The following is a 56,931-nucleotide window of genomic DNA, read 5'->3' on the forward strand; positions in this document are numbered from 1 at the left end:
CTGGCCCTTCTTGACGTTGATGGTGCGGCCAGTCTTGGCAGCTGCCACCAGAAGGTCGGTCTGGCGCGACAGGAAGGCCGGGATCTGCAGGATGTCGACAGTCTCGGCGACGACGGCGCACTGCTCCTCGGTGTGGACATCGGTCAGGACCGGGAAGCCGAACTCCTTCTTGAGATCGGCAAAGATCGCCATCGCTGTGTCGAGGCCGATGCCGCGCTTGCCCGAAAGCGACGTGCGGTTCGCCTTGTCGAAGGACGATTTATAGACCAGGCCGATATCCAGCGACTTGCACAGTTCGGCGAGCTTTCCCGCCATCATGAAGGCGTGCTCGCGGCTTTCCATCTGGCAGGGGCCGGCGATCAGCGACAGGCGCTCCTTCTGCGAGAAGGCGACCTGCTTGGCACCTTCACCGACGACTACTCTGGCATTCGTTTCCATGTTAAATATTCCCCAGCCTAACAAACCATAGTCGCCAAATCGGATCCGCGTGCGGTGACCTACCTAAGTGGCGGATATTCATGCCACAGCAAGCTGATGGCAAGGCCGAGCTCAATACTCGCGTTACCGCCGCGAGTCCAGGTTGTGGCGACATCAGGACATTTGCAGTTCGATTCACCGCCTGCATTGTTGGCCTAGCGTAAAAAAAAGACTATCAGCGCTGAGATTGTTAATAACACCGCAGAACCTGCAGGAACAATGCATCATGGAATTGAGACAAGCATCAGCGGACGAGCGCAGCGGTTTTCCTGCATTGGAGTCGGTCGGCAGGACGCTGACGACGGCGATGGCAGGCATCAAGGCGCTGGCCGATCACCTCGGCGCCGACGCGACGTTTGCGCAAAGCATGGTCGAGGCGATCGAGCTCATCGGTGAAAGCCAGGGGCGCGTTGTCGTTTCCGGCGTCGGCAAGAGTGGCCATATCGGCCGCAAGATGGCGGCGACCATGGCATCGACAGGCACTTCCGCCTATTTCGTCCATCCGACGGAGGCGAGCCACGGCGATCTCGGCATGGTCACGTCGCAGGACGTACTGATCCTGTTGTCCTGGTCGGGCGAAACGGCGGAACTCGCCAACATGCTCACCTATGCCAAGCGCTTCAAAGTGCCGGTCGTTTCGATCTCGTCCAACCGTGACAGTGTGCTGGCCCGCAACTCCGAAGTGCCGATCGTGCTGCCGAAGGTTCAGGAAGCCTGCCCGCATGGGCTGGCGCCGACGACGTCTGCGATGCTGCAGCTTGCGGTCGGCGACGCGCTGGCCATCGCTCTGCTCGAGCGCCGCGGTTTCTCCGCCGAAGATTTCAAGACGTTCCATCCCGGCGGCAAGCTGGGCGCGCAACTGCGTCACGTGCGTGAACTGGCGCATGCCGGCGAACAGATGCCGCTCTTGAGCGTCGGTCGCCCGATGAGCGAAGCCGTCATCGAGATGTCCTCCAAGGGCTTTGGTGTCGTCGGCATCGTCGACGAGGATGGCAGGCTGGCCGGCGTCATCACCGATGGCGACCTTCGTCGCCACATGTCAGGCGATCTGCTCACCCAACCTGTGGAAGCGGTCATGTCACTCAATCCGAGAGTGATCGACAATGATATCCTGGCTGGCGTTGCAATAAAGGAAATGCAAGAAGACGAGATAACGGTACTGTTCTTGGTGGACCGTGATCAACGGGCATGCGGTATCCTGCATATCCATGATCTGCTACGTACAGGTGTTGTCTAAATGGTAATTGCTCATTGTATGAGTGTATGCAGGTCGCGCTGAAAATAGCGCGACCACAGGATTGCCCCCGTCAGCTTGACGACGCCAACGGTGCGTTAGGCGTAGCAATGAGTGGGCCCAAGTACCATTCCTGCTGAGTGGCATCGATCCACCAATGAGCGCAGCAGCCAACCCTCTGAATCGTCAACGCAACATCGATGGAACTCGTCCTCAGAAGCCGCGATCTCCGCGATCGAAGCAGCGGAGACTTCCAGCATATGGATTGCTCCAGCGGCATCCACTAAGAACACGTCTCCGCCCACGCGTTAAGTCGCATGGCGGTTGTCTCATCGGCGAGGAAGTCTGAGCAGTTCTGTTACATTCGCCAATGAAGGCGGGCCGGCAATTTTGCTGCAGGCTCAGACTCCCTCGATGCACAATTTATGAGTTCACATTTTAGGCGTAACCTTTTCCTACCAACCAATCCCCAAGCAATTGAACTCCCTTCGAAAAACTAACGCTGGCAGAAATGTTTAATTGACGACGCATATCTTCAGTATCTGCTACCGCCCAGCGTACATCCCCCGCCCGGAACTTTCCCGAGACTTCAGGAGCCGGCGCGTTATTCAGAGCTGCAATCTCCCTTGCTGCGTCCAACACTGTGGTTGCAATCCCGGTGCCAACATCCAGAACACGAATACCATTCGGAAGGCGCTCGAGTGCGGCTTTGCAGGCGCGCGCAACGTCATCTACAAAAATGAAATCGCGCCCAATTGCGCCATCCTCGTATACGTCGATAGCCGCTCCGCTGCGTGCAATGCGGTAAAAAATATTGATGATACCTGTGTAGGCATTAAAAGGCGCCTGTCCCGGGCCATACACATTCTGAAATCGAAGTATAGACAGAGGCACGTTCATCGCAGTGCACCAGGCAGACAGGATATTTTCCTGCGATAGCTTTGTTGCACCATACACACTGATTGGCTTAGGAACTGCAGAATCCGCGCTTTGGCGAATAGGCGTCAGTTCCACTCCATCCTCGTCCCTGAAACTCCAAACTCCGGCCGCCAGGTCAGCAGGCTTACGGTTCCCCGGATAGATGATCTTTCCGTCTTTACTGTGCCATGCCCCTTCTCCATAAACAGCGCGACTCGATGAAAGGAGGATATGATCAGGAAAGACGTTCGCCGATGACAATGCGTCCAACATGCGCGTAGTGCCAACGACGTTCGTCTCAGCATGGCGCGATGATGCCGTTAATGACTGACCGGTTCCAGTCTCGGCCGCAAGATGCACAACAATGGACGGCCTCCATTCTGTGAGAAACTCAGTCCAAGTGTTCCCATCGCATATGTCTGCGACTTGAAGGCGAACATAGTCCGGCAAACGCTCCGGGCGGCTCCGTGTTGGGTGAATCTGAGGATGCAGATTATCAAGAGCGATTATCGGTAATCCGAAACCCTTGATAAGCGAAGCCAGTTCACAGCCAATGAAACCGGCACCACCTGTTATCAATATACAATCCTTGGTTCCCATAAACTTTGCTTCCTGACGTTCAAATATGCGGGATTTCGCGTAGGCGTGCCATCCATATATTCGGTGCACAATGGTGTAAAGCATGGTAACCGGCCGATTGTTACCGCGTAGATTTTTCTTTGATGCGCGCGATGAGCTCTTGGTTGTCGACAAAGCTGTCTAGGAAGTCGTTCCAGGCTTTGGGGGAACGGCGAGCAGCAGAGAGCATCTCGTTAAGCTCATCGATGCCATCGTCGGTCAGCTCGGTCCTCATCGTCACTGTATACGATGCTGATGATACTTCCGTAGGAGAGGTTGTCGTCGTTGCTGACGATCGCCTTAAGGAGTTCCGGGTCTTCGTCGAGCATTTCGGCGACATGGTTGATGGTGAAGACGTGGGTTATGGTTGCCATCAGGCGGCTTCGGCGCAGATGGCGGCGACGGGCGACCAATTCCAAGGGAGCAGTTCGTCGAGCCTATTGATCTTGTGGTCGTGGATGCGGTCGAGCACATCGGCCAGATAGGCCTACGGATCGATGCCGTTCATCTTCGCCGTCTCGATGATCGTCATGGCACGCGCCAAGGTCTCCGCGCCGGTGTCCAAGCCGGGCTCATAATGCCGGGTTTCTGACGTTTGAATCTATGGTCGCCTATCCCTTCCATCCCCTGGCTGGCCAAACTGTGTTGGTAACCGGCAGCCACGAGCACAACGATGTTCAATATCTGCTCATTCGGCAATCGAGTGGTGGTTCGTTCCAAATCCCCGCATGGATGTTTGATCCCGCGACGTGTTCGATTGGGATCGTCGCTGACCCGCGCCTTTCCGCAACGAAACTCGTTGAACTGCGCGCTTTGATCGATTCTCTCGTAACCTGTTGCTCGGTGCAAGAAGCCGAAGGGATAGGCCATGAGAAAGCAATTTCGCATCCAATTGGATCTGTTCGTCACGGCCCGGCCGATGGATCTGAGCGACACCCAGCGCCGGGAAGCATTGACACTCCTGCAACTACTGCTGACGGAAGCGTCGGCAAAGCTGCCCACCGAGCGGTGCGTCGACGGCAGAAAGGAGGCGGGCAATGAGTAAGATCACCATCGACCATCTTGCCCTCAGCGCCTTCATCTACGTCCGGCAGTCAACGGCATACCAAGTTGCCAATAATCTGGAAAGCCAAAGACGGCAGTATAGTCTGGTGGAGCGCGCTCGACAGTTGGGTTGGGAGACCGTCGAGATCGTGGATGATGATCTTGGACGATCCGGAAGTGGAACGGCCCGACCGGGATTCGAGAAACTGTTGGCGGCGATATGTGAAGGTCGGGTGGGAGCAGTCGTGTCGCTTGAGGCGTCACGTCTGGCACGCAACGGTCGTGATTGGCACACCTTGCTGGAATTCTGTGGCCTGGTAGGCACGCTTATTGTCGATGAAGAGGCCATTTATGATCCGCGCTCGCCTAACGACCGGCTCCTTCTTGGCATGAAGGGCACGATGAGCGAGATGGAGTTATCGGTTTTTCGGCAGCGATCTGTCGAAGCTATGCGCCAAAAGGCGCGGCGCGGCGACCTTCATCTGACCGTTGCGGTCGGATACGTGAAGACGGATGACGTCCGTGTCGAGAAGGATCCAGATCGGCGCGTTCAGGAGGGCATTCTGCTCGTCTTCCGCAAGTTCGCCGAACTTCAGACTGCCCGCCAAGTGCTGCTCTGGTTCAGACGTAAGCGTTGCGAGCGCCCCACATTTCATTGAATTTCAGTTCGCGCATAATCCCGATCTTTCGAGATTGAGAGGTGGGAATGATGGATCTGGTGCCAGTCGAGAGCGACGAGCAAGTTGTGCCGCATAGTGCTGATGACTGTCATCAGCACTATGCGCAAGGTAATGCAGAGCGGGCTCGATCGACGTCACGTCGTGTCGAAGTCATCATCGGCGAGGATCGCCGCCGTCGATGGAGCCCGGAGGACAAGGCGAAGATCACAGCGGCGAGTTTTGTGCCCGGGGCCAATATCTCTGCCGTTGCGCGTCAATACGGCGTCAGTCAAGGCTTGTTGCACTATTGGCGTCACTGCGCCCGCGAGAGCGCATCGGATGAGCAGGAGATGCGTTTCGTGCCGGTCGTGAAACTTGGTGACGAACAGCCTCAACCATGTCTCGGGAGGTCGCTGACTGTTCGCGTTGAGATTAACGGCGCTTGTGTCGTTATCGACGGCGGCGTTGATGAGCAGGCGTTGCGGACGGTGTTCAGCGCGCTGCGGGGTTCGGCTTGATCACGCTTCGATCGGATTTACGGATCCTGATTGCTTCCAAGCCGGTCGATTTTAGGAAAGGCATAAATGGTCTGGCAGCGCTGGTATCAACCACGCTTGGCGCGGACCCTTATTCGGGCGACGTGTATATCTTCCGCAGTAAGCGCAATGATCGTTTGAAGATGGTGGCTTGGGACGGCAGTGGCATGGTGTTGGTGACCAAGGTTTTGGAAGATCGTCACTTTACCTGGCCTGCCGTTCGTGACGGGGCCGTTCATCTCAGCGCCAGCGAAATGGCGCTTTTGTTAGATGGTCTGGACTGGACAAAAGTAGAGAAGAGGCCCGTGAAGCGCCCTACAAAAATAGCGTGATCTTATTGTAATCCATGGACAATTCCGCGACTTTTGGCTAGTGTTTGCCATGCTCAACCGTGGCCAACACCTGCCTCGGGACCCAGACATTCTGGTCGGTATGGTCCTGGAAAGAGACGCTGAAATCGAGCGTCTGAAGGGCATGTTGAAGGCTGCCAACGCGCAACCTTTTGGGCAGAAGTCCGAAAAGTGCATTGCGGTTCTCGAAGGGCAGATCCGTCTCGATCTAGGGGACGCGGAGCTTGACGTTGCGGTGGATGCGACCAACGATGAGCCAAAGCCCGCCAAGGCGCCGCGTCAAGCAAGCTCCAAATCTCAACCTCGCCGTAACCTCGGTGCCCTCCCTGAACATCTTGAACGCGTCGTTGAGGTCATTGAGCCATCATCGTTGGAATGTGCCTGCTGCCAGGGGCAACTCCATCGCATTGGTGAAGAAGAAAGCGAGGCCCTCGCGTCACGGCCGGCCACGCTTTATGTTCTGCGCACGGTGCGACCGAAGTATGCCTGCCGGGCTTGTGAAACCGGCGTTGTTCAGGCCAAAGCGAAACCGCGGTTGTTCGATGGCGGCCTGGCGACGACGGCCATGATCAGCAATGTGGTCGTATGGCGATATGCCTGGTACCTGCCACTCAACCGCCAGGTCCAGATGCTGAAAGGACAAGGCGTCCGTTTAGACACATCAACGCTTTGCGGTTGGGTGAAACGGTCAGCCTGGTGGCTGAAAACACTCTACGACAAGCTTTTAGCTTACATTCACAGCCATAGCCGGGTGTTTGTGGACGAGACCCGGATGCCTGTCCTGAAAAAGGGCAGGAAACGCGCCAAGATCTGTCAATTCTGGGCGCATGCGGTGGACGATCGCCCATGGAACGGTCCTGCGTATCCTGCGGTTGCCTATGTGTTTGCCCAAGGTCGGGGCAAGGCAGAAATCCAGTCGCAACTGGCCAGCTACAGTGGGCTTCTGCAAGTTGATGCGTATAAAGCTTATAAGAGTTTGACCCGACCCGGTCGTAAGTCCGGACGGATTACACTTGCCTATTGTCTGGCCCATGCGCGCCGCAAGTTCGTCGATGTGTATAAGAAATACAAATCGGAGCTGGCCAAAACGGTGATCGAGCGCCTGGCCGAAATCTATGCGATTGAAGCTAAAATCCGCGGCACGAGCGCCGAACATCGCCTATCTGTTCGTCAGGCGAAAACCAAAGGCTTGATGGCTGACCTGAAAGCGCTTCTGATGGATACGATCAAGGATATATCCGCCAAGGACCCTGTCGCATCTGCCATCAAGTACACTCTGGGTCTTTGGTCTGGCCTAACGCTGTTCCTGGAGGACGGTAGGCTTGAGGTCGATTCCAACACCGTGGAGCGCAATATGAGAGGTATTGCCGGACCTGAGTCATTGTGCACTCCCTATCTAAGTGTCTGTAAACATTGGAAGCGTCTCCGTGTCAGTGGTGCGACACGGGCGACCCTTTCGGGCTATCGCGGCCTGAACCGTCGCGGAAGTAAGGTCGCTGGCGCGGATTTGATACGGCACGCCGGGAACCACCTGCTCGGCAGACAACACGTTGGTCTTGATAAGGTGGCGTATTCTGTGGTTCGTCACGCCCAAAGTCGCCGCCGCCTCTGTCATGGTAAGCCATTCGCCCTCTTTATCGGCTGATTTGTACGCGTGAATGGCACGGACCCGCCTTACGGAAGCGACACGGTGTGCGGTCCAGGTTTTTCCTTGACCCGTGGGCATACCCATTCCATTCGATTGAGCGACGCGGCGATATGTTCATCGGGCCAGCGTCCTGCCATGCTCCGCATCACTGCCAAAGCATCTTCCGTTGTGGCGCAACCGTGTTCACCGCTCTGAGGCTTGCGCACTCTCAGTTCCGAGTGCTGACCGCCTTTCCAGTGGATTGTCAGCACCACGTCGCGCACTTCATCGTCAACATCGACAACAATGTCGGCGATCAATGTACGCAGCAGTTGCTGGCGCACGCGCATGGTGACATCCGGCGACTCCCAGGCCGCCTGCAGATTGTCGGCGAGGTTTGCGAAAGTGCCCGTGTCAACTTCGATGGTTGAAGGACTATCTGCAGGCTTGCGCACTTCCAGATCACGGACGCGGCGTAGCGCCGTTTCCCAATTCTTCTCAAGCTGTGCAGCAATCAGGCGGTTGTCTGGATCGCATGCCGCATAGCGGCGCTCGGCGAGGCTTGCCTCGTAGCGGGCCTGCCGCAGTTCCAGATCGTGAATGTGGCGCTGTTCTTCCTGTCGCTCCCGGTGCATCCGCTCTGCTTCAAAAGTCGCCTCGATCGCTAGTGGTTCTACCGCGCGCAACAACTCGCGCGCAACCGCCGCATCGACCTTCGAGCCGCCGAACGTCATGCAACGGGGCAAGCCCATCATCAGGTTCTGTTTATAGCAGCGATAGACAGGATTTTGTGGATTTCCCGTATAGGCAACACTCAGTCGCCGTCCACACCGTCCGCAAGTCAGGAGACCCGACAACAACGCTTTGCCGCCGCGGCCCGATTTGGTTCCGCCCGAACGGCCATAATTGTTGAGCGCCAGTTGCTGTTGGTTGCGCTCGTACTCTTCCCAACTGATGTAACCTTCGTGATGGTCCCGGATCATCACTTCCCAGGTGCCGGCCGGCTTGCCGTGCCCGTAGCTGCGCCGCGCCCTCCCATCGACGATGGCTGTCCGCTTCTCGCTCTTTCCATAGACGTAGACGCCGGCATAGAAGGGGTTCTTCAGGATGCCGATGACATTCCGGTAACGGACTGGCGTCCAGACAAAGCTGGTCATGCGACCTTCGTCCGACGGCCGCGGGAAGTGGATATTGTCCCGTGTCATCGACAATAGCACCTGGCGTGCGCTTCCAAGCTCACGGAAGCGTGCGAAGATGGACCGGATCACGTCCTGCAGCCGCAAATCCGGATCAAGCCCGAGCCCCGCCTCTCGATGCCAAATGTACCCGAACGGAACGGAAAGTCGCAGTTCGCCACGGCGCGCCTTCGATCTGGCGGCATCGAGCATCCGGGCTCTCAGCACGCCCAGTTCGAACTCGCTGATACTGCCCTTCATTCCCAGCAGCAGCCGATCGTTGGGTCGACACGGATTGTAGACGCCGTCATGGTCAATGACGCGGGCTTCGACCAGGCCGCATAGTTCGAGCAGGTGATGCCAGTCCCGACCGTTGCGCGCAAGCCGTGAAGCATCGAAGCATAAGACGGCACCAACTTGGCCAGCGCATAAAAGGGCGACAAGACGGTCGAAACCAGGGCGCGCGACAGTTCCGCTGGCAGAGCGCCCGAGGTCGTCGTCGATGGTCTCGATGTCGCTGAAGCCGTGTTGTCGCGCAACGTCAACAAGATCATACTGCCGTCGCTGGCTTTCCAGATTTGTCATGACCTGCGATTGCGTGGACTGCCGTACGTAGACGATGGCTTTGCGCGCGAGCAGCGCTGTCGGAATCAAATCAGTGTTGCTCATCGTTGAGCTCCTCGACGACGAGGCCTGCGGCCTGCATCAGCAGGCAAGCCAGCGTTGAAATCGCCTTCTTGCGATCCTTGTCGCTCAGTCCGTCGAGCATCCGGGTTTTGAATATCAGGTCGAGCTGCCGGCCCGACGCCGGCACCAGCGTATTGCGGGATCTCATCATGGTCCTCCTGAGTGATTCTACGTCCACTTCGGAAGGGTGCCGCTTTGGTGCCGCCAGAGACCAGCCTGTTCAATTCGATTAGCGTCGCAAGATCGACGCGTGGCGTTCCCATGGTCATGCCGCGGCAGACCAAGGGATCGATCATCCACCCTGAGATCGCGATGACGACACCTGTCGGCCCCAGAACCTTCAAAAACCGGCCTGTCGCTCGTTCTTCAACACGGCGAATGGAAACCCTCTGGCCAAAATAAGGATGCCAGCGATAAACAACCTCAACTTCATCGCCGACATGGGCAGAATGAACGGGGCATTGCTCTCGGCAGGAAGTCGTGGTTGTTCAGCGATAGCGTCGACGGAGCCAAGGCAAGCGCCGTTATCTATAGCCTGATGCTGACTTGCCGGGCCTGTGGCATCGACCCATTAGCCTGGTTGCGCAACGCTCTTACGGAATTACCTCAACGCGCTGTCGATGCTGAACTCGACGACCTGTTCCCGTTCAACTTCCCCAAAACGTCCAACGCATAACCAAGCCGGATACCGTTACCAATCCGAAGGCGATCCATGGGTGTCGCAGGCGTCAACGTGCGGGGAAAATCGCGCTTACTTTTCACGGCCATTTGTTAGCGTGTCGGGGACCACCACACTTGCCACTTCTAGTCACAAAATTCTGCTTGCATCATCTAGGAGTGTTGTGAGATACGCGGGGCGTATATATCGGACGTTGTTTTTACCAAGGATTAACGCTATGTGGATCTCCCTTACGATAAGAGGCCAAGGCAAAACAGTAATCGACTTTAGCAAAGTGTTGCACGTCAACGAACACAGAGACGGCACGGTCGTCGCCTTCAGCCCAACATTGCCGACGAAAGAGAATATTACTGTCTCCAAGACAATCGTCGTACAGGAGCCGATTGCGATTATTGAGAAGCTTCTTAAAGCTAAATCGCCTAGGCTATGATATCCTCTAATGGACATGAATAGATCTCGGCGAGGCATTTTGTTGCCGCGCCTACTGATATCCCGGTGCACATGAATTTCGAGCCCATAACCATCCGCGAACGTAATGCCGGGCGGCGGGCGGAACCCATCGCGGATGCCTTGTCACGCAAGCACAGGCCTTACCTCACAGAAGGCGATGCTAGCGCGAGGTATGGTCAAGGTCGACATCGTCACCGTCTGCATCACTGATGCTGAAATCGAAAATGCTCTGCAGCGCGCGCCTAATGCCTTGGTCGCGAGATGTTCCGGCCGCTTAGTGGAGCGAGTTCAGTTTACTTGATTTTCCGCAACCAGATTGACCCGCCAGTGAGACCACTGACGCCGAGAAATTCTGGATATGTCCGCGCAACAAGTTCGCGCTCATGAAGCCCAAATGCATCATTGAAGAAGATCACTTCGAAACTGTCATTACCCTCCAAAAAGGCATGAAGCATGTAGGCTTCGTTCCACGATCTGTTGTCACCGATGACCCAGTGAGGCGGGTAATCGAATGGGAAAAATATGTCGTGAACGTGGACGATCACTCCTACAGGAATATGACTTAAGATCTCCGTGTAAAGATAAACAACATCGGAACCGCTCTTCGCCACGTGAGTGGAATCTATGAAAAGAATATCATCGTTGCCCAGTTCTTGAAACCAACTAAGCGGTATTTCCTGGACGAAACTTTTCTCAATGCGGGAGCGCTGGCGATCAGCATCATTGAGTAGAGTGTCGAGGCGGACCTCTGGGTACGGTTCGACGAAACGAAACTCCATTTCCCAGTCGGCATTCTGAGCAACGTCCAATGCCAAAGCAGATGAGAAGCCAGAGCCTACTTCGAAGTACTTCGACGGCTTAAAATGGTTTAAGATGCCAACAAGAATGGAGGCGTCTGATATTCCGTAATAAATGTTTTCCAGAAAATAGCGATGCCCTTGCGTTTGCTGTTTTTGGAACGGGTAATCCTTCATGTGCGGCACAAACGCTCCCCACAGTTCCGTCATTTTATCGATGTTTACGTTTTCCACGGCATTTCGGTTCTGGCGCGATTGCCAACGTCGCATGTAGTATGGGCTCAAGGAGTTTGGGTTGACCACAGGTGAATAGAAGTGTCCTCCCGGGGCCTGAGATCTCACTCCTAATTTAACAATGCCTTGCTTAAGATTTGAAAGAAGTTCATTTTGTTCCAAAGCTACAGTCGGAGGTATCTTATCTTCGAGCTCGAGGAGTAAGGCAAATAACTCCGAATGATAATGCGGTGGCAAGTTCATTCAATGCTCCAATAGATGGGCTCCTTGAGCTGATCATCAACTCGTAACACCCAAAAGCGCTGGCTGTCAAAGTAGAAAGCAATCGACACCTCAACCCAGACCGGGTTTGCTGGAGACGCTGATCCCGTGGGGACGCCAAGTGCGTTCTGACATTGGCGGGTTTTCGCGTCGTGACCTCGTGACCTGGCATCCCTTCCGGATGATAAGGGATAGAGAGGGTATTTGGCATGTTTTATCGATACGCGCTGCCTACCATCGGAGAGTGGCGATGGAGAGCGAAATGCCTAAATACAGGGCGCATCGTCGGCGAAAGGCGCTGCTCGAAACCGCGGAACAGCTCGCAGAAACGGCTATAACCATAACCATCGGGATGGACGCTGCGATACTCCTCCCACAGGATCAGCAGTGTCACGCCGGGCTTCTTCAGCTCAATGGAAAGCTCCGCCCAGTTCGGCTCGTGACGTCGCCGCTGGCCCTGTTTGACGCCGGCGCGGATGAAAAGCCGATCCACCTGGCTTGACGGCGATGCGATCGCACCGACGCCCTATAGATCGGCACCCCGGCTGCCGCCGCCGGGATCATCTTTCGGGGGTTTCTCGGGTAGCGGGTATCGGTATAATGCTCGCATTGCGACAGGAGAAATTTCCCATGAGCTACAGCTATTTTGATAAAATTCTCCCGAACCATTTGGTCGAGATTACGGATCGCAATATGTCTATGGATCTCTTTCGTAAATCGGTCTCAATGGTCGAGGTCGAATTGTTTTCCTATTGCAACAGGCGATGCTGGTTTTGTCCCAACGCACATATTGACCGCATCAGCGGCAATATCCACATGGCCTCACAAACATATACGGCGATCATTTCCCAACTTGCGGAAATCGACTACGCGGGCGTGATTACCTTCAGTAGATACAACGAGCCTTTGGCTGACAAAATCATCATCGAGAGGCTTAAAGAAGCACGAACCGCTCTCCCTAAGGCAAAGCTGCACACCAATACCAATGGCGACTACTTGGACATGGAATATCTCGCTGAACTTTATGACGCGGGCATGCGATCGCTAAATATACAGCTTTACCTTAAAAACCACGAGAAATACGATCACGACAAGACGATAAAGCGCGGCCAACAAACGCTACGAAGGCTAAAACTTCCTTACACCGTTACCATAGATCAACCAGGCGTCTGGTATGAAATGCAACTGGACTACAAAGATATGAAGCTTCGACTGTATGGTCGGAACTTCGAATTGAACGGAACAAGCCGAGGTGACCAGGTCGACATTAAAAGAGACTATGTTCGCGTGCTGCCGTGCAGTCAGCCTGTCTGGGGAATCTATATTGATTACAACGGGAAAATGGTACCCTGCTGCAATTTCCGATCGGATATCGATGAGCATGCGGAATACATCATAAGCGACCTAAATTCGGACCCCGATATATTTCGAAGCTACTCAAGTTCTTTGGCGGCCAACTTCAGACGCTCTATGCTTACCTACGAACCCAAATCCGGCCCCTGCTCGAACTGTCACTTCGGTCTTGAGGAATTGAATCCGGAGCGCCAAGCTAGGATTAGACAGCTTTTAGCCAGCGAACTGGAACTGACTGTTTGATGCCATGGGATGGTGACCTTGGGAAGCTACGCATCAGCAAGCTGCTGAAGATCAGAATGGTTCGGGAGCCAGTCTGGTAAGACGATTTTCTTTGAGACCCACCCATCGAGAAACCGAACGTCCCCTGAGCTCACCACCTCACCTGGGCGGCCAACCAGTTTCAGCGTAACCGGCCTATCGCTATAGCGCGACGATCAGGATGAGACGGCTCACCTTGATTGCCGCCGCGCACTATCGCGGAGATTTCGCCTTGACGGTAAGCGGGTAGGCCATCCCACGTAGCGCGGTTTCGAAAGATCGTGAGCGCTACGAACAGCCCACCTTTCCTTTTGTGATCGAGGCCGCGAGATAAGCTCCTTCACCGAAGAAGCGGAACGGGATGGTTGGAGATCGCGCTGATGCCATGCTTGAAGTCATGGATGAAGACAGGCATGAGGGAAAATATCGTCGGATCGAGATGATCACCGGTCGTCGCCAGCGGCGGAATTGGACTGACGAGGAGAAGGCGCGCATCCTTGCGGAAAGCGCGGAACCTGATGTGAACATCTCGGCCGTTGCTCGGCGCTGGGGCGTCAATCGCGGCTTGTTGAATGTTTGGCGTCGGGAGGCTGGGCTGACCACTCGTCCCTCGGCCAAGGTCTGCGCGCAGCAGGCGATGTTCGTGCCGGTAACGGTGGTCGGCGATCAAGCGGCCCACCAGGGCTCTCAATCGGATGCCGCCCACTTCGCCGCAGGTCGGATTGAGATCGAGATTGCTGGCGCGCACATGACCGTGATCGGTACGGTGGCGCCCGAGTTGGCGCAAGCGATCGTGGCGGCGTTGCGGGGTCGCCGGTGATCGGACTTTCCCCTGGTGGAGTGAAGATCATGGTTGCGACGCAGCCTGTCGACTTCCGGCGCGGCATGAATGGCCTGGTGGCATTGGTGGCATCGGCGCTTGCGGCTGATCCGTATTGCGGCGACGTGTTCGTGTTCCGCGCCAAGCGTCTCGATCGACTTCGCTGCATTTATTGGGACGGATCCGGCATGATCCTGGCGACGAAGTGGCTTGAGGCGGGCAAGTTTGTTTGGCCGCCGATCCGCGGTGGCGCCATGCAGATGACGCGCGAAGAGTTCTCGCTTCTGCTGGCCGGCATTGACTGGACAAGGGTGAAGCAGAACCCGGTAAAACGCCCCTTGAAAGTAGGTTGATCCTATTGGTTTTGCTTGATGATTCCGGCCTTCGTGGTAGGATCCGTCATGCCGCTTCGACACGATTCCTTGCCCCAGGACGCTGCGCGATTGACCCGGATCATTCTCTCGCTCAACGAAGAGAATGCCGACCTTAAGGCGCGTGGCCTTCCTTGAGGGCCAGCTTTTTGGGACGAAATCGGAGAAGATGACGACCATCGATCCGACACAGGCGATCCTTGACCTTGGCGATCTGAGCGACATTCCCGTTGCTGCCAATGACGATGTCGCGCCGGTCGGTGAATACAAAACGCAGGCACGGCGATCGCCAGCTCGCAATATCGGCCACTTGCCCAAGCACCTTCCGCGTTATGACGAGCTCATCGAGCCGGAGAGCAAGGTCTGCCCCTGCTGTTCGTTCGAGCTTCATTGCATCGGAACGGACGTCAGCGAGGCGCTCGACATCGTGCCTGCCGTTGTCCGGGTGAAACGGACGACCCGACCACGCTATGCCTGCCGGGCATGCGAGAATGCCATTGTCCAAGCGCCCGCACCAGCACGCGTGATGGATGGCGGCATGGTGACCACGGCATTCGCAGCTCATATCGCGGTTTCGAAGTTCGCCTGGCATCTCCCGCTCCATCGCCAGGCGCAGATGATGGCCTCCTGCGGCGTGACCATTGATCGAGGCACGCTCGGCGCCTGGGTCACGCGGGTCGCCTGGTGGCTCGAGCTTCTCTACGATGCGCTCACCGCCTTCATCCGCTCGCAGCCGAGGGTGTTCTGTGATGAGACGCCGCTTCCGCGGCTCGATCCGGGGCGCAAACGAACCAAGGTCTGCCAGTTATGGGCGCAAGCGGTCGACGATCGCCCATGGAATGGTCCGGCGCCGCCGGCGGTGGCCTACACTTTTGCCGAAAGCCGTAGCGCTCGCGAGGTCGAGGGGGCAACTGTCGTCGTTTGCCGGCGTGCTTCAGGTAGACGGGTACCAAGCCTATAAAACCATGGTCAAGCGTCGTGGAAAGAGCAATGTCGTCTCCATGCGACTGGCCTTCTGTCTTGCCCATGCACGACGCAAGTTCGTCGATGTCGTCAAACTGACCGACTCTTCGGAGGCTTTGTCGATCCTCGCCAGGATCGCCGAAATCTATCGCATCGAAGCGGACTTGCGCGGGGAAAATGCCGATACCCGGCTTATCGTTAGGCGTCGCGATACCGCTCCCGTCATGAAAGTGCTGAAGGCCAAGCTCACGGAATTGAGCAACGAGGTGTCGGCGAAGTCGGCGCTTGGCAAGGCGGTCTCCTACACACTCAACCACTGGGGCGGGCTGACTGCCTTCCTCGATGATGGCCGCGTCGAGGTAGACTCCAATGTAGTCGAGCGTTCGATGAAGTCGGTGGCTCTGACGAGAAAGAACTCGCTGTTCGTAGGCAGTCCCGGCGGCGGCAAGACCTTCGCGGTCATCGCATCCCTCGTCAACACCTGTAAATTGAACGGCGTGGATCCCGAGGTCTGGCTTGCCGATGTGCTGGAGCGGATCATCTCCGGCAAAGTGACAGCCAACGAGATGGAAAGTCTCCTGCCTTGGACCTGGAAGGCTGAGCGTGAAGCGATGACACAGCAGGAGCGACGGGCGGCATGACACAGAACAGTCAGCAGACGACGGAACGACCAAAGCTCGGCGACGAGGCGTTCGAAGCCTTTATCAGGGGACGTCGTCCGGCATCGCCAGTTTGGTCAATGAGCGGTCTCGATGGCTACCTTACGGCGCTCATCATCGGTCCGAAGTTCATCGACCCACGCCAATGGATCCCGGAGTTGACCGGTCCGGATGCCCTGAACCTGCCGATGGAAACAACCGAACATCAAGCCGTGCAGACGATCGTTGCAGAGTACAACCGCATCTCGGCAAGCCTTTCCGAAACACCGAAAAAACACCGGCCCAGGTTCACCAGGATCGATGATCAGACCTTTGATATCTTCGATTGGGACCTCTGCTTTCTGCTGGGAACAGGATACGCGCCTAAGCTTTGGAGGCCCGTCCTTCGAGGTCATGCCGTCACCGGGGATATCATCGCACCCATCCGCAAGCTGGGCGAGGCAAAACGGAAAGCGACAAGCCAGGATGCTGCTGACGTCGCCGGGGGTCAATTTCTCATTTCGCCTGACAAAGCCTCCTGCCTCAGCAATCTGCCCATAATCACGAGGTGCACAGTAAGCGGGTAGGCCATCCCACGTAGCGCGGCATCGAAAGATCGCTCATTTTCGGCATGAATCATGCGGAGAAACCTATGAGCGACAGTGTGAATCAGGCTCGTGCCTTTGAGGTTCTGACGGCGACACCAATACGGACGAGGCGCACGCCACGAGATTGGCCGGATGCTGAGAAGGCACGGCTGATTGCGGAGACAATGCTGCCGGGGGCGAATGTATCAGCGATCGCCCGCGCTGAGGGGCTAGATCCCTCGCAGCTTTACGGCTGGCGTCGCAAGGCATTGGCCTCGGGATCGGTGGTGCCCCTTTCGAAAGAGGCTCATGAAAGGGTTAGTTTCGCGCGCGTCGAAGCTGTTGCAAGTTCACCGGTGGAGATCGTCATGGGTGACGTCGTGGTGCGCGTGGCCGGAGATATCGAGCCGGATCATCTTGCCAAGATCCTACGGGCGGTGCGCAAGGCATGATTGCGTCTGGCGTTGTCGTTTACGTCTCCTGCCAACCGGTCGACTTTCGCAAGGGAGCGGCTTCGTTGATGGCTTTGGTCAGGGATGGCGGTCTCGATCCTTTCAATAGCGCCCTTTACGTGTTCCGTTCCAAGCGGAAGGACCGTGTCCGGATCGTGTGGTGGGATGGCAGCGGGGTCTGTCTCTATTCGAAAGTTATCGAAGGAAATGGCTTTTGCTGGCCGGCAGCGACGGCGGCGCGCATCCGTCTGGATCATGCCCAGCTCATGGCCCTACTGGCCGGAATGGATTGGAAGAAGATCCGCCCGGCGACAATCAGGAGGCCGCTTTCGACGGGCTGAACCCCTCCAAGAAATCCCACGCATGTTACTGTAAACGCTAGGAAAAGATCATTATTTGTGATCTACTTCCTGCAATGACGTTCTCTGCTTCGGACCTTCCTGACGACGTTGATGCACTCAAGGCGATGATCGTCGCCATGAGCGCAGAAGGCGCCGCTGCCCGAGCGGAGATCACCCGGCTTGAGGCGCTCAAGAAGGATACGGACGAGCGGATAGCCACTCTCACTGCGATTGTGAAAGTGCTTGAGCGGGCTCAGAAAGGCACGCGCTCGGAACGGCTGCGACTGGGGATCAACGACGATCAGATCGACTTTGCGTTCGAGGAAGTCGAGACCGGCCTGGCAGCGATCGACAGCGAGCTCGACCAGTCACGGAAAGACAAGCAGAAGCGGGAAGCACGCCCGCGCAAGGGCTTTGCCGCCCATCTCGAGCGCATCGAGGAGGTCATCGAGCCTGAAATCCCCGAAGAATGCCGAGGTCTGGAAAAGGTTTTGATTGGCGAAGACCGATCCGAGCGGCTCGATGTCATCCCACCGAAGTTTAGGGTCATCGTTACCCGCCGGCCGAAATACGCATTCAGAGGGCGTGACGGTGTGCTGCAGGCTCTAGCGCCTGGCCATATCATCGAAGCCGGGCTGCCGAGCGAACGGCTCCTGGCTTACATCGCCGTGTCCAAATATGCCGACGGCCTTCCGCTCTACCGTCAGGAAACAATCTACCTGCGCGATAGCGTGACGCTGAGCCGCTCCTTGATGGCTCAATGGATGGGACATCTCGGCTTCGAGCTCAAGATCCTGGCCGATTACATCCTGGAGAAAATCAAGGCAGGTGAAAGGGTCTTTGCCGACGAAACGACATTGCCGACCCTGGTGCCTGGTTCGGGAAAAACAATGACGGCATGGCTGTGGGCCTATGCACGTGATGATCGGCCGTTCGGGGGATCAGGGCCACCAATGGTCGCCTATAGATTTGAAGACAGCAGAGGTGGGCGCTGTGTGGCCCGTCACCTGAGCGGCTTCAACGGCATTCTCCAGGTTGATGGGCACGGCGCCTATACGAGCATGGTCAAAGAGCAGGTCAAGGCAGGCAGCAACGAAACCATCACGTTGGCAGGGTGCTGGGCGCATGTCAGGCGCAAATTCTACGAACTGCATATCGGTGGTATCAATCACGCCGCGACAGCCTCGGTGAAGGCGATGAGCGAGTTGTGGAAGGTCGAGGACGAGATCCGGGGAAAGGATGCCAACCTCCGTGCTGCCGCACGACAAGAGCGGTCTGCGGCCATTGTCGCCAACCTTTTTGACATCTGGGAAAAGGAGCTGGCGAAGGTCTCTGGCAAGTCCAAAACCGCGGAAGCGATCCGCTATGCAATGACCCGCCGACAATCTCTGGAACGCTTTCTCGGTGACGGCCGCATCGAGATTGACTCCAATATCGTCGAGCGCGCAATCCGTCCCCAAACGATCACACGGAAGAATAGTCTATTTGCCGGAAGCGAAGGCGGTGGCAACACATGGGCCACGATCGCCACGCTTTTGCAGACAGCTAAAATGAACAACGTCGATCCGCTCGCCTGGCTGACACAGACCTTAGTTCGCATGGCCAACGGATGGCGCGCGCAGGATATCGACGCTCTGATGCCGTGGAACTTCGAGTCGAGCGTGGTCGGCTAACCGCTTACGGTGCACATAATCCCGGTTATGTAGATCTCTACATAAACGTGATGATCGGCCGTTCGGGGGATCAGGGCCACCAATGGTCGCCTATAGATTTGAAGACAGCAGAGGTGGGCGTTGTGTGGCCCGTCACCTGAGAACTAAGGTCTGTGTCAGCCAGGCGAGCGGATCGACGTTGTTCATTTTAGCTCGCATGGCCAACGGATGGCCCGCGCAGGATATCGACGCTCTGATGCCGTGGAACTTCGAGTCGAGCGTGGTCGGGTAACCGCTTACCCTTGACGCTGGCGATAAGGCGATAAGTTCTCCCTCATCGGCAAATCTGTCGAGGAGTTACTTCATCGGCCGGAAAACTCTACCATCCGCTGGTCCAGAAACCTGGGGCGGTTCATAGGCTACCGAGACTCTAATCGCAGCCGGATGAAAGTTCAGTGACAGGTCAGAGGACCTCCAAGACGGCTTGACGCTTGCGCCGCTCATCGCCGCTTTCATTTCGGATGGCACCGGATCGTTTCGAGGCCGCGGCGTTCGGCCTCTGGCAGCGCAGTCAGGCTCGCAACTCAGGATGACGCAGTCCAGCGCGCGCCCATCAGTTCCTGGATGTCAACCCGCACTCGAAGTGAAACGGCTGTCAGACCTTAGCATCTAACAATCGCTCGTCACATTCGACCTCCACAAAAGTTTGCGACATTTTTCTCAAATCACTTTCCCTTTGTTCTCGCTGCGAAACACTGACCGCTTGGGGGGTGACGGACTGCTCGGCCAGAAAGTGCTTTGAGAAAACCCTCATGACATGATCAACGCCAGCTTCATCGATTTCCCTAAGATCACTTGCATAGTATGCACCTGCCGCGTGCTGACCGGTTATAATCTCATATGAAGGGAAGTAATGCACCTGCTCAAATTCGCGGCTCAGGCTGTCGCAGACCACTCTGAGTACAGATTTCGAGTAGGTCGTCGAGACCAAGACGTGCCGGTCTTCCTTGGTTGCGACTAATGGGACTGGTGAAACAGTCAGGATAACTTGAGCTTTCGCATTGACCTTTTTCAATGCAGTGACAAAGTCGCGCATGTCATTAACGACTTCCTCATAGCTAAAATTATGAAAAATGTGTTTAGTGGGATCAAATCGCCCATCCGCGACGCCGGGGCAAACAGGGTAAACAACACCATCGCTGTCATTCATCCAAGTTTCCGTCAATCCCAGTGTGAATATAAAGTAATCCAGCCGCTGGAACATGTCACGGACGCAAGCCAAGTGATGATCACGATCTCGAACAAGTTCTGCCAAAGTCCGGTAGCCACCCGGCTGCACGGTGGGGCGTAGCGGGTCGACGAAAACGCCGGTCGTGTTCCAGTGATCGTCTTTCGGCTTCAGGTTTTCAAAGGCACGCCTAAATAGCTGCAATAGCTGGCGAGCTGTGTATATGTTGCCATAACGCGCGGAAAAAACTCCATAGTTATGTTGTTCTGCTACCGCAGGACTGAGCACCGGATGGATATTTTCTGCGATAAAGTAGTTGTAACCCATATTCTGGAGCCGACGCGCTAGGTGCTGGGCAAAACAGCTACCTGCAGTGGCAATAAGGTGATGCTTTTCTATAAATCTTGGACTAGCTGTGACTGGATCGACGTCACTGCGCGCGACGCGTGACATTGAGCGTGACCAAAACGCATAATCGTTCAAATTCTGATATGGGTGATTTCTGCCCATGTTGATGAACTTTCACAATGTGTGGGCAATCTCTGCCTTGATTTTCTTTAGTAACTCCTCACCATACCAAGCTGATCCGTGCGTAGCATCGCCGGCCCATGCTTTTCGCGTGAGGAATCCATTGGAGTCCTGCGCCGCTGAGGGACAAGTGATCAGCGCCCACCCCCCCTCAGACGCGGCCTCTTGAAGCACGATTCTGTTCAGAAGCCACAGCTTATATCTTAATTGCGGAAGGGCGGGGACTAAATCTGATTCACTATAGTTAGATCTGAACCAATGATCCATATTTGCGGCAATGTGATCGGAACTTTCTATCGGTGGCGGAGGCTCCACCCAAAAGACTTTGTCAGGTTGAGCCATTTTTGTAGCGAGTTTCAGGAAATTGACGAATGGCCTGTAATGTTGTCGAAAGTGACTTAGGATCTGCTCCGCTGGAACAATCCTTGCACCGGTAGCCGCCGTTAGATCTGGTCGAGAAGGAATGATCACATCATAGGCTGGCTTTTGCTGTATCAGACCTAGCGCGTTGTGAATATTTCCGGCTAAGATTGCCACCAATATCCGTCTTCTATCAGCATCAAATAACCCAGCCGCCGCTAATGCACTTCCCACTGCAGAATTGATTTCGGCGCGCTCCTCATCGAAGAGCGGTGACTGCCACCTATTCTTCGTGTCAATTGGCACGAAAGAAAAAACCATCCCGGGATCGGACTTTGTGATACTTGTTGCAGATCTGGCAGCCGCCATCGGTGCTTGAAGATGGCTGTGCCCTACCAGGATTACTTCACTTTTTTTGTCCATGTGAGCCCGTCAAGTTGGAGCTATGCTTCGGCAGTGTCAGAAGCCGGGCGGCGCATGATCAAAGAGCCTATCTTTGCTCATGCGCTCAGGGGGCGACATTCGCATTGGCCCCATCCCCATAGTCAGGTAATCTGTGAGACGGCTCCGTATATTGTTAATCAAATAGTCAGCGAGCCCGACAGCACCTTTAGATATATATACCGAACGCATGCTTTCGGCTTCCGAAAGTCGTCGCATCAATTGACTTGGAACGAACAACTCACCCACGGGTACGAGATGGTGGAACAAATTGAAAGCGACTAACCGACGCTGCAAAATCAAAATATCGCGAAGATCGCTGTTTGCCACGAGATCTGCAAGCGTAGGCATATGCCCAGGCAATCCGAACGAACTACGCCCCGTTACAGCGACAGCAGTTCCTAATATCATTGCCTCAAACGCCATCGAACTGTTGACCGAGACCACCGCATCAACATGCTTTAGCAAACCAATTTGTTGAGCGGGCGTCACTACGTCCTCAAACCAAATCACTTTCGTCTGATCTTGTGCCAATTGCCACTCACGACATCTGTCGTGATCGCTTTTGACATAGTCTGCCCGTGTGCCCCCCGGATGGGGCCGAATGATGCAAGTCCAGCCGGCCGCATTTAGCGCCGGCACGACCTCCTCGAGGAAGTCGACGAATGAACTGTATTGTTCTGCATGCAACAAGAAATTGGCGTCATCGGCCAGTTGCAGTGGGATCAACGCTACTTTCTTTCCAGTCTCTCGCAATTCCTTGACGACGCTGGGCACGGGCGGCAATTCGATTCCGTTTCGGGCGACGAATTTGTCCAACCACTGCTCGGATTCTAACCGAGGAAGTACAAAATCCTCTGGCAATCGCGATAGCACACTATCTCCGTTGACTCCAAAAGGATCGCAATGCCCGGTTTCTAGAAAAGGGAACCTAGTCGGTCCCAATTCTAACGAGACATGTCTCATCCCATGAATGCTGGTAAAGTCTTTGACAGCCCCATTCACCCCCCACGTTAGAATCGTTTGAAAAGGAAATACTTCATACGCCCGCTCAAGCAACCGCATCTGAAGTTCGGTAACGCGGCCCCGTCCCCGCATCAAGTCCTTCCAAACAGCGATAGCATTTTCGTCCCAAGTCATGGCTGGCCCAAGCTCGGCCTCAACCTGACGTACAAGATCGAAGTCCTGCGTAAACGCCCAATTCCTCTGCGAGAAAGCGGAAATCAGCGGACCATAGCGATGAGAATAAGCCACTCGCAAGTGCCCGTACTGATTGCGTCTCGGGGTCTGCGATAGACCAATCCCCATGGAGTAGACTGTCCAATTATATGCGGTGCCTCCTCTGATTGGGAGTGGCTCCGTCCATAAGAGCACAAATGGATCAAACTCCTCACTGTACAGTTCCTGCCGGAGCCTTCCATTCGCCATGCGGCCAGCTCTCCGAAGCTCGGCCTTTCTCGCCCGCTCTGCAGGTGCGTCAAATTCTGAGACTATTGAGTTAGTCCCGTCGCGCCGCAATGTCCGCATTAGCGCCGGCACTTTTTCAGCTGCCGCTGTGAAATCCGATGGGTAGCGGAGTGAAAGCCTCAAATTGAAATTGTAGTCCTCCTCGTAAACAATGTCCTCGTCGAATCGCAAATCCGCTGCATCGACTTTGGATCTATCGACCGCGAAACAAGCCATTTGGAAGTGAGGGTTGTCATACAACCTTTGCAGCCTAAAGCTGTCTCTCACAACAAACTGTTTACGCACTGTATAATTATAAAGATCTGAAACGCTTTGTTCTACAAGCAATAGACCTGAGTATGCGATTGCCGCGGAGCTATGTTTAAGGCGATCAATAAGCCTTTCATAATGCGCCTGACCGCAAAAGTCATCATAATCCAAAACAGCAAAAAATCGAGATTCACAAGTTTCGCGAATACCGACGTTAAGTAAATGCGTTCTCAAATCGTCTGGTTCTGGAGAATTGACATTAATTACTCTGGCGTTGACGTCTTCGTGCCAGTAAAATTCACTCAGTAGATTCTCTACTTCACGAATTTGGTGCGCGGAGAAACGCTGTGTTAGGATGACTGGTTCAATCCGCGGAAAGATTTGGCCTTCAAGTGTCAACAGGCAAATTGAAAGCTGTTCTAGTTTTGAAAGGTCATGAAAGCGTATTAAGATTGATATCTTGTCTTTAAAAGCATCAACGTGTTTCATTCGAGTTCACCAGCGTCTTTCGGCGAAATAAAATTCATTGCGGAAGTTTGCCACGTCCGTCGAATGCGGCAGGGGGTTAATATCATCAATCTTAGGCATTTCCTCAAGGCCGCCGTAGAAACCCAATTCTACAAGCTGAGTTTCGCACATGTGCCTAAATGCCGGATTTCCCCATTTGTGGCCGAGATAGCGCCCAGCCTCCAAGCGGTTCTTGCGGAAAAACTCTGAGACAGCTGTCCGGCTGGCATAATCATGAAAGTAGTATGCCCAAGGGCAGTACTTCACCTTGAATCCAGCACGCCGTATCTCCCAACCATAATCCACATCGTCGCAGTACAGGAAGATATTCGGATCAAAGCCCCCTACTTTTTCCCATATTCGACGCGGAAATAGCGCACACGCGGTTACCGCCCACTCAGTATCAAACGTATCCGGATTGAAATACTTACCATTCTCGTTCGGAAGTTGCGCGGCCTCAATCGCCGCACCCCACTGATGCCGGTGAGCCATGCGGACCATGCGCTCCAACGCACGTGGATGAAAAAACCCATCCGGATTGAGCGTCATGTAAGCGACAGCACCAAGACCTTCGAACGCGCGGCGCATAAGCCTGCTGTGACCTGCTGACGACCCTATATTCCCATCCAAATTCTCCAACATATCGACACTATATTCATTTAGGACCGCCTGAAGCTGACTTTCGAGAGGTTCACCGTTGTTAATAGCAATCAACGACACCCCAACACCATCGATATTCTTGCTACGCCGTATTGACCGAAGTAGCCGCCTTATCTCTTCAGCATCATTGTTGTACAAAACAATACCGGCAACTATCACCTCACCAACCGGCAAGGGAAACCCCTCGCCAAGATTATCCCGCGTTGCGGTCTCATCAAGTTCGACGTCCGGACTGCGCGAAGTCGCCAACGATTTCAGCTGCAGTTCGCGAACAGTTTTCGCACTAGCGTCCCCGCGGTAGACGAGGTCTAATATACCTTTGTTGAAGCCATCCGGAGCCTTCCGCCCCTCAGCAATGCCGTGGCGAAGATAGTGAAAAAGCGGATCCATGCCCGATTCTCGCACATCTGGGTTAGCCTTCAGGTAAGAAAACCCATCGAAAATTGAATGAACCGCGTCTGAAACACTCCTGCCGCCAGCGTGCACATTGCGCTTCAGCAGCCTTCTCAAAAGATGATTCATTTTCTACCTTCAATTACAGTCGACGGAATCGTTTTAGCCGGTTAGGGGCGCCAAGACTAGCTGTCTCGCCATCAGATTTCGACTTCGGCAGCGCAAAGATGGCCCTTCTGCTGTTGCAGTCCGCGCAAAATCGGCGTGGTGTTTCGAGCATGTGGTCATGCCACATTGCGACGAAAAGCCCTCATCAAATTCGAAAACCAATCCGCAGAAGTGGCTGGCGGATGCACAAGAAAACAAGGTGCCCGAGTTCGGTTGCGTTGCCTCAAGAGAGCGAAAGAGCCAAAGATTGCGGGCCGCAATCGTCGCCGGAGACCTATAAGTGGGGAACCTCAACAACACGCGACCGCCAACAGCGGTGAAAGTCGCCATTTCCGCTCGGCGCACTGGCCTCGGTCGCGCATTCTTGTGGATCTCCATTCCGAGCGGCCCCGGAAAACTGCTTGTTTTGGAAATTCGCTGAGAGGCCGCCTCAAAAAGAAGTGGGTGATTTCAAAAGGTTGTGATTCCTTCGGATTTGCGAAGATTCGATGGAGTTCACGATGGCCTGGACCGAAACCACCCGTCGGCAATATGCCCGGCGAGCAGCACGCTATGCAAGCGATATGACGGATAGAGAATGGCGAATTGTCGAGCCGCTTCTACCTGCGCCCCGTCGACTTGGGCGACCGCGAACAACGGTGCTGCGTGAGGTCATGAATGCGCTTTTGTATATCGCCTCGACCGGCTGCCAATGGCGGATGCTGCCAAAGGACTTTCCGCCGTGCTCGACGGTTCAGCGATACTTCTATGCGTGGCGGGGTATTGGGCTTTGGGCCCGCATCAACCACCATCTGGTGATGGCGGCGCGCGAACTGGAAGGCAAAGAGGCCAGTCCTACGGCAGGCGTGATCGACAGCCAAAGCGTCAAAACCACCGAAAGCGGCGGCATTCGAGGTTACGACGCCGGCAAAAAGATCAAGGGCCGCAAGCGCCATATCGTCGTCGATACACTCGGCCTGATGGTCGGCCTCGTGGTTCACAGCGCCGATATCCAGGACCGAGATGGCGCTCCCGATTTACTGAAATCGATTTGTCACAGATTGCCATGGTTGCTGCATGTTTTCGCCGACGGTGGCTATGCGGGCGACAAATTGAAACGGAAGCTGAAGAAGGTCGGCCGCTTCACGGTCGAAATCATCAAGCGCAGCGACAAGACCAAAGGTTTCGAAGTGCTACCACGCCGTTGGGTCGTCGAGCGAACATTCGCATGGCTTGGAAGGTGCCGGAGGTTGGCGAAGGACGTCGAAAAATTCATCGCTTCAGCCGAAGCATGGATCATGATCGCACATATCCGCCTCATCACCAGACGTCTCGCAAGGTATTGCTACCATTGAACTCTTTTCGAGTCCGGCTCTGAGCATGACCGCGAGATACGCTTCGTCATCGGCAGGAGCGGAACGGCTGGAGATCGTGTTGGTGCATGCTTGAAGTCCTGGATGAAGGCCGTTCGCCGCGCTCACGAAGGGCTATTTCCCGATAACCTACACCTAGGCATCAATAGCGACAACGCGGTTGCGTTTCGCCGGGTGCATTATTATAAAGCGCCTTCATCGATTGGCGGCAGGACGCAATAAAGGAACGAGCCCATGTTCGGGTTGAAAAAATTTACTCGCCGCAATCAGAAGGTAGAGGAGCACGCCGGCGAACGGGTGTTCGATCAATATAATCGTGAGTTTCCGCGTCATCAGAATGCTGTAGACGCACTGCCTGGATGGAATTCTGCATTCCCGCCTGAGGTTGGACTGCAGGCTGGCACTCATCCGCTTTTCGCTGACGGTCGCATTACTTGGGCGGTTAGCCAAGCCGGTTCACTGGAGAATAAAAGAATTCTCGAAGTTGGGCCGTTGGAGGGCATGCATACTTATATGCTGAACAAGCACAGACCTACCGCAATCGATGCAATAGAGGCCAACAAGGGGTGCTTTCTGCGGTGTCTTGTCACCAAGGAAGTGCTTAGCGTCGACCGAGCGAATTTCTATCTCGGTGACGCTCTCCGGTGGCTCCAAGATACCAAGACGCACTATGACCTAGCAATCGCCTCAGGTGTGCTGTACCACATGCATGATCCTGGACATTTTCTATGCCAGATTACAAGCCGTTGCGACAAACTGTTCGTCTGGACGCACTATTTCGATGATGAAGCGATGCCGCCTTCAGATAGTCGCAGGCAAGCATTTACCGGCAACGTAGAAACACGAACTTTCGCCGGCGTACCAATACGTTACTTTGAGCGCGGGTACCTCAATGCGAACACCAACGATAAGTTCTGTGGCGGCATGAAAGACCGCCACTACTGGATGCGACGAGATGACATCATTTCGCTTTTGAGCGCACTTGGCTTCGGGGATATATGTATTGGTCAGGAGGACCTAACGCATGGGGGCGGGCCATGCTTTTCCCTTTTTGCGCAGCGAAGTCGGTCCGCACAGTAGGCCCACGAGTTGCTGTTCAACGTTCAACGCGACGCTGGCCACCTTGTTGAAGGCTATCTAATTCCCGATGGCTTCTCGGACGTACCAATTGTCCTCGTCTCCGACGATGATGGCAAAATTGCCGAGATTCCGTGCGATCAGTTCCACAAGTCCGTTCTTGCGGCAGGCCGCCACGAGACGGGTATGGTTGGCTTCAAGCTCACAGAGAATAATATTCCACAGCTAGCGCACCGCTCGACGCTTTGCATTCGCGATAGCAAATCGGAGCTCCTCATCTACCGCAGACCGTTTCAAACTCAACAGATCAATATGAAAATCGTGCGGTTTGAAACGCAACTGCTTCCGCACGTCGCTATTGATCGCCAAATGTACAGTCTCTTTCAGTACGCGCTGCCCTCACTTGAGCGCTTCGGAAACGAAACAACGCTTCAAGCATTTCATTTAGAAAATATGACTTCGATGTATTTGAGTGGACGACTGCAAGTTCGCAATTATCAAGAGTTCCTTGATAAGGGCTTTAAAGCGATCGCTTTGCTTACTGACCCATACTACGAAATGGCATTACGGATAGCAATGCTAAAGCGATTTGCATCCATCAAGCCTGTCTTCCTCGGTGACCGCGACCAAATGACGTTGTCACCTGCCATCGAGTATTTCGGGGACCTGGATATCAAAGATACGAGCGCAATCGGCAAGGCTCTAAAGAAGGCGCCGCCGAAAGTTCGCATGGCCCTCCTTTCGCCAACGACACGACAGTTTGCCTGTTCGGATGCAGATCAACCCTCCACTCGACGGGACATCGCGGCTGCTATGGACGTGATTTCTCGATTTGAGGTGATCGGGCATATTAATGACACACTAACATTTGCTTCTTCACTGAGCGAACTGCTAAACGTCGACATGGACGTCATTCCGATCGTACAACGCAATCAGACAATCGATGGCATTGCGTCTGAACTGAGGACGCTGGCCGTCGCGGAAACATACCTCGAGGATGATCTTATTCTAGATTACTACATACGCCAGGCGATGGAGATAAGCTCGTCGCATGAACTCTGACCCGACAAATCGGAAGGATGTCCCGACTTCCAGCCTACGAGAGCCGCTGACCGACACTTTGGTTAGAGCAAAATCGTCACTCGTGAGCAAGCTCCGCAATACCGGAACACTCCGCGTTCGAGAGTCTGGGTCGAAGCTAATCGAAGTCGACTCGGAACGTCCTGCGCCGGCCGGAGGCGGTCAGCCGGGTCCGCGAACTCAGACGAGCGGCAAACTACCATTCTCCGTCGTGAGTTTTATTGGCTTTGTGATTGTACCGTTCTTAGCCAGCATCGTATATTTTGCGTTTATAGCATCGGATCAATATATCGCAGAGGCGCGCTTTGCGGTTCGGTCTCTTGCAGAGGATCAAGCCAAGGACAGTGCCGACACTAATATATTGTCGATGTCTACCATGTCTCAGGATGGTTACGTTGTCACCAGTTTCATACACTCAACAGAAATTTTAAAAAGGCTTGGCACAAGCATCGACTATCGTCAGATGTTCTCACTTGACAGCGCCGATTTCCTTTCGCGCATCGACAAAAACGAATCAACTGAAGAATTTTTGAAATACTGGGAAAAGCAGGTCTCAACTTATGTGGACGGACCCTCCGGGATTATTACACTGAAAACTCGTTCGTTTTCGCCGGAGGACTCGAGACAACTAGCGTCTATGATCATTCGTGAGAGCGAGATTTTGATCAACGAGCTATCAGTAAGAGCGCAGCGGGACATGACGGCGCGTTTCGCCGACGAGGTTCAACGGTCGAGTGAAAACTATCGCAAAGCACTAGCCGCGCTCAACGAGTTTCAGAATACGACCGGATTTCTCACACCAGAAGCACGGGCCACTGAGACTGGTACGCTTTTGGTCGGACTACTCGCGCGCAAGCTCGAACTAGACACACGGCTTTTTGTTCTCAAAGAGTCGAAAGCGGATTCGTCACCAGCGCATCAACAGTTGGTGTTGGCGAGCAAGAACCTTGAGGATCAGATTGTAAAACTTAGGGAGGAGTTGGCCGGAGGAACACGAAACGATGAAAACATTGCTGGGGCAATCAAAACTTTCGCGCATCTTGAGACCGATCGCCGCGTTGCAGAGAGCCTTTACGAGGCGTCACAAAAGAACCTGGAGATGGCCCAAGCGGAAGCAACACGAAAAGCTCTTTATGTCGTTGTGTTTGTGCCACCAACTGTACCGGAAGAGTCTCTTTATCCTCACCGATGGTCCTCTCCGCTTCTTGTATTGCTTGCGCTCTCGGTCGCATGGGTGACGCTGGCCCTCATCTGGGCATCGGTCGAAGATCATCGTCTGTGATTGAGGGCGCGATGATAAAACTCAGGAACGTCTCAAAGTATTTCAAAACCGAAGGCCACAAGAAAGTAATCTTGGATCGCGTCAGTATGGAGTTCCTGTCCGGCTACTCGTACGGGTTGCTCGGAGTGAACGGAGCGGGAAAATCTACGACCATGAAGATGATTGCCGGATCTTCCCTCCCAAATTCGGGCAGGATCATCAAAGATCTTCGGGTTTCCTGGCCACTAGGATTCGCAGGCGGCTTCCATCCACAAATGACTGGTCGGGACAATCTCGCCTTCGTTGCCCGTGCATACGGGGAAGATGTGCGGCGTGTTTCGGATTTCGTCGAGGATTTCGCAGAATTGGGCGACTATATATTTGCCCCTGTGCGCACATATTCCTCGGGCATGATGGCTAGACTTGCATTTGGTCTGTCTATGGCTATCGAATTTGACTGTTATCTAGTGGACGAAATCACGGCAGTCGGAGACGCAAGGTTTCAGGCACGATGCCGCACTGCGTTTGAGAACCGTCGCAAGGACTCTGACATAATTATGATTTCTCACAGCATGTCGACGATCAGCGCATATTGCGACAAGGGGATTGTTCTCGTCGATGGACAGATGCTCTTGTTTGACAAGGTTAGTGACGCGATTGAGACTTACTACCGACTAAATCGGTGAGATGAACGGCCTCACAACCACGAGACGAAAATACGCCAAAGATGACAAACCTGAAACAGGATATTCAGCGGTCAACGGCTCTGCAAAAGAGTCGTTCTGCGACCAAGGCGTTGTCCGCAACCGCTCGAAAGCTGCGCTTCTCTACCTCCAACCGAAGCAAGCTCTACGAGGCAGCGGGGCTTCGACCACGACTGGCAGACAGAGTATTTCGATGGGCAACGATATGCATCACCTTTTGTATTCTTATACTGCCAAATGTTTGCGCAATAACGTATTACGGCTTGATCGCCTCTGACCAATACCAGTCTGAGGCTCGCTTTGTCGTGCGAACTTCAGCTCCGGCCATAGGCAAGGATCAACTCGGCAAGATTACCGGTTTGCCATCAGCCAAGATCGTTCAAGACACTCAGATTGTCACAAACTTCATACACAGTCGCGCGATCCTTGAGGCACTTGAACAGCAGATTGGCGTTCGGGACCGTTTCATAGTCAAGGATGCGGATTTCTTCGCGCGGTTGAAATCGGATGCCACATATGAAGAGTTTTTGGAATACTGGGATGGCATGGTCAAGACGTCCGTAAGTCCGTCAAGTGGTATCATCACTGTGACCGCCCGCGCGTTTTCGGCGGCGGACGCACGGAATATTTTGACTGCGGTTATCGCCGCGTCGGAGCGCACGATCAACCAACTAAGCGACCGAATCTGGAAAGACGTAATCGCGACGTCCAAAGCCAATCTTGATCGAGCATCGGAGAAACTCCGCGATGTGCGGGAGCGTGTAGCTACCCAGCAGAACAGGACAGGGGTACTTACCATCGAGGGGTCGTCTTCCATGCTGTCCAACCTGATCACGACTCTGCAGAAGGAGAAAATAGAGCTTGAGCAATCGTACACCGTAAAACTCGAGAGTGTCTCGAAGGAGGCGCCGCAGATGCGCGTGCTTGCAAGAGAAATCCAGAGCAAACAGGCACAGATCGATGACCTCCAGCGGCAACTAGCAGGCCCCAACCAGCCTTCGGAGCAAAGTCTAGCGAATGTCTCAGCTGAGCTCTCTAGCCTCCAGTTCGAACTGCAACTTGCGGAACAGCAGTTTGCCGCAAGTGTCAGATCATTCGAGCAGGTCCAGTTCATTAGTAAGCAGCAATTGATGTATCTCGATAGCTTCCTCGAGCCGAACTTACCTGACGAGGCGCTTTACCCGAGACGTGCATTTTGGGTATTAATAGTCGCGATTACCTCTCTGGTTGCCTGGGTATCATCCATTGGCGCCCTTGTGCTTACACGAAACAAATTAGCCGGATGACTTGGCTCGAAGACCAATTCCACAACACTGTTGGAGCGGCTATACGCCGGAAAATCTCCGCGTTTCTGCCGCAACCTAGAACACGCAGGAGCACTTTTACCGAGTCTGTCCCGCGCTCAATCGTCGTTTTTCGCCAGGGAGAAAACCCTAGTTTCAGCTATTTTCTGGAAGAGCGTTTGCACTTCTATAGTGCTCGCATCCCGGTAAATGTGCGTTGCCTCGACCACGATATTACAGGCATCAATCCCGAGGGTTGCTTTGTAATTATCTGTCGGTATCTAGGTTGGCGGCAACTCAACTGGATTGAGAGACATGCCGCCCAGTTGGCTGGCGTTGGCATGTTTATCGATGACGACGTTTCTGCTATTGTGTTGGATCAGAACACCCCCTTGCCGTACCGCGCAAAGCTGGCTCGCTTGCATCTGTGGCCGCTGCGCCGGCTCAATGCACATCTCGACATTGTATGGGCAGCTACACCTGCACTAGTTAGTGTTCTGGAGTCAAATGGCGCTGTTGTACGGCTGCTACCTCCGTTGCCCACCGGTTCCGACGTGCGCCCCGCCAAGCGAACAACGCGCAATTATAGTTTGACTATTGGATATCACGCGACAGGCATCCATCGCGGCGAACACGCCTTCTTAAAACCTATAATCGATGAAATTCTATCCCGTCACGAGAACATAATATTTGAAGTGACGGCCGGTGGACGCAACGCCAGCATATGGCAGGATAAAAAACCTGCCGACTCAAGGTTGCGGATACTACCTCCCCTTCCCTGGAAAGAGTTTGCATTGCGAAGCCGCCATTCTCCGACTGACATTGCGTTGGTGCCCCTTTTGGACGGGCGCATTAACAGTGCCCGTGCTGACACAAAGCGGATTGACGTCAGTCGTATGGGGGCCGCAGCTATTTACTCTAACTCCGAAGTTTACCGTCGAAACCAGAGCGCGGGTGAAATGCTAGTAGAAAATGACTACAGGGCATGGATCGCCGCAATAGAAACGCTCGTGAACTCTGAATCTGCTCGCGAAATAGCACGCGCAGCGACGTTGATGACCGTGGAAAGAATGCGCGCCGCGGAACCAACCATTCCGGGCCTTTTTCAAGCGGAAGCAAAATGACGAAGAGCATCGCTTATGAGCCTGGCAAAGACCCGCGATCAATTCGCTATGCCCTTAGGCAAAAGGCAAACGTTATGCGTGCGGTCATCCTGCGCGACATGCGTACACGCTTCTTCAATCACGGCTTAGGATTTCTGCTGGTTTCCGTATGGCCTCTAACACACATGTTTGTGCTGCTCCTGATCTATGCGTTTGCAGGGAGAAGGACACCGTTTGGTGACAGCATGAGGTTATTCTTCGCGACGGGCCTACTTCCCTGCCTGACGTTCATGTACGTATCGCGGTTCATGGCGTTATCGATTGTAATGAACCGCCCAATGCTCGCGATACCCGCAGTGAAGATTCTCGACATTCTTTTCGCAAGGGCCTTTCTAGAGACGATCGCAGCCTGTTTTACAGTCTTTTTGACGTTTATGATTCTGCTGTCTTTGGGTGACAAGCCATTTCCATATGATTGGTCTGAAGCGGCCAAAGCATTTCTGTCCACAATTTTGCTGGCGGTTGGCGTTGGCGTCGTCACGGGTGTAATCACTGCGTTGTTCACATTCTTCGCAACCGTTTACGCACTATGTCTAATCGTTGTCTACGTATCGTCTGGAACGCTGTTCGTCATATCAGCGCTGCCGACACAAATCGCTTATGCCCTGTCTTGGAATCCGGTGGTCCATGCAGTCGAATGGATGCGCTCTGCGTTCTACCCGACGTACAACAGCCAAGTCCTTGACAAGCCGTATCTTTTGTCGTTTGGCCTTGGTGCTCTATGCATCGGTCTTGTGCTGGAACGGATCGTTCGCCGGATTACTCTCGAAGGGAAATGAGTGACATGCTCAATGTCATTGCGCACAACGAACTCGTGGCAGACGCTGACGAGCGCGGTCTCTGGCTGGCGGAGGGTGACGACCCCCATTTCTTCATACGCTTCGCGCCGTTCCGTGAACGCTACGTCGTCATCAAACTGGCTTCCCGCAGCGGGGAAATTCAACCAAAACTTTACGTCAATAGGGGTCAGGGATTCCGCGAGGAAGAAGCGTTAACGGCGGGGTCAGGGATAGACTTTCTGATTGTCGCCGATGTCGGTTCCTTCGGTACCATCTGCACTTTAAGGCTAGACCCGTCTAGTGAACCTTGCCAACTGACCCTAGAAGTCCGAGCAATTCGATCGGCTATTGCGTTGCAGCATTTCATCTCGGATCAGCAACGTCAGAACAGTGAATTGGTAGTCGCCCGATTTTCACGACTCCCAAGGTTCTGGAAGAAGCTGCCAACGATCAGGCTTGGAAAGCGAAAGACCGTGGCCGCGCGCTATGTGGAGCAGGCTCGCATACTTGCTGATAAGCTTTTTCCAGGTCAGCTAGGCTGCACGGATCCGTGGCTCAGCATCGTTGTTCCTGTTTATAACGCTCCAGTTCGCTACTTGAATGAATTGGTCTCGTCGTTTGAACAACAAAACATCGAAGGCGTGGAGCTTGTTCTGTCGGACGATGGTTCTGATTCATCAGACACCTTGGGCTGGTTCACTTCACAACCTGCAAAACCAAACATTGTAGTTGTTGCGAACCCTATCAACAAAGGCATAGCATTGGCGACCAATTCTGGCGTCGATGCTGCGCGGGGTGAATGGGTCGCGCTGCTGGACCATGATGACGCTATCGCGCCCAACGGTTTGACTGTCATCCGGAACGCCATTGCCACACATCCCGACGCGGAGTTCTTCTACACGGATGAATTGGTCGTTAATGATGCGCTAGAGCCGATCGGCCTTATGCTCAAGCCGGCCTATGATCCGGTACTTTTGACTGGCGTGAACTATATAAATCACTTCTCCGTCTATCGCCGGCAGCGGCTGAATGATATTGGGCGGCTTCGTAGCGGCTTCGAAGGCTCTCAAGACTACGACCTGCTGCTTCGTTATCTCGAAGGACTAGACGACGCGATGATCATCCACGTGCCGTATCCAGCGTATTGGTGGCGGCAGACTGGAACAACCTACTCCAGCAAGTTTATTGATCGAGCGACGGACAACGCACGCGCAGCCCTTAAGGATAAATTCGCACGCGCGGGAAAAGAAACTGAGGTCACTGAGGCTCTGACGACCACGCTTCACCGTATCCGGTTCGGAACATCAGCGACAAACCGCCCGAAGATATCCATAATCATCCCGAACAAAGACTCCTACGCCCTGATGGCGACGTTGTTGAAGGGAATCTATGAACAGACCGCGTATGACAATCACGAAGTCATAGTAATAGACAATGGTTCCACAGAACCGGCAACGCTCGCGCTCTACAATGAGTACGGACAGCGGTTTCCGTCATTTTCGTGCCATATCAAGCAGGCTACCTTCAACTTCTCAAGGGCAATCAACGAGGGCATGGAACGCGCGAGCGGGGAGCACTTCCTCCTGCTTAACAATGACGTCGAGATCATCGACGGCGGGTGGCTTGATGAGCTTGTTGATTGCTTGTCGTACGATCGGGTCGGTATCGTGGGTGCGAAGCTCCTTTATCCGGATCGACGCCTTCAACATGCTGGCGTCATCACCGGCTTCGGTGGCCTTGCCGGCCATTGGTATTTGAACAAGCGTGAAAATTTCGGTGGACCGATGAATCGCCTGCATGTGCGGAATTCGATGACGTGCGTAACTGGTGCAGTAATGCTGATTTCTGGCGAATGCGCGCGGCAAATTGGACAGTGGGACGAGGATAACTTTGCCGTCGCATATAATGACGTCGATTACTGTCTCAGGGCGCACAAAGCAGGCTTCCGCATTGTCTGGACGCCGTTTGCGTGCCTCATACATCACGAATCCGTTTCTCGTGGTTCCGACCTCGGTGGCGAAAACAGCAAGCGGTTCGAGCGGGAGAAGGAGAACCTGAAGCGCCTACATCTAACACACACGTTCGATGATCCTGCGAGCAATCCCGGTTACAGCACGGATCGCTCGGACCCAAAGATTACACCGTTTAGTTCCCTTCCCGTTCCGCGACGTTGGTTCACTTAGGAGCTACTCGCCGGGGAAACTTGCTTCCGACGCGCGCAAACGGGCGCGCGTCCGCCATTCCCCCTACAGAAGTTTAACTTTCAAGGACGCTTGTCAGGTAGTGGCCATAGGCGCTCTTGCCATATTGACCTGCAAGTGACTCTAGTTGGTTGGTGTCAATGAAGCCGAGACGATAAGCAACTTCTTCCGGGCATGCAATTTTGAAGCCCTGTCTCCGTTCTAAGGTCGCAACAAACTCTGACGCCTCTAGGAGGCTATCGGGAGTCCCGGTATCAAGCCATGCATATCCTCTCCCCATCTTCTCGACATGTAGCTTACCGCGCTCAAGATATGTGCGATTAACGTCTGTGATCTCAAACTCACCGCGAGCTGAGGGCTTAAGGTTCGCGGCAATATCAACGACATCCTGGTCGTAAAAATACAACCCCGTCACAGCCCAGTGGGAACGGGGCCTCTCTGGTTTCTCTTCAATCGTCAGCGCCCGCATCGCCGGGTCGAATTCGACCACTCCATAGCGTTCGGGATCGTTTACATGGTAGGCGAAGACTGTCGCACCATCCGTACGTTCCATAGCGCTTTTAAAGAGCTCAGTAATTCCATGGCCGAAGAAGATATTGTCACCGAGAACCAAGCACGATGGACTGTTTCCTACAAAGTCAGCTCCGATGACGTAGGCTTGAGCAAGACCATTTGGCGACGCCTGCTCGGCATAGGTCAGGGAAAGCCCCCATTTGGAGCCATCCCCAAGCAAGGCTTGAAAAGCAGGTAGGTCCCTCGGCGTCGAGATAATCAATATTTCTCGAATCCCCGCCAACATCAATGTCGACAATGGATAATAGATCATTGGCTTATCGTAAACAGGGATCAATTGTTTCGAACTGACCAATGTCATAGGATGCAGACGAGTTCCACTGCCGCCAGCAAGTATAATACCCTTCATTCAAGAAACTCCGCTTTAAATCTATTATCGCGTTAGACGGCCGACGACTTCACTGGTGGAAATCTTCCAGTTGGGTAGGACTACGCCATGATATTCGGCAATGCGCTCGCAGTTGAGCTGTGAATTAGCAGGGCGTTGCGCCGGCGTCGGATAATCGCTCGTGGAAATGCGGTTTATCTTGGCAAACGGCCCACCCATCGTTTTGGAAACTCTAAATATTTCCTCGGCGAACTCCGCCCACGTTGCGGCACCTCGTCCAGTTAAATGGAAGATCCCGCGCAGGGCAAGATCGTTCGAACCCAAGAGGTTTCGTCCAACCGTCAAGATTGCATCTGCAATATCGAGCGCAGAGGTCGGATTGCCGACCTGATCGTGAACAACGCTCAATTCCGTCCGCGTCTCGGCCGCATGAAGCATTGTCCGCACGAAATTCTTGCCAAATGGGCTATAGACCCAGGCAGTACGGAGAATTGCGTGGTTCGCTTGCGAAGACGCTACCAGTTGCTCGCCCAGCAACTTGCTTCTCCCATAAACGCCCAGAGGAGCCACTGGGTCGCTCTCGACATAGGGTCCAGCTTTGCTGCCGTCGAACACATAATCGGTCGACAAATGAATAATCGGAACATCGAATGTTTTTGCGAACCGTGCAACCGCAGCTGGCCCTTCAGCATTGACTGCAAAAGCACCGCCTTCGTTGCTCTCGGCCTGGTCGACAGCCGTATAGGCAGCGGCCGACACGATCAGGTCGGGCCGCGCCGTTTCGATAGAACGCGCTATACTTTCAGCATTCGCCAAATCAAAGTCTGGACGCCCTATTGCAACGATCTGCACATCCTCACAGTGAGAACTGCGCACTACGAGTGACTGAACCACTTGGCCAGTGAGCCCGGTCACAACAAAGCGCCAGGGGCGGCTCATTGTGCGGTACCGGACTTCAGCAGCCCAAGACGCGTGCCTTCGTAGCCTTCACGAAGGGGCGCCCACCACCAGGCATTGTCGAGGTACCAGCGCACTGTCTTTTCGATACCGGTATCGAATGTCTCTTGTGCCCTCCAGCCAAGTTCTTTCTCCAGCTTGGTTGCATCAATCGCGTAGCGCACGTCGTGGCCAGGCCGGTCCGTCACAAACTGGATCAAGTCCTCGTGTTGTCCGCCGGCAGGGTTAAACTCGTTCATCAGCGCGCAAATGCGCCTGACGACATCAATGTTTCGGCGCTCATTTCGCCCTCCCACATTGTAGGTTTCCCCAACTCTTCCCTTCTCAACGATGGTGTCGAGCGCGCGGGCATGATCATCAACAAACAGCCAATCGCGGATGTTGGCGCCATTGCCGTAGACTGGGAGAGGTTTTCCCTCGAGTGCATTCAAAATAACCAACGGAATCAGTTTTTCCGGGAAGTGGTAGGGTCCATAATTATTCGAACAGTTCGATACTACGATCGGCATGCCGTAGGTGTGCGACCAGGCCTTTGCGAGATGGTCAGATGCGGCTTTGGATGCCGAATAAGGCGAACTTGGGTCATAGGCCGTCGTCTCGGAAAACAAGCCATCCTCGCCAAGTGAGCCATAAACCTCATCAGTCGAAACATGCAGGAAGCGAAACTGGCTTTGCAACTCCTGCGTCAATCCGGTCCAATAACGGCGCGCGCATTCGAGCATATTGAAGGTACCGAGTACATTGGTTTCCACAAATGCCCTTGAGCCGGTAATAGAACGATCCACGTGGCTCTCGGCCGCCAAGTGCATTACACGGTCAGGTTTGAATGTCGAAAACGCCTCCGAGATCGCCCTTGCATCACAAATGTCCGCCTTGAGGAAACGGTATGAAGACGCGGACTCCACTTGCTTCAGCGATGAAAGCGTCGCGGCGTAGGTGAGCTTGTCGACGTTCAGTACCTCGTAGCCTTTATCAAGAACGAGATGACGAACGAGAGCTGATCCTATGAAACCCGCCCCACCTGTGATCAGAACGCGCATGTTTCGATGTACTCCGATAAATTGATTGAGTTGGCGTCAAACCGCCGGTCCTTGCCGGTTAGGAAGCGAAGACAAAGTTGGTTTGAAGATCTGCCAACACTGGTTGCCTCTGATCTTTGTCGGAAAGAATGGCGACATCCGTCGTCACCGGCCACTCGATCGCAATGTCTGGATCGTTCCATAGCAGTCCGCGGTCATACTCAGGAGAGTAGTAGTCTGTTACCTTGTAGCTGATCACGGTATTCGGCTCTAATGTGCAGAATCCGTGTGCAAAGCCAGGCGGAACCCAAAGCTGACGAGCATTGCTTGCAGTCAGTTCCGCGGTCACGAACTGCCCATAAGTTGGCGATCCGTTTCGAATATCTACGGCCACATCAAGCAATGCGCCCGCTGTGCAGGATACAAGCTTTCCCTGCGCACGGGGGTTGAGTTGAAAATGCAGGCCCCGAACAGTTCCAGTTTCAGCAGAGAATGAACGATTGTCCTGGACAAAGGTGAAGCCTCCAACCTCCGCCTCGAACTGATCTACGCGAAACGTTTCCATGAAGTAGCCGCGAGAATCGCCGAACTTCTTAGGCGTAATTATTACAACATCCCGAATAGCAGTCCGTTCGAAAAGCATTTAGTCCCCATCGACAATGAATCCAGTGGGTGCGTTTCAACCACACCAAAGACCCAAGCGCAACATGGATCTGAATGAGATATCGTGGGGTGACTGCAACTCTGATGTGCACATCAAGCGTGTCTCCACTGCATCGCCGAATTCGCACCATGGACCGACGCCGAGACACCCAACCCTAAATACGTCTCCTCAGTAACATAGAAAGTGCGAGATCGAGCATTAAACTTCAGAAGGATGAAGCCGCATAGCCGCATGACGGAAACGGCCTACCAAGGCTTGGCTATTTGGTTGGCGACCCAGAAGGCAATTTCGTCGCAGACTTTTGAGCATCTGCTGGTCGAGGAGGAGTTGAGCCTTCGGTCGGAAACGCCGGCAACGGCTAGGACGATGCTCTCGCCGAGACGAACAGCGGACTCGACGAGACTTTGGTGATTTCCCGAGGCGTCGAGGTGCTCGTCTTTTCCGATCAGGCCTTTAACGTCCGTCAGCTGTTTCATGCAAACTTTGCTAATCACCGGGCTAGCCTGCCGTGGCGAGCCCCGACAGTGCGCGGTTGCGTCGAGCGAACGCACCCCCGCCGACCACGTCGCGATCAAACGAAACTAGGATGCAAAAAGCTTCATCTCCTACAACCCAGTCTGAACGTTCGAATTCACAGACGCAGCGATTTTGCTTTTTTTGGGCAACGCCGCAACACGATTTATACGAAAGGTTCAAATTTGTGCCTGAGGAGAGTAATGATACCTAGTGCCGCCGGCCCGTCGCCCGCAACAATATGTACGACGGAAATTCTCGGTTCCAGTGCTCCAGGAGAGCCATATGTCCGTGGACTGGGAAGCACTAGACTAAATGTTCGCCTTGGGACCGGGTGACCCGTCTCACAATATGCAGGTATCGAGGGTTGCGTGAGTTATCCTCGCACAGAGCCTCATGCATAGGAGACGGGCCGTGGCAGACACTATCACATATGTCGGATTGGACGTTCACAAAGAAACGATTTCGGTCGCGCTCGCTGATGGCGGCAAACGTGGGGACGTGCGCGCGTTTGGCCAGATCGTAAACACGCCAACGGCCTTGGCCCGTATGCTGGCGAAGCTTTCACAGCCAGGGCGGACGCTGAAGTTTTGCTACGAAGCAGGACCCTGCGGCTATGGCATTCAGCGCCAACTGTCTGCCGCAGGTCATGACTGCGTGGTTGTCGCCCCCTCTTTGATCCCGCGAAAGCCGGGCGATCGCATCAAGACAGACCGTCGAGATGCCAACAATCTGGCAAGGCTTCATCGCGCTGGTGAACTGAGCGCCGTCTGGATCCCCGATCCCGCCCATGAGGCGATGCGCGATCTGGTGCGGGCACGCCTGGCTGCCGTGTCTGGATCCCCGATCCCGCCCATGAGGCGATGCGCGATCTGGTGCGGGCACGCCTGGCTGCCGTGCGCAGCCTGCGACAGGCGCGCCAGCAGCTCAGTGGATTCCTCCTGCGCCATGGCTGCCATTATGGCCGTCCAGCCTGGACGCAGATGCACCGCCGTTGGCTGGCAGGCCTCCGCTTCGCGCAACCGGCCCACTACATTGTGCTTGAGGATCATATCGCGACGATCGAGGCTGCTACGGACCGGCGGGATCGGCTGACGAAGCAAATCGAGATCATGTTGGGCGATTGGTCATTGGCCCCGGTCGTCCATGCATTGCAATCGCTGCGTGGCATGGCTCTGGTGACCGCAGCAACGATGATTGCCGAATTGGGCGATCTCAGCCGCTTCACAAACCCACGCCAATTGATGGCGTATCTTGGACTGGTGCCATCGGAGCATTCGAGCGGCGCAACCCGACGCCAGGGCGGCATTACGAAAGCGGGGAACGGAACCGCACGCCGCATGTTGATCGAGGCGGCCTGGAGCTACCGGTTTCCAGCAAGGGTGAGCCGCGATCAATTGCTGCGCCAGGAGCAGCTTCCAAAAACGATCCGCGATACGGCGTGGAAAGCGCAGGTGCGGCTGTGCGGCCGCTATCGCAAGCTCACGAAGGCCGGAAAGCCAGCCACGACCGTGACCACAGCGATTGCGCGCGAACTGTCGGGCTTCGTCTGGTCGATTGCATGTCAGGTCGCGCGCCCGTTGAACACCGCCAAAGTCTAGATCAGCGAGGAGGAGAAGAGCCGATCAGAAAGCCATGTGCACCTGGGCAAGGCTGGGGGCACGGTCACGGCAGGAGAACCCTCGTTTCCACTATCAGCCGGTTTAATTCCGACGCTGCCAACTAGACTGAGGACGCTCCGCGACGCATCAGGTCCGGCGGTAACCAACCCGCGCATCAGAGCATGATNCACTATCAGCCGGTTTAATTCCGACGCTGCCAACTAGACTGAGGACGCTCCGCGACGCATCAGGTCCGGCGGTAACCAACCCGCGCATCAGAGCATGATCAACCGTCGTTCATTGACCGTGCCTCCTGCTTTCCCCAGGACGCACTCATACGAAACACGACGTCCGAGAACATCGGGCGGGAGAATTTCTATGCCTGCGACTTGAAAAGGCGAACATGAGAGTGGGTTGCAACGAAAAATAGCCAACCCGGAGCCGGAATCCTCGCGACCTCGTTTGCTGCGATCCAAGGTCTTTCAAGGTGCTCGACGACTGCCTCGGCGATAAAGCAATCTCACCTGCCCGTCCATTCCTCAGGTAGTGAGTGGAGCTCACCGACCACGACATGATGAGTTCGACAGTTGTTGGCCGCCAAGTCAACTCAAAGTTGGCTGCCTAGCGAGCGGATCACGAAACTTAAAATGGGCCGCAAGCGTCGGGTCTCGATCGAGCAAATCTCGCCATTCACTTTCGGTGATGAGGCCTAGTCGATACTGCTTGAGCATGAACTTTCGCTCCTGATCGAGAGGAGGTAGTTCGGATGACTCTGTCGATCCGAACATGAAGATGTCTACAATCGTACGAAAAAGGTGCCGCATAGCGCTACTATGGTGTGGACGTGCGTTTCCAGCAATCCCTAGACACCTAATTGCGCCACCGCCTCATGTTCAGCAGGTTGCATTTGAGGGACGCAGCAAGATGTCGAAGGCGCAGCAGATGGGGCGTGCTTCTTTCACTGCGTTCTGCGCTGACTAACTCTCGCCTACATGAGTAAGGCGATCGTCAGGGAACGCACCCCACTTCCGGCAGAAGAGCATCCGCAATTTTTGTTCGCAAGGTTGGTCCCACACGCGCACTGGATTTGACACCTTTCGGAAAAAATTCCATTCCTAAGGATAATCCCAAATCGAATTTGCCGTGCCTGATGTCGACGACCTCAGAAGGGGGTTGCCCGGCGCATCGAGCCGAGGAGCAAAATAATAATCAAAAGTCGGGTTCGGCATGCGCCCGAAGACGATGATCCGTTTGACAGTCCCACGTGGACGACCAGTCGCCCCCGGCCTCAGCTTCGGGCGCGGCAACTTGCGCTCGATCCAAAGGGCAAGTCGTTCTCTGAGATCAGTCATCGTGATGACCTAGGAGATAGATCGCGCGGGCGGGCCTCGAGAACAAAATCCTCCGCGATCAGGGAGAGGTTCGGGTTGTGATACGGATCATTCCGCAAAATATCGCCCCACCGCTGATACACCGTCTTTTCCTCGCGCGCGAAACGGCGCAGCTTTTCAGGAGTATTGTCGGCTCCTCGAGAGACCGATTCCCTGTGCAGCATGGCGCTATCAGGCGTCCAGACAATCGTGCATCCCGCCTGCCGCACCTTGACGCAGTAGTCGACATCGTTGAACGCAACGGTCAAATTGCTCTCATCCATGCCACCAATTTGCGCCCATAGGCTCTTGCGTGTCAGCAGGCAAGCTGCGGTGACTGCAGAGATCTCCCGCCGCTCACTCAAGAGACCATTGTCCTCACCTGATTGCGGGTGCAGGAAATGAAAGCTGTGCCTTGCAACAGTCCCCGCCCCGAGCGTAACACCGCCGTGTTGCACGTAGCCATCGGGGAAAAACAGTAGGCTGCCCGCGGCGCCAACATCGGGATCATCCAACTCCCGCGCAAGATTCGAAAGCCATCCCGGCTGCAATGGTTCGACGTCATTGTTGAGCAAAAGGATGAATTCGTTGCGCGATGCTTCGACACCAAGATTGCAGGCCCGTGAAAAATTGAACCCACCTGGCAGCGTCAGACGACGGATACGCCCAGCCTTCTCATAGCGGTCCATAAGGGCCAGAGCTGCGGGATCGCTGCTGTCATTGTCGATGACAATAACCTCCAGATCAACGCCATCAGTGCTTTCAAAAAGGCCCCTTAGGCATGCCTCTAGCAGGTCAGCTCGATCCCGCGTCGGGATGATGACGCTCACCTTGCGCACCTCGACCGTATCCGCATTGAGCCGGACAGGCCCCATCATTCGCTGATATGGGGCGTCTCTGTGCAAGAGAACCCGAGGCACATGAAGGACCGCACCGCGACGGCCTTTTGCAGCTTTGGCGATCACCTCACCCATCGGCCGATTCTCAAGATCCAAGCCCTCCGGCAGGTCAGCCAAGCGGACAAGTGCGCCGTCCAATGGGAGCCAACCGGATTGCGCAAGGGGCAGATTCCAAGCCGGCTTGAAGAACGGATCGTGTCGGCGACCACGCTTATTGATACGATCTTCGTCGCTATAAACTGCAGTCACCGAAGACGAGAAAGCGAAGGGGCGTGCAAGCCTCTCCAAAGCACGCGGCGCCAGGCGCATGCCCGCGGGAAGCCGCATCCATAGTTGCGGTCGGGCTGCGTTCCCATCGTTCATACCTGCGACTTCACTGGCGGGCATCTCGGCGTAGTCGCGCCAGGTCTGTGTGGCCAGTGAAGCGCGTGTTTCGGCGACGGCCTGCTCAGTGCCGCGCCCAATCGAAACGAAGACGAAAGGTTTTGCTGGCCAATCTCCCGGAGCGTCAGGCACCTCCGTGCGCTCCGCCGCCTGCTGGGCGTCGATCCATTCGTCATAACTCGGCGCCGACAAAGCGTCGACTTGCCTGGCAAAGCGAAACGTTGCGCCTTTCACGTTGCGCGCCATGAGAAGACGAAGAATACGAAGAATGAACAAGGGTCGTTGCAGAGCAAGGATAGTCCCGATTTCGAGCAGCGACAGCCGCCGCACGTTTATTTCCGGGGTAACGTCCGCCAATATTTCCGCTGTTGCATCATCGGCGATAAGCGTCGCGCCTTCGAATTGCACCGGCAGCCATCCATAAAACCGTCCGCGGCCTTTGCTGTTCACCAGGAAAGAGCGGAAAACCGTAGCTGGTACTCTACCCTTACGATGCAACGCCAAGCGCGGGCGCAGACCCAAACGGTGCCCTGGATCCATAACCGTTAGAACGACAGCACGGTCGGCATAATCTTCCAGCGCAGCCTTGAGCGGCACCTTGAATTCGACCTGTGAAGCGTCAGCCATCATTCTCTATCTTGCAGTTCAGCGAAACCGGAGTCGGTATGCCGCTTATGCCAGAGCTTTGAATGAAATTTAACTCATAATTCCAGTTATCTGCGCAAACCGAATATCCATGCATCCAATGCTGTTTCAGGCAGGTGCTAGCTTGATCGTCCGAGCCCGGCGCTCGGCTACTTCTGTAGGCCTACCTGCACAATCCGGCTTTGGTTAAGGATCACCATCCGGCTGACGAGGCCAGGCGCTTCCTCCGCCTATCGGCGTCATGATTGTTGCGTGTTCGATAAATTGACCTTCCCCGCCAATTAAATTAGGCAATCTTTCCAAGCACACAATGTGGACGCCCGTAAGATCTGCGCGCGCACGAAGGCTCGCGACGAACGGCTGGCTCGGGCCCCCATGCGACCTTCATTTGATGACGTGCTTGAAGAAATGAAAGTGGCGCCAACGACGAAGCTTCTGAAATTGTTGGAGCATGAAATTGCGTCTTGTGCTCACCATTGGCGGCGTCGCCCGGGGGCATTACTGGCACCTTCCGGATAGGCCCTTCTATGATACCCCTGCCGGTACTCAGGAAAGCCTGCGATCTGTCATAGACGCAGTGTTGGCTAGATTGACAACAGCGGGCGATTGTTGGCATATTAGCCAACATGGATGCGCAAAAAATCACCGAGCACAAAAACGTTGAAGCAGACGGCAGCATCATCCAGTTTGTCATCTGGAAGCTGCCGGAACCCGTTCCCCCGACCACGCACGGTTTCAAGTTTCGCACGGTCTATATTCGAAACCGCGAGCGCGTCGTCGGTTTCGATAACGAGCGCGGCAAGGGTGATCATATGCATCTGGACGGCAAAGAGTATCCTTACCAGTTCACGTCGCTTGAGCAACTCATTGAGGACTTCATGTCAGAGATCGAAAAACGGAGGCAGTCATGAGGACATTGACCATCACGACGAACACCGATTGGAAATCGGCCCTGCGCGCCGCCGGAGAGAAGGCCAAGGTGGGTCTTGCCACCGGGACCTATCAGGGCGAGACGCTGAATTTTGCTACTCCCGGAGCGTTTTTCTCCCACCTTACCGAACGTCGATGGGAGATGCTGAACGAGCTTCTCAGGAGTGGAACGATCGGAGTCCGTGAACTTGCGCGCCGGCTAGGACGAGATGTCAAGCGCGTGCATGAAGACGCTGCGGTGCTTGTCAATCTAGGACTAATCGAGCGTGATGAACGTGGCGCACTTACATGCCCCTTCGGAAACATTCACGTTGACATGGTAATGACGTCCGCAAAATCGGCGGCGTAGGTGTCCTCCCTAGAAAGGGATGCTGAGAAGACGTAAGGCCGTTGTCCTACGGCGTCGACTCATAAACTTTGGCACCATATTCTTGTTGCGACGACCTTTACGGCGGCGAGGTAGTTTTCCGGGCGCTTATCATATCGGGTTGCGATGCCTCGGAACTGCTTGATCCTGTTGAAGAACCGTTCCACGAGATTGCGTTGCCGATAGACCCAGCGCGAGAACACGAAAGAGCCCTTGCGATTACTCTTCGGCGGGATGTTGGCCCAGGCCTTTCGCTCGGCGGCCTTAGCCCGAATGGCATTCGTGTCATAACCCTTGTCGGCCAGCAGGATGTCCCCTCGCCAAGCTCATCCGTCAGCGCGTCGGCTTCGGCACAATCGGCGATCTGTCCACCAGTCAGACGCAGATTGACCGGGCGACCTTCGGCATCGACGAGCGCGTGGATTTTGCTCGTAAGCCCGCCGCGGGAACGTCCCATGCCACCATCGTCTCCATCCCTTTTTTTCCCGTGGCCGCGTGCTGGTGAACGCGGACACAGGTCGAGTCGATCATGACAATGTCGCCATCGTAGGCCTTGGACACCGCTTCAAGAAGCCGATCCCATACCCCGGCTTTGCGCCAGCGGACGAAGCGGTTGTAACAGGTCGTCGGCGGGCCATAGCGTTCCGGAACTTCCGCCCAAGGCGAGCCCGTTCGAAACCGCCAGAGGATGCCATTCAGCACCCCCCGATCATCAACGCGGGCAACGCCGCGTGGCTTGTTGGGCAACAACGGCGATATGATCGACCATTCGTGGTCAGTCCAGTTCGTAGCGACGACGCGTCATCAAATGCTTCCCTATTTCGAAGCCTTGAATCACGGCGGCCGATAAATGCCAAGAAATTTTATGAGTTTACGCTGTAATCTTACCGCGCAGGCGCTTGGGTAAGGACAAACGGCCGGAATTCCGCTCACCGGCGCGCCGGTTATCGTTGCGTTACGCCCGCCGGCTCCGCTGAACGCCAAAACTCCGTGATCTTCTCTTCTCGATCTCACTGCGATGTGCTGTAGGAGACATGTCTCTCCCCATTTTCATGAAGATCGGTTCAGCATGACACTTGCGCCGGGTCTCCGACGCAGGTTAATTCGCCGCTTTTTAAGGTCTTGCACGCGCACTCGATTTAAACACCTCTCGGGAAAACCTGCGCGTTCCTAAGGATAATCCCCGCCCCCCGAGACAGATCGGGTTCAGCTTGTTCAGGGATTTCGAACTCCACTCGAATACCAGCTTTGGTCGTGCCAACGACGGACAATCCGTCGGGCCGATGTAATGTACGCTCGATATCCACGGGAATACCGCCCGCATCCTTCTGCCAAATAATATCCCTTGGCCTTACAAAGACGTCGACAGGACCGGTTTCGGTAGACGCGATGCCAGTTGCCGTGTCGCCGACAAAAACGAAACCGTCCCGTGCCACGCCTGGAAACTTATTCACGTCCCCGAGAAACTGCATGACAAATGCCGAACCCGGATGTCGGCAGACCTCTGCAGGCGTGCCCTCCTGGACGATCTTGCCTTCATTGAGGATCACCACCCGATCTGCTAGGTCGAGCGCCTCTTCCTGGTCATGCGTCACGAAGAGGGTCGTAATGCCGAGTTCGTCGTGAATCTCGCGAAGCCAGCGGCGGAGATCGCGGCGAACGTTGGCATCGAGCGCACCGAAAGGTTCGTCGAGAAGCAGCACCTTCGGATCGACGGCAAGTGCGCGGGCCAGGGCCACACGCTGACGCTGACCGCCGGAAATCTGGCCGGGGAAACGGTCGCCCAGTCCTTCGAGCTTTACCAGCCGCAGGAGTTCGGAAACGCGTGTGGCGATTTCGGGCTTGCTGCGCTTGGTCTTGGACACCTTCATGCCGAAGGCGATGTTCTCGGCGACGGTCATATGCGGAAAGAGCGCGTAGTGCTGAAAGACGAAGCCGACGCCGCGATCGCGCACCGAGATGTCGGTCGCGTCCTGGTCGCCAAAATAGATGTGACCACCATCGGCATATTCGAGCCCGGCCACCATGCGCAGGATTGTCGTCTTGCCGGAGCCCGAGGGACCAAGGAGTGCCACCAGCTGACCGCTCTCGATGCCAAGCGAGACGCCGTGCACGGCGCGGAACGTGTCGAAGGTCTTTGTAACCTGCTCGAGACTGATCTTCATGGGCGGGTTCCTGCATTCTGTTCTTTGGCGGCGGCGGCAAGCGCCGGCCTGCGGCCTGCGCCGCGACGCTCAAGCGCGACCTTGGCAATGATGGTAACGACGGCGAGCGTCGCAAGGATTGAGGCGGCGGCAAAGGCGCCGGCCGCCTGGTAGTCGTGATAAAGCAGCTCGATATGGAGCGGCAGGGTGTTGGTCTGGCCGCGAATATTGCCGGAGACCACGGAGACCGCGCCAAACTCACCCATGACCCGGGCGTTGCAGAGAACCACGCCGTAAAGCAGCGCCCATTTCACATTGGGAAGCGTCACGGAGAAGAACGTGCGCCAGCCCGACGCACCAAGCGAGGTTGCCGCCTCTTCGAGGTCCCTGCCCTGTGCCTGCATCAATGGAATGAGCTCACGCGCCACGAAAGGTGCTGTTACGAACATCGAGGCAAGGACAATGCCCGGCAGGGCAAACAGAATCTTGATATCCGCAGCCTCCAGCATAGGGCCGAACAAGCCCTGCAGACCGTAGACGAAGAGATAGGCGACGCCGGCAACGATCGGCGAGATCGAAAATGGGATCTCGATCACGACGAGAAGGAAGCGTCGTCCCCAAAAATCGAACTTGGTGATTGCCCAGGCGGCCGCGAGACCGAAGGCGCTATTGATGGGAACGGCGATCAACGCGGTTGCGACCGTCATGAAAATGGCGTGGCGTGTATCGGGATGAGCGATCGTCGCCGCATAGGCTTTCAGACCTTGACCGAAGGCTTCGACTGCAATCACGATCAGGGGGGCAAGCACCAGAATGGCACCGAAGAACAGGGTCGTGCCAATCAACACACGGCGTATGATCGGGCCGTCGCCGACGCGCGGCGGTTTGCGTCTGGTCGGCATCATCTCAAGTCCTCGCGGTGTAGCGCAAGGCACGTGCCTGCAGGAGATTGGTGGCCGCCAGCATCAGGAAAGCGGTGATCAACAGCACTGACGCGATGGCAGCGGCGGCCTGATAGTCGTATTCCTCAAGCCGAATGAAGGCGAGCAATGCGGTGATTTCGGTTTCCATCGGCTGATTGCCGGCGATGAAGATAATCGCGCCGAACTCGCCAAGCGACCGCGCGAAGGATAGTGATAGGCCAGCCAGTAGCGCCGGCATCAGCAAGGGCAGGATAACGCGCACGAAAATGGCGCCGTCCGATCCGCCGAGCGATTGGGCCGCCTCCTCCAGTGCAGGATCGAGATCCTCAAGCACCGGCTGTACGGTGCGGACGATGAAGGGCAGGCTGGTGAAACACATGGCCACCATGATGCCGATTGGCGTGTACGCCACCTTGATACCGAAGGGTGCTAAAAATGCTCCGAACCACCCATTGGATGAAAACAGCGTCGTCAGCGCAATGCCGGCCACGGCCGTCGGCAGGGCAAAAGGCAGATCGACAATCGCGTCGATGATCCGACGCCCAGGGAAGCGGTAGCGAACGAGTACCCAGGCAAGCGCCAGGCCGAAGACGAGGTTGAAGGCGGTGGCAACAAGGGCCGTAAGCACGGTGACGCGGTAGCTGGCGACAGCGCGCGGTGACGAGACGATCGCCCAATATTCGGCTGGTCCAAGGCTCGCTGCCTTGAAGACCAGAGCCGCCAAGGGCAACACGACGATCAGTCCCACGTAAAAGAGGGTGATGCCCAACGATAGGGGCAGGCCGGGCAGGACATTGCGTTTCAACTGATCGCCTCCACGGCGGCATAACTTTCATTCATGGCAGAACCCGGCGAGCAGAACCCGCCGGGTAAATTGGATCGGTTTGATATCGCGGTTTTCAGCGATTGCCGTAGATCTGGTCGAGCGCAGCGCCCGAAGCGAAATGCTCGTCCTTGATCTTGCCCCAGCCACCGAACACGTCCTCGACCGTGACCAGGCGGATCTCCGGGAACTGATCCTTGAATTCCGCCGCCACCTTCTCGTTGTGGACGCGGTGGCCATATTCAGCGGCAATCTTCTGGCCCTCCTCGGTGTAGAGGAAATCGAGATAGGACTTTGCCAATTCGCGCGAGCCGCGCTTCTCGGCCACCTTGTCAACAACGGCAACCGGGAATTCCGCAAGCAGGCTGACGGAAGGCACGACGCTTTCGAACTTGTCGGTGCCATACTGCTTGGCGATCGAGCGGGTCTCCGCCTCGAAAGTGATGATCACGTCGCCGATTTCGCGCTCGACGAAGGTTGTCGTTGCCGCGCGGCCGCCGGTATCAAAGACCGGAACGTTGTCGAAGATCTTCTTGACAAACTCCGTGACCTTGGCCGGATCGTCCTTGAAGGCTTCCTTGGCGTAGGCCGTTGCCGCCAGATAGGTGTAGCGCGCATTGCCCGATGTCTTCGGGTTCGGGAAGATCACCTTGACGTCGTCACGCGCAAGATCGCCCCAATCCTTGATGCCCTTCGGATTGCCGGCGCGCACCAGGAAGGACGGGAAGGAGTAGAAGGGCGACGCGTTGTTCGGAAAATCCTTCTGCCACCCCTCGGCGACGAAACCGTTCTTTGCCAGGAAGTCGATATCCGTAACTTGGTTGAAGGTGACGACATCGGCCTCCAGGCCTTCGACGATCGCACGCGCCTGCTTCGAGGTGCCTGCATGCGACTGATCGACGGTAACACCCGGATGCGCCTTGATGAAGGCTTCGTTTTCAGCAGCAAAGATTTCCCGGGCGATATCGTAGGAGGCGTTGAGAAGGGAGGTCGGCGCTTCAGCAAGGGCCGGTCCGCTCAGGAGCGCAACAAAGGCAGCGCCCGCGATCAGCAGTTTCTTCATGGGTATCTCCGGTGGAATAGAGGCGGCAGGTTGGATGAAACCTAACGGCCGCTATCGGAGACGACGAGGCACCATGATCTTCGCTTGTTTCCCGAACGAGAAAAATCGCCTAACGAATTCGGATATCAGAGAAAATGGCGTTGCGGCCGTGGCCCACGAACTACCGATCTGGGGTTGCCGACGACGCCTCTTGCGCCGGGGTCGATTGCGACGATCGCTTGAGACTGATGGCCGGCGCCTCGCCTTCGAACATCTCCACCCGGCGGTCATAGACCGGCGAGATCGTACCGAGAACGCGGTCCCAGAAGGAGAAATAGTTCGCGTAGTTGTAATTAAACTCGGCGTGATGCTGGTCGTGATAGGTCGTGCATAACAGCGGCCACGGATAGCGCGCCGTCGGCGAGGCAAAATACTCGAACCCCGCATGGCCGAAGGTGCCATTGATCTGGTCGAACAGCCTGTGCGCCGGCAGGATCAGCGGCGGAAACGGCACCAGGAAGACAATGACGGCGTAATAGCCCTGCGACAGGGCCGTATCCACGAGACCGATGGAATCGTTGCTCCACACGGTCGGGGCGACGCTTCGATGATGCAGCAGGTGATATTTGTAGAACAGCTTGGTGTGCAGCAGCCGGTGCGCGAAGTAGAACCAGGCGTCGAACAGCACCATGCAGAGCAGGAAGAGTGGTACCGCCGTCCACCAGCTGAAGGCCCAGGGCGTGAACAATGTCCAGCCCTGATACTGGGCAAAGAGACCGATCGCGACCGATGTGCAGGTTACGAGGATCGACGCCATGCTCTGACGGATCTCGACCGCCTTTCGCTTCTCCCCCCGACGTCCCTTCTGGATGCGCCGCTCCGGATTGCGATCATTGAGCCAGGTGATGCCGTAGCCGAGCGCAAAATAAACGAGCACCGTCGCGGCGTAGATGACCGCAAGAATGGCGAGAAAAGTCAGGGTACCCTGGACGAACGCGTTCAAGTGGAAATCCGGTGCTGCTGCGTGGGAGATAATCAGACAGGCTGAATACACCAACCAGACCGAGCAAGGCAAGGCAAGCCCCGGCTCAAACCCGCTCAAGATCCGACAGAAACGCGTTCAGTTCCGTTTGGTCTATCCCGACGAGATGGGCTTTGTCGGGATAGGCGCCGGAGCGCACGTCTTCGGCAAACTCCGAGAAGGCAGCGACGCGCTCACGTTGAAGTCGCTCATACTCGGAGGCGAAGTTGCGATAGATTTTTGCGTGACGGGGAACGTGGCCACGATTGGCACCGAGCACGTCATCGCTGAAGAGATACTGCGCGTCGCAGCCCGTGCCGGCGCCCATCGACAACATGAGAATTGATGTCTTCGCGCTGATCGCGGCAGCGACCTCGCCGGGCACCACTTCGATCTCGGCGGCAAAGGCGCCCGCCTCTTCCAACGCTTTTACCTGGCGCCAGATCTCGATGGCGCTTGCCGCCGTCTTGCCGACGGCGCGAAACCCGCCGGTCCAGGTGGCCTTCGACGGGATGAGGCCGACGTGCCCGCAGACCGGGATACCCTCTTCGCGCATCCGGCGAACGGTGGAAAGGCTTGCCGAGCAGTAAACCGCGTCGCCTCCCGCTTTGAGCGCCTTGAATGCGGCGCAGATATATTCGTCGGCTGTGACCAATTCGCCATATTCGAGGCCCGGAAAGGCAAAACAGGTCGGGGCCACTTCGCGAAACTCCGGCCCGAGCAAGGCCGGCGGCACGGAGACCAGATCGATGCCAGCGGCTTCGGCGGCCTCCGCCTCATCGAGCGTTTCGACCCGCAGCATCGTCAACTGTCTCTTGCCTTTCATTGAAAGAAGGTCGGCCACGGTTGGGCGGCGGTTTCGCATCAGGATCTCCGGATATCGGTTGTTGTTATGTCAGGTGGAAAGGGCATCGTGACTCAGGCTGCGAGCAACGCCTTCAGCTTCGTGTCGGTTGAGCCGAGCGCCTGCGGATCCGGCCTTTTCCCGGCAGCAATCAGCATCTCGGCAAGGCGGATGTCGCGAGCGATCGCGTTTCCTGTGCCGATACCGCTCGCACTGATCAGTCGACCGCTGGCGTCAAGATGAAAGAGAATGAAGGCGCCATCGCCAAGGTCCCGCTGCACCGTCATCACAGCACCATCGGCAAGGCCGGCGATCTGCAGGGTCAGGTCGTATTGATCGGACCAGAACCAGGGCACGCTCGCAATCGTCTCGGCAGCACCCAGCAGATTGGCCGCGGCAAGCGTTCCCTGGTCCTGCGCGTTTCGCCAGGCTTCGAGCCTTATGCGTCGACCACCGTAGTGCCCGAGCGGATAGGAGCAGCAATCGCCGGCCGCGAAAATGTCGGGGTCTGAGGTGCAAAGCGTCTCATCGACGGCGATGCCATTATCGATGGCAAGGCCGGCAGCCTCGGCCAAGGCCGTGTTCGGCAAGGCTCCAATGCCGACTACGACCAGGTCGGCGACAAGAATGTCTCCGTCGGCGAGCTGAATTTCAACTTTTCCCTCGCGTTCCGCGATGCCGGCGATCTTGGTATTGCAGCGGATATCGACGCCTTCCAGTCGATGCCGCTCGGCAACGACGGCGGCGATTTCTTCCGGCACGCCGCGGGAAAGCACCCGTGGCAGGCCCTCGAGGAGAACGACATCTGCGCCGAACTTGCGGGCGGTCCCTGCGAGTTCCAGTCCGATAAACCCGCCACCGATAATGGCAAGCACCTTGCCCGGCGCGAGCTTCAGGCGAATGGCGGCGGCATCGGTGTGCGTCCGAAGCATCCGGATAAGCGGTGATGTCTCTGACAAGCCCGGCAATGACCTTGGCCTCGCACCAGTGGTCAGCAACAACCTGTCGTAGGAGAGCTGCCGCCCGTCGGCGAGCCGTACCGTTTTCGCATCGCGATCGATGGCCTCCACCGGCGTATCGGTGAGTACCTGGATCCCGACAGCCTGATAGCGCTCGGCGTCGGCGACGAATTTGGGCTCAAGCTGTCCAGCCAGACCTTCCTTCGAGAGTGGCGGCCGCTCGTAAGGCAGATGCGGTTCGGCGCCAATCAGCATGACGTCACCCTCATAGCCCATTTCCCTAAGCGCAAAAGCTGCCCTCGCACCACACTCGCCGGCGCCGACAATGACAATCCTGTTCATGTGCCTCTCCCAATGTCTCGTTGCACGCCTTGAGTCTCGCTTAGGCGACGGCGATGAAAACGCTGCCGGCCTCGACCTTGACCGGGTAGGTCTTCAGGTTGACGCAGACGGGCGCGCCCTTGGCCTGGCCGGTCTTGTAGTTGAAGCGGCCATTGTGTTTCGGACATTCGATAATGTCGTCCATCACCAGGCCATCGGCGAGGTGGATGTGCTCGTGGGTGCAGAGACCGTCGGTCGCAAAATATTCGTCGTCGGGGCTGCGGAAGACGGCAAAGGTGCGCCCGTCATGGTCGAAGCGGATCACATCCTCTTCGTCGATCTCGTCGGCTGCACAGACCTCGATCCAGTTTCCACTCATGGTCTTTCCTCCAAATGCTGTTGTTTGCTGGCGTGCCTATTCGGCAGCATGAACCAGGGCATCGCTGTGAAACTCTTCGCGATAGGGTTTTGCCGTCGGCGGCAGGTCGCGCTTGAGGAAATAGTCCTCGTTCCTCAGCTGGCGCAGGAAGGCCGGGATCATCTCGCGGTAGCCGTGGAGCATGGATGGATTCGGCTCCGGCAGATCGTGCTTGATCATGGCGTGAAGCCGCGGCAGCGCATGGTAGGGCACCATCGGGAACATATGGTGTTCGACGTGGTAGTTCATGTTCCAGTAAATGAAGCGGCTGATCGGGTTCATGTAGACCGTGCGGCTGTTCAGCCTGTGGTCCGTAACGTTGTCGGCAAGTCCGCCGTGCTGCAGGAGGCCCGTCAGCACATGATGCCAGGCACCGTAGAGGCGTGGCAGACCGATCAGCATCAGCGGCAGGATCGAACCGAGATAGAATGACAGGCTGATGGTTGCGAGATAGATCGCAAACCAGATCCGCGCGATCCGTATTGCCTTGGGTTGCTCCATTTCCGGAATGAAGGTTTTCTCGGCGGCACGGATGACGCCGAAGGCATTGCGTACCATGTCGATGACGGCATGCCAGACATCCAAGATGCCGAAGAAGTTTAAGACGAGCCGAAACAGATCCGGCGGCCGCATGACGGCGATTTCTGGGTCCCGACCAACGATGACAGTGTCGGTGTGGTGACGGGTGTGGCTCCAGCGCCAGGTCACCGGATTGCGCATGATCATGAAACAGGCGACCTGATAGACGACGTCATTCATCCACATCGTCTTGAACGCGGTGCCATGGCCGCATTCATGCCAACGGCTGTCAGAAGCCGAGCCATAAAGAACGCCATAGGCGAGAAAGAAGGGAACGGCCCACCATGTCCCCCAGAAGTAGACGCCGAGGCCGCCAAAGAGAATGAGGCTGGTGAACCAGATGGCTGTGTCGCGGATCGCCGGACCATCCTCGCGCTTCATCAGTTCCTTCATCTGCTTGCGCGGGATCTCGGTGTGATACCACTCGGCCGCAGACAGCCCGTTGGCGACCGCGGCCTGAGCGTCGCGGCCAAGCAAGCTGTAATCACGCTTCGTCGGAACCATCGCCATCCGTTTATTCCTCCCGTAATCGACCACAGGCCGGCGGCCGTTCCTCATCTCTTGGAACTGACGATAGGTTGACTTTTGCAAGTCCTCAATGCAGTGATGATGTATTCTCTCAAATACCATCAGATCTTGCATTTCATGAATGATGGAATAATTTCAGGGGCAGCCGATGAGCAACAGACCGACCATTGCCGATCTTGCCCGCGCCGCGGGCGTCAGCGTTGCAACCGTCGACCGCGTGCTCAACGGCCGACATCCGGTGCGCGAAGAGACCGCGCGACGGGTCTATGATGCCGCCAAGTCCATCGGCTACCACGCGGTCGGCTTGCTTCGTCAGCGGGTCTTCGAGGACCTTCCGCAGTACCGCCTCGGTTTTCTCCTTCAGAAACCGCAGCAATCTTTCTACCAGGCTGTGGCCAAGGAGATCGAGAACGCAGCACTCGCACTGTCAAACGTCCGCGCCCTGCCCCAGATCGAATTCGTCGCCAATTCCACACCGACGGGTATCACCGAGAAGCTGAAGACAATGGCTGCCCGCAATCAGGCGATTGCGATCGTCGCGCCGGACTATCCGGCAGTGACTGCGGTGGTCGAAGAACTGAAGGAACGTGGGATCCCGGTTTTCTCCCTGCTTTCCGACTTTGCAGCCGGCATCCGCGAAGGCTACATCGGCTTGAACAATCACAAGGTCGGCCGGACCGCGGCCTGGATGATTGCCAAGGCCGCGAAGAGACCGGGCAAGGTCGCAGCGTTCGTCGGCAGCCATCGCTTTCTCGGCCATGAGCTGCGTGAAATCGGCTTCCGCTCCTATTTTCGCGAGCACGCGCCTGATTTCGAGGTGCTCGACACGATGGTCAATCTCGACACCGCCGAGATCACCCACGAAGCGACGCTCAACCTCTTGCAACGCCACCCGGATCTGACCGGCTTCTATGTCTGCGGCGGCGGCATGGAAGGAGCAATCTCAGCGATCCGCGAGGAAAAACTCGAAGGCAAGCTGATCGCCGTGGTCAAC

The 56,931-nt window shown here is 55.6% G+C and carries 49 protein-coding genes and 8 pseudogenes (1 of these 57 only partly in view); 30 read left to right on the forward strand and 27 right to left on the reverse strand.

Going from position 1 to position 56,931, the window contains the following annotated elements; all coding sequences use genetic code 11:
- Positions 1-438 (reverse strand): annotated as a pseudogene (locus ASD02_RS20380) (3-deoxy-8-phosphooctulonate synthase); the annotation flags it as partial.
- Positions 439-703: 265 nt separating this feature from the next.
- On the opposite strand from ASD02_RS20380, the gene ASD02_RS20385 reads away from it, so the two are divergent.
- Positions 704-1,714 (forward strand): KpsF/GutQ family sugar-phosphate isomerase, encoded by a 1,011-nt coding sequence (locus ASD02_RS20385; RefSeq protein ID WP_057220199.1) that lies wholly within the window; start codon positions 704-706, stop codon positions 1,712-1,714.
- 435 nt (positions 1,715-2,149) lie between these two features.
- Here ASD02_RS20385 and ASD02_RS20390 read toward each other — a convergent pair whose 3' ends face one another.
- From ASD02_RS20390 to ASD02_RS20400, 3 genes and pseudogenes are all read right to left on the reverse strand, one after another.
- Positions 2,150-3,229, reverse strand: a complete 1,080-nt coding sequence (locus tag ASD02_RS20390) for an NAD-dependent epimerase/dehydratase family protein (RefSeq protein WP_057220365.1) — start codon at positions 3,227-3,229, stop codon at positions 2,150-2,152.
- A 100-nt stretch (positions 3,230-3,329) separates the two neighbouring features.
- Positions 3,330-3,621 (reverse strand): annotated as a pseudogene (locus ASD02_RS20395) (hypothetical protein).
- A pseudogene (locus ASD02_RS20400) lies at positions 3,621-3,776 on the reverse strand (transposase domain-containing protein); the annotation flags it as partial. The pseudogenes ASD02_RS20400 and ASD02_RS20395, both read right to left, overlap by 1 nt.
- A gap of 74 nt (positions 3,777-3,850) precedes the next feature.
- On the opposite strand from ASD02_RS20400, the pseudogene ASD02_RS39865 reads away from it, so the two are divergent.
- The 6 genes and pseudogenes from ASD02_RS39865 to ASD02_RS20420 all read left to right on the forward strand — a co-directional run.
- A pseudogene (locus ASD02_RS39865) lies at positions 3,851-4,015 on the forward strand (DUF5372 family protein); the annotation flags it as partial.
- Between the two features lie 100 nt (positions 4,016-4,115).
- The gene (locus ASD02_RS39870; protein ID WP_156408426.1) at positions 4,116-4,292 is read left to right on the forward strand and encodes a hypothetical protein; all 177 of its coding nucleotides are present in this window, start codon (positions 4,116-4,118) and stop codon (positions 4,290-4,292) included.
- Positions 4,285-4,950, forward strand: coding sequence for a recombinase family protein (locus tag ASD02_RS20405; protein WP_082555577.1), 666 nt, complete (start codon positions 4,285-4,287; stop codon positions 4,948-4,950). Before ASD02_RS39870 ends, ASD02_RS20405 begins: the two co-directional genes overlap by 8 nt.
- 47 nt (positions 4,951-4,997) lie before the next feature.
- A complete protein-coding gene (locus ASD02_RS20410; protein WP_156408427.1) occupies positions 4,998-5,468 on the forward strand; it encodes a transposase in 471 nt (156 codons plus the stop codon).
- Positions 5,465-5,818 (forward strand): IS66 family insertion sequence element accessory protein TnpB, encoded by a 354-nt coding sequence (gene tnpB, locus ASD02_RS20415; protein WP_057220200.1) that lies wholly within the window; start codon positions 5,465-5,467, stop codon positions 5,816-5,818. Before ASD02_RS20410 ends, tnpB (ASD02_RS20415) begins: the two co-directional genes overlap by 4 nt.
- A gap of 49 nt (positions 5,819-5,867) precedes the next feature.
- A complete protein-coding gene (locus tag ASD02_RS20420) occupies positions 5,868-7,481 on the forward strand; it encodes an IS66 family transposase (protein WP_347376830.1) in 1,614 nt (537 codons plus the stop codon).
- Between the two features lie 29 nt (positions 7,482-7,510).
- Here ASD02_RS20420 and ASD02_RS20425 read toward each other — a convergent pair whose 3' ends face one another.
- A complete protein-coding gene (locus ASD02_RS20425) occupies positions 7,511-9,307 on the reverse strand; it encodes a recombinase family protein (protein ID WP_347376831.1) in 1,797 nt (598 codons plus the stop codon).
- Positions 9,294-9,473 (reverse strand): hypothetical protein, encoded by a 180-nt coding sequence (locus ASD02_RS20430; RefSeq protein ID WP_057220201.1) that lies wholly within the window; start codon positions 9,471-9,473, stop codon positions 9,294-9,296. Before ASD02_RS20430 ends, ASD02_RS20425 begins: the two co-directional genes overlap by 14 nt.
- A 321-nt stretch (positions 9,474-9,794) precedes the next feature.
- Here ASD02_RS20430 and ASD02_RS20435 point away from each other — a divergent pair.
- Positions 9,795-10,001, forward strand: a pseudogene (locus tag ASD02_RS20435) (transposase domain-containing protein); the annotation flags it as partial.
- Positions 10,002-10,747: 746 nt separating this feature from the next.
- On the opposite strand, the gene ASD02_RS20445 reads toward ASD02_RS20435, so the two are convergent.
- Positions 10,748-11,728: a class I SAM-dependent methyltransferase gene (locus ASD02_RS20445; protein WP_156408428.1), complete on the reverse strand. Its 981-nt coding sequence runs from the start codon at positions 11,726-11,728 to the stop codon at positions 10,748-10,750.
- Positions 11,729-11,996: 268 nt separating this feature from the next.
- Between ASD02_RS20445 and ASD02_RS38355 the strand changes: the two genes are divergently transcribed.
- The 9 genes and pseudogenes from ASD02_RS38355 to ASD02_RS20490 all read left to right on the forward strand — a co-directional run bounded on the left by ASD02_RS38355 (position 11,997) and on the right by ASD02_RS20490 (position 19,205).
- The gene (locus ASD02_RS38355) at positions 11,997-12,248 is read left to right on the forward strand and encodes a hypothetical protein (RefSeq protein ID WP_057220205.1); all 252 of its coding nucleotides are present in this window, start codon (positions 11,997-11,999) and stop codon (positions 12,246-12,248) included.
- Positions 12,249-12,376: 128 nt separating this feature from the next.
- Positions 12,377-13,342 carry a radical SAM/SPASM domain-containing protein gene (locus ASD02_RS20455; protein WP_057220206.1) on the forward strand — a complete coding sequence of 322 codons (966 nt, stop codon included), beginning with the start codon at positions 12,377-12,379 and terminating at the stop codon, positions 13,340-13,342.
- Between the two features lie 379 nt (positions 13,343-13,721).
- Complete coding sequence (locus ASD02_RS20460) at positions 13,722-14,180, forward strand: transposase (RefSeq protein ID WP_057220207.1); 459 nt, start codon at positions 13,722-13,724, stop codon at positions 14,178-14,180.
- The gene (tnpB, locus tag ASD02_RS20465) at positions 14,177-14,533 is read left to right on the forward strand and encodes an IS66 family insertion sequence element accessory protein TnpB (RefSeq protein WP_057220208.1); all 357 of its coding nucleotides are present in this window, start codon (positions 14,177-14,179) and stop codon (positions 14,531-14,533) included. Before ASD02_RS20460 ends, tnpB (ASD02_RS20465) begins: the two co-directional genes overlap by 4 nt.
- 48 nt (positions 14,534-14,581) lie before the next feature.
- Positions 14,582-16,155: pseudogene (locus ASD02_RS20470) on the forward strand (IS66 family transposase).
- Positions 16,152-16,739 carry a UPF0149 family protein gene (locus tag ASD02_RS20475; protein WP_244494250.1) on the forward strand — a complete coding sequence of 196 codons (588 nt, stop codon included), beginning with the start codon at positions 16,152-16,154 and terminating at the stop codon, positions 16,737-16,739. The pseudogene ASD02_RS20470 and the gene ASD02_RS20475 overlap by 4 nt, the downstream one beginning before the upstream one ends.
- A gap of 65 nt (positions 16,740-16,804) precedes the next feature.
- Positions 16,805-17,191: a transposase gene (locus ASD02_RS20480; protein WP_057220209.1), complete on the forward strand. Its 387-nt coding sequence runs from the start codon at positions 16,805-16,807 to the stop codon at positions 17,189-17,191.
- Between the two features lie 68 nt (positions 17,192-17,259).
- Complete coding sequence (gene tnpB / locus ASD02_RS20485; protein ID WP_234838265.1) at positions 17,260-17,532, forward strand: IS66 family insertion sequence element accessory protein TnpB; 273 nt, start codon at positions 17,260-17,262, stop codon at positions 17,530-17,532.
- Positions 17,533-17,606: 74 nt separating this feature from the next.
- Positions 17,607-19,205 carry an IS66 family transposase gene (locus ASD02_RS20490; protein WP_057220210.1) on the forward strand — a complete coding sequence of 533 codons (1,599 nt, stop codon included), beginning with the start codon at positions 17,607-17,609 and terminating at the stop codon, positions 19,203-19,205.
- A gap of 634 nt (positions 19,206-19,839) precedes the next feature.
- On the opposite strand, the gene ASD02_RS20500 is transcribed toward ASD02_RS20490, so the two are convergent.
- The 4 genes from ASD02_RS20500 to ASD02_RS20515 are packed head-to-tail and all read right to left on the reverse strand — an operon-like array spanning position 19,840 to position 25,146.
- Entirely contained in the window at positions 19,840-20,922 is a 1,083-nt protein-coding gene (locus ASD02_RS20500; RefSeq protein WP_063978416.1) for a GSCFA domain-containing protein, read from the reverse strand.
- A 12-nt stretch (positions 20,923-20,934) separates the two neighbouring features.
- Entirely contained in the window at positions 20,935-21,723 is a 789-nt protein-coding gene (locus ASD02_RS20505) for a hypothetical protein (RefSeq protein ID WP_156408430.1), read from the reverse strand.
- A 36-nt stretch (positions 21,724-21,759) separates the two neighbouring features.
- The gene (locus ASD02_RS20510; protein ID WP_082555579.1) at positions 21,760-23,946 is read right to left on the reverse strand and encodes a hypothetical protein; all 2,187 of its coding nucleotides are present in this window, start codon (positions 23,944-23,946) and stop codon (positions 21,760-21,762) included.
- 6 nt (positions 23,947-23,952) lie between these two features.
- A complete protein-coding gene (locus ASD02_RS20515) occupies positions 23,953-25,146 on the reverse strand; it encodes a glycosyltransferase family 2 protein (protein WP_156408431.1) in 1,194 nt (397 codons plus the stop codon).
- A gap of 539 nt (positions 25,147-25,685) precedes the next feature.
- On the opposite strand from ASD02_RS20515, the gene ASD02_RS20520 reads away from it, so the two are divergent.
- From ASD02_RS20520 to ASD02_RS20560, 9 genes are all read left to right on the forward strand, one after another.
- Positions 25,686-26,519 (forward strand): IS5 family transposase, encoded by an 834-nt coding sequence (locus tag ASD02_RS20520; protein WP_057220367.1) that lies wholly within the window; start codon positions 25,686-25,688, stop codon positions 26,517-26,519.
- Between the two features lie 252 nt (positions 26,520-26,771).
- Positions 26,772-27,617, forward strand: coding sequence for a class I SAM-dependent methyltransferase (locus ASD02_RS20525; protein ID WP_057220216.1), 846 nt, complete (start codon positions 26,772-26,774; stop codon positions 27,615-27,617).
- Between the two features lie 9 nt (positions 27,618-27,626).
- Positions 27,627-28,676: a hypothetical protein gene (locus ASD02_RS20530; protein ID WP_057220217.1), complete on the forward strand. Its 1,050-nt coding sequence runs from the start codon at positions 27,627-27,629 to the stop codon at positions 28,674-28,676.
- On the forward strand, positions 28,666-29,976 hold the full coding sequence (locus ASD02_RS20535) for a capsule biosynthesis protein (RefSeq protein WP_156408432.1): 1,311 nt from the start codon (positions 28,666-28,668) through the stop codon (positions 29,974-29,976). The genes ASD02_RS20530 and ASD02_RS20535 overlap by 11 nt, the downstream gene beginning before the upstream one ends.
- An 11-nt stretch (positions 29,977-29,987) precedes the next feature.
- Complete coding sequence (locus tag ASD02_RS20540; RefSeq protein ID WP_057220368.1) at positions 29,988-30,641, forward strand: ABC transporter ATP-binding protein; 654 nt, start codon at positions 29,988-29,990, stop codon at positions 30,639-30,641.
- A gap of 41 nt (positions 30,642-30,682) precedes the next feature.
- Positions 30,683-31,945 carry a capsule biosynthesis protein gene (locus ASD02_RS20545; RefSeq protein WP_057220219.1) on the forward strand — a complete coding sequence of 421 codons (1,263 nt, stop codon included), beginning with the start codon at positions 30,683-30,685 and terminating at the stop codon, positions 31,943-31,945.
- Positions 31,942-33,066 (forward strand): hypothetical protein, encoded by a 1,125-nt coding sequence (locus tag ASD02_RS20550; RefSeq protein ID WP_156408433.1) that lies wholly within the window; start codon positions 31,942-31,944, stop codon positions 33,064-33,066. Before ASD02_RS20545 ends, ASD02_RS20550 begins: the two co-directional genes overlap by 4 nt.
- Positions 33,063-33,884 (forward strand): capsular biosynthesis protein, encoded by an 822-nt coding sequence (locus tag ASD02_RS20555; RefSeq protein WP_244494251.1) that lies wholly within the window; start codon positions 33,063-33,065, stop codon positions 33,882-33,884. Before ASD02_RS20550 ends, ASD02_RS20555 begins: the two co-directional genes overlap by 4 nt.
- Positions 33,885-33,889: 5 nt before the next feature.
- The gene (locus ASD02_RS20560; protein WP_082555580.1) at positions 33,890-36,067 is read left to right on the forward strand and encodes a glycosyltransferase family 2 protein; all 2,178 of its coding nucleotides are present in this window, start codon (positions 33,890-33,892) and stop codon (positions 36,065-36,067) included.
- A gap of 73 nt (positions 36,068-36,140) precedes the next feature.
- On the opposite strand, the gene rfbA is transcribed toward ASD02_RS20560, so the two are convergent.
- From rfbA to ASD02_RS20585, 5 genes are all read right to left on the reverse strand, one after another.
- Positions 36,141-37,007, reverse strand: a complete 867-nt coding sequence (gene rfbA / locus ASD02_RS20565) for a glucose-1-phosphate thymidylyltransferase RfbA (protein WP_057220221.1) — start codon at positions 37,005-37,007, stop codon at positions 36,141-36,143.
- A 24-nt stretch (positions 37,008-37,031) separates the two neighbouring features.
- Positions 37,032-37,925, reverse strand: coding sequence for a dTDP-4-dehydrorhamnose reductase (gene rfbD / locus ASD02_RS20570; protein WP_057220222.1), 894 nt, complete (start codon positions 37,923-37,925; stop codon positions 37,032-37,034).
- Positions 37,922-38,983: a dTDP-glucose 4,6-dehydratase gene (gene rfbB, locus ASD02_RS20575; protein ID WP_057220223.1), complete on the reverse strand. Its 1,062-nt coding sequence runs from the start codon at positions 38,981-38,983 to the stop codon at positions 37,922-37,924. The genes rfbD and rfbB overlap by 4 nt, the downstream gene beginning before the upstream one ends.
- Before the next feature lie 58 nt (positions 38,984-39,041).
- A complete protein-coding gene (gene rfbC, locus ASD02_RS20580) occupies positions 39,042-39,605 on the reverse strand; it encodes a dTDP-4-dehydrorhamnose 3,5-epimerase (protein ID WP_057220224.1) in 564 nt (187 codons plus the stop codon).
- A 266-nt stretch (positions 39,606-39,871) separates the two neighbouring features.
- Positions 39,872-40,102, reverse strand: a complete 231-nt coding sequence (locus tag ASD02_RS20585; protein ID WP_057220225.1) for a hypothetical protein — start codon at positions 40,100-40,102, stop codon at positions 39,872-39,874.
- A 451-nt stretch (positions 40,103-40,553) separates the two neighbouring features.
- Between ASD02_RS20585 and ASD02_RS20590 the strand changes: the two are divergent.
- Positions 40,554-41,740 (forward strand): annotated as a pseudogene (locus tag ASD02_RS20590) (IS110 family transposase).
- Positions 41,741-43,088: 1,348 nt separating this feature from the next.
- On the opposite strand, the gene ASD02_RS20600 reads toward ASD02_RS20590, so the two are convergent.
- Positions 43,089-45,023: a glycosyltransferase family 2 protein gene (locus ASD02_RS20600; protein WP_057220228.1), complete on the reverse strand. Its 1,935-nt coding sequence runs from the start codon at positions 45,021-45,023 to the stop codon at positions 43,089-43,091.
- Positions 45,024-45,664: 641 nt separating this feature from the next.
- Between ASD02_RS20600 and ASD02_RS20605 the strand changes: the two genes are divergently transcribed.
- Both ASD02_RS20605 and ASD02_RS20610 read left to right on the forward strand, forming a co-directional pair.
- Entirely contained in the window at positions 45,665-45,949 is a 285-nt protein-coding gene (locus tag ASD02_RS20605) for a DUF6516 family protein (protein WP_057220229.1), read from the forward strand.
- Entirely contained in the window at positions 45,946-46,317 is a 372-nt protein-coding gene (locus ASD02_RS20610) for a hypothetical protein (RefSeq protein WP_057204524.1), read from the forward strand. Before ASD02_RS20605 ends, ASD02_RS20610 begins: the two co-directional genes overlap by 4 nt.
- Positions 46,318-46,376: 59 nt before the next feature.
- Here the strand turns inward: ASD02_RS20610 and ASD02_RS37245 are convergent.
- From ASD02_RS37245 to ASD02_RS20660, 10 genes and pseudogenes are all read right to left on the reverse strand, one after another.
- Positions 46,377-47,140: pseudogene (locus ASD02_RS37245) on the reverse strand (IS5 family transposase).
- 334 nt (positions 47,141-47,474) lie between these two features.
- Positions 47,475-48,500 carry a sulfate/molybdate ABC transporter ATP-binding protein gene (locus tag ASD02_RS20620; protein ID WP_057220230.1) on the reverse strand — a complete coding sequence of 342 codons (1,026 nt, stop codon included), beginning with the start codon at positions 48,498-48,500 and terminating at the stop codon, positions 47,475-47,477.
- Entirely contained in the window at positions 48,497-49,384 is an 888-nt protein-coding gene (gene cysW, locus ASD02_RS20625; protein ID WP_057220231.1) for a sulfate ABC transporter permease subunit CysW, read from the reverse strand. Before cysW ends, ASD02_RS20620 begins: the two co-directional genes overlap by 4 nt.
- A gap of 1 nt (position 49,385) precedes the next feature.
- The gene (cysT, locus tag ASD02_RS20630; RefSeq protein WP_057220232.1) at positions 49,386-50,207 is read right to left on the reverse strand and encodes a sulfate ABC transporter permease subunit CysT; all 822 of its coding nucleotides are present in this window, start codon (positions 50,205-50,207) and stop codon (positions 49,386-49,388) included.
- Between the two features lie 94 nt (positions 50,208-50,301).
- Positions 50,302-51,288 (reverse strand): sulfate ABC transporter substrate-binding protein, encoded by a 987-nt coding sequence (locus ASD02_RS20635; protein ID WP_057220233.1) that lies wholly within the window; start codon positions 51,286-51,288, stop codon positions 50,302-50,304.
- Positions 51,289-51,448: 160 nt separating this feature from the next.
- Positions 51,449-52,270, reverse strand: coding sequence for a sterol desaturase family protein (locus tag ASD02_RS20640; RefSeq protein ID WP_057220234.1), 822 nt, complete (start codon positions 52,268-52,270; stop codon positions 51,449-51,451).
- 85 nt (positions 52,271-52,355) lie between these two features.
- Positions 52,356-53,153 (reverse strand): 3-methyl-2-oxobutanoate hydroxymethyltransferase, encoded by a 798-nt coding sequence (locus ASD02_RS20645; protein ID WP_057220235.1) that lies wholly within the window; start codon positions 53,151-53,153, stop codon positions 52,356-52,358.
- A gap of 53 nt (positions 53,154-53,206) precedes the next feature.
- A complete protein-coding gene (locus ASD02_RS20650) occupies positions 53,207-54,433 on the reverse strand; it encodes an FAD-dependent oxidoreductase (RefSeq protein WP_057220236.1) in 1,227 nt (408 codons plus the stop codon).
- A gap of 40 nt (positions 54,434-54,473) precedes the next feature.
- The gene (locus ASD02_RS20655; protein WP_057220237.1) at positions 54,474-54,791 is read right to left on the reverse strand and encodes a MocE family 2Fe-2S type ferredoxin; all 318 of its coding nucleotides are present in this window, start codon (positions 54,789-54,791) and stop codon (positions 54,474-54,476) included.
- Positions 54,792-54,827: 36 nt separating this feature from the next.
- Complete coding sequence (locus ASD02_RS20660) at positions 54,828-55,919, reverse strand: fatty acid desaturase family protein (protein ID WP_057220238.1); 1,092 nt, start codon at positions 55,917-55,919, stop codon at positions 54,828-54,830.
- A gap of 166 nt (positions 55,920-56,085) precedes the next feature.
- Between ASD02_RS20660 and ASD02_RS20665 the strand changes: the two genes are divergently transcribed.
- A protein-coding gene (locus tag ASD02_RS20665) for a LacI family DNA-binding transcriptional regulator (RefSeq protein WP_057220239.1) crosses the window boundary here: on the forward strand, positions 56,086-56,931 show its 5' portion. The gene runs 186 nt beyond the window's last position; only the first 846 of its 1,032 coding nucleotides appear in the window; its start codon is at positions 56,086-56,088; its stop codon lies off the right edge, out of view.

The sequence above is a fragment of the Ensifer sp. Root1252 genome (assembly GCF_001425885.1).
GTDB lineage: Bacteria > Pseudomonadota > Alphaproteobacteria > Rhizobiales > Rhizobiaceae > Ensifer > Ensifer canadensis.

Excerpts from the sequence above, each read along its gene's own strand:
- ASD02_RS20385 (WP_057220199.1), top strand. The coding sequence starts at position 704 with ATGGAATTGAGACAAGCATCAGCGGACGAGCGCAGCGGTTTTCCTGCA.
- ASD02_RS20390 (WP_057220365.1), bottom strand. The coding sequence starts at position 3,229 with ATGGGAACCAAGGATTGTATATTGATAACAGGTGGTGCCGGTTTCATT.
- ASD02_RS39870 (WP_156408426.1), top strand. The coding sequence starts at position 4,116 with ATGAGAAAGCAATTTCGCATCCAATTGGATCTGTTCGTCACGGCCCGG.
- ASD02_RS20405 (WP_082555577.1), top strand. The coding sequence starts at position 4,285 with ATGAGTAAGATCACCATCGACCATCTTGCCCTCAGCGCCTTCATCTAC.
- ASD02_RS20410 (WP_156408427.1), top strand. The coding sequence starts at position 4,998 with ATGATGGATCTGGTGCCAGTCGAGAGCGACGAGCAAGTTGTGCCGCAT.
- ASD02_RS20420 (WP_347376830.1), top strand. The coding sequence starts at position 5,868 with ATGCTCAACCGTGGCCAACACCTGCCTCGGGACCCAGACATTCTGGTC.
- ASD02_RS20425 (WP_347376831.1), bottom strand. The coding sequence starts at position 9,307 with ATGAGCAACACTGATTTGATTCCGACAGCGCTGCTCGCGCGCAAAGCC.
- ASD02_RS20430 (WP_057220201.1), bottom strand. The coding sequence starts at position 9,473 with ATGAGATCCCGCAATACGCTGGTGCCGGCGTCGGGCCGGCAGCTCGAC.
- ASD02_RS20445 (WP_156408428.1), bottom strand. The coding sequence starts at position 11,728 with ATGAACTTGCCACCGCATTATCATTCGGAGTTATTTGCCTTACTCCTC.
- ASD02_RS38355 (WP_057220205.1), top strand. The coding sequence starts at position 11,997 with ATGGAGAGCGAAATGCCTAAATACAGGGCGCATCGTCGGCGAAAGGCG.
- ASD02_RS20455 (WP_057220206.1), top strand. The coding sequence starts at position 12,377 with ATGAGCTACAGCTATTTTGATAAAATTCTCCCGAACCATTTGGTCGAG.
- ASD02_RS20460 (WP_057220207.1), top strand. The coding sequence starts at position 13,722 with ATGGTTGGAGATCGCGCTGATGCCATGCTTGAAGTCATGGATGAAGAC.
- ASD02_RS20475 (WP_244494250.1), top strand. The coding sequence starts at position 16,152 with ATGACACAGAACAGTCAGCAGACGACGGAACGACCAAAGCTCGGCGAC.
- ASD02_RS20480 (WP_057220209.1), top strand. The coding sequence starts at position 16,805 with ATGAGCGACAGTGTGAATCAGGCTCGTGCCTTTGAGGTTCTGACGGCG.
- tnpB (WP_234838265.1), top strand. The coding sequence starts at position 17,260 with ATGGCTTTGGTCAGGGATGGCGGTCTCGATCCTTTCAATAGCGCCCTT.
- ASD02_RS20490 (WP_057220210.1), top strand. The coding sequence starts at position 17,607 with ATGACGTTCTCTGCTTCGGACCTTCCTGACGACGTTGATGCACTCAAG.
- ASD02_RS20500 (WP_063978416.1), bottom strand. The coding sequence starts at position 20,922 with ATGGGCAGAAATCACCCATATCAGAATTTGAACGATTATGCGTTTTGG.
- ASD02_RS20505 (WP_156408430.1), bottom strand. The coding sequence starts at position 21,723 with ATGGACAAAAAAAGTGAAGTAATCCTGGTAGGGCACAGCCATCTTCAA.
- ASD02_RS20510 (WP_082555579.1), bottom strand. The coding sequence starts at position 23,946 with ATGAAACACGTTGATGCTTTTAAAGACAAGATATCAATCTTAATACGC.
- ASD02_RS20515 (WP_156408431.1), bottom strand. The coding sequence starts at position 25,146 with ATGAATCATCTTTTGAGAAGGCTGCTGAAGCGCAATGTGCACGCTGGC.
- ASD02_RS20520 (WP_057220367.1), top strand. The coding sequence starts at position 25,686 with ATGGCCTGGACCGAAACCACCCGTCGGCAATATGCCCGGCGAGCAGCA.
- ASD02_RS20525 (WP_057220216.1), top strand. The coding sequence starts at position 26,772 with ATGTTCGGGTTGAAAAAATTTACTCGCCGCAATCAGAAGGTAGAGGAG.
- ASD02_RS20535 (WP_156408432.1), top strand. The coding sequence starts at position 28,666 with ATGAACTCTGACCCGACAAATCGGAAGGATGTCCCGACTTCCAGCCTA.
- ASD02_RS20540 (WP_057220368.1), top strand. The coding sequence starts at position 29,988 with ATGATAAAACTCAGGAACGTCTCAAAGTATTTCAAAACCGAAGGCCAC.
- ASD02_RS20545 (WP_057220219.1), top strand. The coding sequence starts at position 30,683 with ATGACAAACCTGAAACAGGATATTCAGCGGTCAACGGCTCTGCAAAAG.
- ASD02_RS20550 (WP_156408433.1), top strand. The coding sequence starts at position 31,942 with ATGACTTGGCTCGAAGACCAATTCCACAACACTGTTGGAGCGGCTATA.
- ASD02_RS20555 (WP_244494251.1), top strand. The coding sequence starts at position 33,063 with ATGACGAAGAGCATCGCTTATGAGCCTGGCAAAGACCCGCGATCAATT.
- ASD02_RS20560 (WP_082555580.1), top strand. The coding sequence starts at position 33,890 with ATGCTCAATGTCATTGCGCACAACGAACTCGTGGCAGACGCTGACGAG.
- rfbA (WP_057220221.1), bottom strand. The coding sequence starts at position 37,007 with ATGAAGGGTATTATACTTGCTGGCGGCAGTGGAACTCGTCTGCATCCT.
- rfbD (WP_057220222.1), bottom strand. The coding sequence starts at position 37,925 with ATGAGCCGCCCCTGGCGCTTTGTTGTGACCGGGCTCACTGGCCAAGTG.
- rfbB (WP_057220223.1), bottom strand. The coding sequence starts at position 38,983 with ATGCGCGTTCTGATCACAGGTGGGGCGGGTTTCATAGGATCAGCTCTC.
- rfbC (WP_057220224.1), bottom strand. The coding sequence starts at position 39,605 with ATGCTTTTCGAACGGACTGCTATTCGGGATGTTGTAATAATTACGCCT.
- ASD02_RS20585 (WP_057220225.1), bottom strand. The coding sequence starts at position 40,102 with ATGAAACAGCTGACGGACGTTAAAGGCCTGATCGGAAAAGACGAGCAC.
- ASD02_RS20600 (WP_057220228.1), bottom strand. The coding sequence starts at position 45,023 with ATGATGGCTGACGCTTCACAGGTCGAATTCAAGGTGCCGCTCAAGGCT.
- ASD02_RS20605 (WP_057220229.1), top strand. The coding sequence starts at position 45,665 with ATGGATGCGCAAAAAATCACCGAGCACAAAAACGTTGAAGCAGACGGC.
- ASD02_RS20610 (WP_057204524.1), top strand. The coding sequence starts at position 45,946 with ATGAGGACATTGACCATCACGACGAACACCGATTGGAAATCGGCCCTG.
- ASD02_RS20620 (WP_057220230.1), bottom strand. The coding sequence starts at position 48,500 with ATGAAGATCAGTCTCGAGCAGGTTACAAAGACCTTCGACACGTTCCGC.
- cysW (WP_057220231.1), bottom strand. The coding sequence starts at position 49,384 with ATGATGCCGACCAGACGCAAACCGCCGCGCGTCGGCGACGGCCCGATC.
- ASD02_RS20635 (WP_057220233.1), bottom strand. The coding sequence starts at position 51,288 with ATGAAGAAACTGCTGATCGCGGGCGCTGCCTTTGTTGCGCTCCTGAGC.
- ASD02_RS20645 (WP_057220235.1), bottom strand. The coding sequence starts at position 53,153 with ATGCGAAACCGCCGCCCAACCGTGGCCGACCTTCTTTCAATGAAAGGC.
- ASD02_RS20650 (WP_057220236.1), bottom strand. The coding sequence starts at position 54,433 with ATGAACAGGATTGTCATTGTCGGCGCCGGCGAGTGTGGTGCGAGGGCA.
- ASD02_RS20655 (WP_057220237.1), bottom strand. The coding sequence starts at position 54,791 with ATGAGTGGAAACTGGATCGAGGTCTGTGCAGCCGACGAGATCGACGAA.
- ASD02_RS20660 (WP_057220238.1), bottom strand. The coding sequence starts at position 55,919 with ATGGCGATGGTTCCGACGAAGCGTGATTACAGCTTGCTTGGCCGCGAC.